Raw genomic sequence first — 57,671 nt, forward strand, 5'->3', positions numbered from 1 at the left:
AATGCTGTTCCTGACCTGTTTGTTCATAGGTTGGACAAGATTCTAAACACATTCCGCAATGCACACAATCTGCCCATTTCGTTTCATCAGGCGCATCATTCCACAAATAATTGCTCACCCCGTCTTTGCAAGCTGGTTGCTTTGATTTTTGTTGTGAGACTGTCACCTATATCCCCCCTACATAACGTTTACGGTTTAAGATTTTTTTTGGATCGACCTTCGTTTTAATTCCTTCTAGTAAATAATGAGCACCTTTCGTTTCTCCCCATGTATCAAACACTAACCTTTGAGCTAGCGGTAAATGTTTTATGATACAATAACCACCATTTTCATTTGTTACTTCTCTCATTTTTGTAAGCGCTTCAATCATTTCACTTTCTTTCCCCTTGATATATAGTTGCATCAAGCCATGACCGACTCCTCCATGCGTATAAATATCAATGTTGGTATTTCTTCTAATCTCCATTACTTTTAGGAGAATGTCTATAACGTTTAGATTGATTGTACCTATTTTAGCAACAGCAAAGATTTTTTCACCGTTGTTATACTCATCCTCTTTATCAATAGGTAGATGATAAAGTCGGTCCCATAACTGTTTTTCCTCACTATTTCTAAGAATAGTCAGTTTCATTTCTTCTTCTATCAAACTTTGAATATACTTTATTTGATATTCCACCGATTTTTCTACATCTTCGAAGCTTACGAGTAAGGAAAGTTTATTTATGCCGCTAATATTATATGAAACAATAGGATCAAGTAACTCACAACTAATTGGTTCAATACTATTATTTAATAAATTTCTAGTAAAAGAATAAATCGTATTTCTATCTTCACCTTGAAAAGATATGATGCAAGTGGCTGTACTCTTTGCCAGTGGACGTAATTTAACCGTGACTTCTGTTATCACTCCAAGTGTCCCCATTGAAGAAATAAACAACTTATTCATGTCATAGCCGGCAACATTCTTTACTACTTTACCACCTGTACGAATCACCTTACCATCTGGGTATACTACTCTTAAACCGATGACTGCGTCTCTGGCGGATCCATAATTTAGTCTCTTCGGTCCACTATCATTACTTGCTATCACTCCACCAATTGTACTTACGTGAGGCATAAAGGGATCTAGTGCTAACTTTTGATTAAAATCCTCTAAATAACGTTGAACATCCTCAAGTTTCGTTCCTGCTTTAACGGTTAAAGTCATATCTCCACTATGATGTTCAACGATTCCCGTAAATTTTTCCATTGAAATAAGTAAATCAGCTTGATCAATTAATCCACCGTAACCCCTTTTAGATCCAGCACCTTGGATATTGACCGTGAATTGATGTTTATGAACAAAAGCGAATATTGCACTTAACTCTTCTTCTGAGGTTGGATATACGGTGTATTGTCCACTATTACCATACAAATCAGCTTGAGACATTTCATAGTCTAGTTTATAAGTTGTTAAATACTCCGCTATAGAAAGCACCTCATTCATCAATTTCCTTACCTCCTTATTGTTCGCTATTACAAAACACCGTTTTTTAAATAGCGAAAAATTTTTACTCCATAGTAGATGTCTCTTGTAACATATCTTCGACTGTGGTCAAATGCACCAGCATTTCTTCTGAAGCTTTTTTGCTATTTCGTTCCTTAATTGCTTGGAAAATGTTCCTATGTTGGGCTTCAATGATTGAACCTTTTTCTGTACTGTTCTGTATATATTGATGGAACTTTACTAGCGTTTGCTTCAATGGTGCTGATATGAAGTCTATAAATTGCATTAAAACTGTGTTACCTCCAATACAAGCAAGCTTTTGGTGAAATAAAAAATCCGATTCCCACCCCTTTTTTGCTGTAAGTATATAATGTAAATCCTCTACATCCTTTTCTGATCTGTGATTGGCAGCTAATTCCGCTAAACCTACCTCGACGATCTTACGTGCTTGAAAGAGTTCTTGTATATCCTTTTCATACAAATTCCAATACTTACTCCCCAGCAATGTATGAACATCAAACGCCTTCACATAAGTACCTTCTCCTTGTTTTACCTCAACTAATCCCTTCCCTTTCAATGCAGTGATTGCATCTCGAATCGCTGATCTCCCGACACCAAAAGACTCACAAAGCATGCGGACTGATGGAAGTTTTTCACCGATTTGATATTGACCATCGAGAATCATTTCCTCTAACTTCTCTTCAATAATATGTGAGACTTTCTTCGTCTCAATCTTTTCAATTGCCAAAATCATCACATCCTGTTATATATCACATATCAGATAAGTTAATTTTATTAAAACACCTAATAAGAATAATTGCAACTATTTTTAGAATTAACTGATAATTTTATAACTACTTATAGAAGATAAGTCAGATTTACAATTTTACTTGGAACCTATTTACATAGAGAATACGATAGCTGAGGAGAATAAAACAGGAAGTTTGAAAAACACCACAATCATTTAAGTGCTGATCTATTATTTGATGGGATAATACAACTTAGTACTAGCTTGTTCTCCTTTACCGATTATGATTAGGTTTCAAGATCCATGTTTAAGACGAGAACAGAATTGGGTATAAAATAAATAAGCGCCCTATTACATTCGTAACAAGACGCTCTTTCAAAAATTCAAATGATAGATTAGTTGATGCGGTTAACGCGGCCGTTAAATGCTTTTGCCCAATAACCACTTGACATATCAGCAATGGCTACACCTGTGCTGCTTTGTGAACCGATGAATTTACCGCCACCGATATAAATACCAACATGACCATCTGTTTTATACGTATTAAAGAATACCATATCCCCAGGTTGCATTTGGCTTGCTGGAACTGGTGTACCTTGATTTTTCAATGCATCCGTACTAGCACCTACACTATAGCCACCTTGAGCAAATGCCCAATGTACGAACCCAGAACAATCAAAACGACCTGCAGCGATATCAGATGCTGAGCGACCACCGCCAAATACATAAACTGAATTTCCGATGTATTTATTACCTGCTGAAATAACTGCTTGCATACCGCTACCAACAGTTGTAGATGCTGGTGCAGAAGATGCTTTTGCTGAAGACTTAGATTTAGAACTACTATTAGAGTTTGTAGTATTTGTTGAAGTTGAAGTTGATTCATTATTTGTAACACTTGCTTCTACAGGAGCTTGTCTCGCCATGCTACTCTCAATTTCAGCTTGCATTGCTGCTAGATCAACATCTTTAGCTTGTAACTTAGATTTTTTTTCAGCTGCAACTTCTTCTTTTTCTTTTAATTCAGCTTTTAGCTTATCATTTTGTGCTTCCTGTTCTTTTAGTTGCTCGCGCATACCTTCAAGATCAGTCATTTTTTCATTTAGTGTAGTTAACTCTTTATCTACTGTTGCTTTCTTTTCTTCTACTTCTTTTTTGTCTTTATCATGTTGAATTAATAATTCTTCGTCTGCATCGACAATTTTAGAAATCGCACCAACACGATCAACAAAATCACTGAAGCTAGTAGAACCTAGAAGGACTTCAATATAGTTAACGTTAGAACCACCACTATTTTGGATAGCCACTGCACGCTCTTTTAAGATTTCACTTCTTTTGTCAATTCTTTCTTGAATGACTTTAATTTCTTCTTCAAGTTTTTTTATTTTTGCTTTAGCTTCTTCAATTTCTTTTTCTGTTTCTTTAACAATTTTCTCGTTATCGGCTACTGCTTGGTCTACTTTTGCGATTTTCTCTTCTAAACCATTTAATTCTGTTAATACTGCTGCAAGTTCTTTTTCTGCTTTAGAAAGATCAGATTTGACATCAGAGCGTTCTTTTTTAATGTCATCCAGAGATTCTGCGTTCACTGCTGGAAGTGCGAAGGCTCCAAGGCCTAACATAATTGTTGTGTTTAATGCGATAATCTTTTTCTTCACTCATTTTCCCCTGCCTTTTTAACATTTTTCCTTTTTATGTATGTTTAATCTATATTGTCTATTTTTCTATGTTTTTTTTACTATAGTTCACTTTTATATGTCGGTATATTATCTAGTACAAAATGCATTATATCATCCCTTTTTGACATTCAGGTAATAGCAATGTTACAAATATATTACTAATCCGACATATTTCATCATTTTTTTATTACAAACTGAAACTTTTTCCTAAAAACTTGTATTTTTTTGCACCTTTCTCCTAATCTCTTTGGCCTAATAAAGACGGATGCTTCATCTGTAAAAATCTAGTTATTTCAATTATTTAATTCAGTCTCCATGAAAACATATTCACTTCAACATTTCAATGATTAACTCCTTTAGAATAGACACAGGTTAAATAAATACGTAAAGGTATTGAGTTATATTATTGAGTGAGCTAGCTAGCGAAAACTATAGAATTCCAATTTAAAATTGGTAGACTTTCTTCTTTATATACAAAAGTGAAATATTTGTATGATGAACAACATTAAGTGGATGAACTAGGAATATTACTTGCCTTTATAACACCTAAGCAAGAGACCAGAAACAAAAAAAAGAGACCCATTAGTCTCTTATATCTAAAAGATGTAATAGATCCTCTTCCGTAAGAAAGTCTTCTGTTTCCCGGTCAAGAATTGTATGAATTAAATCTTTTTTGCGATACTGCATTTCTTCCATTCTTTCCTCAATCGTACCTTTAGCAATTAATTTCACGACAACGACATCTTTTTTTTGACCGATGCGGTAGGCACGGTCCGCTGCCTGGCTTTCAACTGCTGGATTCCACCATGTGTCATATAAAATAACAGTGTCTGCACCTGTTAAATTCAAACCAGTACCACCAGCTTTTAATGATAACAGAAAAAGATTCTTTTCCCCGCTATTGAACCGTTCACACATTTCTACTCTTTCCTTTGCGGTTGTATGACCATCTAAATAAAAGAATTCTTTCCCTTGAAAGGAGAGTTCACTACTGATAATTTCAAGCATGCTCGTAAATTGAGAGAAAATGAGCACACGGCGATTCGCCTGTTTTGCTTCTTGTAATAAAGTCAATAAATGATCTAGTTTAGCTGAGCGTCCCTGATAGCCTTCTACAAATAATGCCGGGTGACAACATAACTGTCTTAACCTCGTTAGTCCTGCTAAAATTCTAATACGATTTTTCCTTAACGTCCGTTTATCTAAATGCTTTAATGTATCTTCTTTCAATTTGGCTAGATACGCTAAGTAAATTTTTTGTTGTTCTTTATATAAATCTATTCTTTCGATTTTTTCTTCCTTAACTGGAAGCTCTTCCAATACCTCTGTTTTCATTCTTCGTAAAACAAAAGGTTGAATTATTCGGGCAATCGCAGCGTTATTTAGTTCACTAAATTGTTGTAAGCCGAGAAATAAATCTGGGAAGATAATATGAAAGACAGACCATAAGTCCTCGATTGCATTTTCTATCGGTGTACCTGTTAGTGCAAACTTATATTGTGATGATAATTGTTTTACAGATTTATGTGTTTCTGTTAATGGGTTTTTAAAACTTTGTGCTTCATCAAAGATAATCGTGTGGAAACGTTCATTTTTCAACCAATGAATGTCTTTCCTTATTAACGTATATGATGTAATAACTACGTCTGCTACATGAATATCTTTACGTATTAATTGTCTTTCGCTCTGTTTGCCATCTAAAATCACAACTTTCATATCCGGTACAAACTTCATCCATTCTTGTAACCAATTGTAAAGTACGGATGAGGGGCATACAATAAGAGCAGGTGACTGTTTATGTCTTATTTCATCTATATAAGAATAGATGAAAGTAATCGCTTGTACCGTTTTCCCAAGCCCCATATCGTCTGCTAAAATTCCACCAAATTGGTTTTCTGCCAGCTTTCTCATCCACTGATAACCTTCTATTTGATAAGGCCTTAATATGGACGAAAAATTCCCTGGTAGAGGGTAGTCATCTTCGTTAAGATTTTTAAAATCTTGAAGAAAATTTCTTATAGATGCTTCAAAGGCAATCGTTTCTTCCTTCGTTTTTGCAATAAGCTGTAAGCCACGTACAAGTGTCGTTTCACTCCAATTTTCAGCTTGCAGAGGTACTTCGTTCAAAAAAGCCTTAATTTGTTGATAATCTTCTGTTTCTAATGATAATAATGCCCCGTTCTTGAGGCGATAGTATTTTCTTTTATGTTCAATTGCAGTTAGGATTTCTTTAATTTCTTGCTCAGGAATTCCTTCAATATCAAATTTAAATTGCAGCCAATTCATTCGATCTTTTTTCATTTTCACTCTAATAACTGGACGCGTTTTACCTTTATCAATCCTCATCTTTATGGCTGTAGTCGTGTATATACGTACATGCTCTTGTAAATCAGGTAAAATATGCATTAAAAAATGATATTCCAATTCTTCATTTTGAATATAATAACCTTCATCCGTTTTTGTAAAAGAGGCCTGTTCCATTAAAGAGAGGATTTGCTCCTCGTCTTCTTTATTTCTAAATAGAACCTTTTTAGCTTTTTCGTCATCTAATGGATTAAAACTTAATTTGCCGTAATGAAACTCCAGACTAGCTAATAATTTATGATTTAAGCGATCTAAATAAAGCTTTGCCACTAAGGGGGCTTGCATATATTGCTTTTTAATCGTATCAGCTATGGTTATGGTCGCAAGCCTCTTTAACCCAGGCACTACTTTATTTAAGAAAAATGAGATTTGTTCATCAGCAATCATCAATTTTTTATCTTCCTGCATCATCTTTAACAATTCAGTTAAACGTCTAAAGTCATGTTTAGGCCAATGATAAAAGCATCCCTCTTTATATACAGCTTGATAATATGGTAAAAGCTGAAAAGAATCATTATGATTGTAAGATAAAATAGCCATATTTTCTTCTTCGTTATAAGAGAGTTCAAAAATGATGGGTAAAGGTTGATCTGTTAATCTCATCGTTTGTAACTGTTTGTTCTCTTCTTTAAAGTGACTATTTTCTAACTGAATGATGTTCTCCATTACTTTTTCCCAAGTTAATGAAGGAATGAATAACCATTCGTGCTTTCTTTCTGCATTCTCTAATAGTTGCATAATATTGACGATTGGCTCGGCTAAATAATGTTTAGTAGCATCCAATAGAAATCCATTACTTTCTTTGTAAACCCTTCCTTCCATAAAGGAACGGAACCAATCGAGAGGGGACGAAATAGGTAGACCTTGATAGATAAATGATATCGCTAGCCTTGCTTCATTTTTCCATGTCACCGTACAGCATTGTATATGTATATCTAATTTTTTTCTATACTCAAAATGGGCTTGTTCATTTACTTCCGGAATCTCTTTTGCAAATAAGGAGAATAGTTGATTCGCATCTGAGTCCGCTCTCACTCTGTTCTTTTTTTGACAGGCAATATAAACAGCTGCTAGATGCTGACATTCTTTACGATAAGAAGAGAGTTGAGGGCAACTACACTTTGATTGTATCTCACCATCTATCCGTTCTACTTCTACATTGAAGTGTTCTCCGCTTTTAACAACTGCATAGATTTTGTTTTCTTCTTCTATTATAAAGTTGACTTTCCCTGCAGAGAAAAAAGCTTTACCGCGCTTATAAGAAACAGCTCCACATCTTTCAATAATCATCTTGTCAGTGAGGTTCAATTCCACAAATCATGCTCCTTTTTTCAAATGTTCTTCTATTATAACAAACCTATACATAAAGATTGTATAGCAAAAACTTTCTATTAATTGTTGAATTGATGTTTTGAAAGTGTATAAAAGGAAATATGAATAGTAGCAACAGAAAATATAAACGGAGGAGATTAAATGTTTAAGTTTATACTTTCCTTATCCGTCCTAACATTCGTCCTATTTCTGAACTTAACTGCGGTACCAAATGGGGAACCGGTGGCAGCAAAGGATACTACAGTTGAAAATGTGACTACTCAAGAACAAGCAAATATCGTTTCGACATTAAAAGATAAACTACATAGCGACCTGACAGAACAAGACGTAATCGATCAGTTTGGTCAGCCTGATCAAAAAATGAATGATGATATGTACGGCTTACCCTCTTTTCGCTATGATTTTAAACATGATGAACATTATTCATTAGATGCTGATTATCAGCTCGTCGATATGGATGCGTTAAAAAATAAACAATTAGAGGCCATTATATACTTTGATTTTGATGATAACAAAAATATTAGAAGTGCAGCACTCTATTATGTAAACGATGAGCAGAAAATTGAAGAATACCGTATATTTGCTGATGGTACAGAAAAAAAGATGGAGATTGAATAGTAGAGATAAACTTATAAAGACGATAGATAAAAAGAAAAAGTCAGTCCCGTTAACACTCATATACGGGACTGACTTTTTCTATCCTTTGGCACTCATATATATTCATTAAGTGTTTGCCCTTAATTGATTTCTCAGCACCACACTCGTAAGGTAGTTCGAACATAGAGCGAACCCTTCTAATCATTCTTCTTTATTCAATTCGGCTGCTTTCCTTTGAATTGTAATAATTAGCTTTATTAATACAACCGTACCTACGATATTAGCGATTAAACTTGAAAGCAATAATAGAATCGCTACGATTGGCGAAACATCTAGTTTAAAGGAAAAATAGAGTAAAACAATACCTATAAATATAAGAAGAAAGCCAGGATATTTTTTCACCACAACACCGCCTATCGAAACCATAATTTAATCCAATCCTATTTTTATCTGTTACTGAGTTTTAACTCGTTTGTTTATCTCAAGGTTCTCCCTAAATATGGACACATACTCACAGTTCTTAGTGGAAAACCAATGACATGTTCAATAATCCTATCTTGCCTTTTCCCAATCATAATATAAATCCGTTCTCCGGTCACGCCAAGTTGTAACAGATCCTTTTTTTCTTACTTCATCCAATAAATGAAGATCGATGTCTGCTGTAATAATCATATCATTATTTAATTCCCCCTCTGCTAAAACACCTTGCGGAGGAAAGGGTATATCGTTTGGTGTCATGATAGCTGCTTGTCCAAAATTTGCACGCATAAAATCAACTGTGGGAAGTGATCCCACCGTCCCTGCACCTACTACATAGATTTGATTTTCGATTGCTCTTGCGTGAGAAGTATATCTGACGCGATGAAAACCATGGCGGTCATCTGTACACGATGGGCAAAAAATAACATCTGCCCCTTTCGCTACTGCCATACGGACAATCTCAGGAAATTCTATGTCATAACATGTAAGAATCGCAATCCTACCTTTTTCTGTATCGAAAACTCTTAAGTCCTCACCCTTTGTTATGCCCCATTCATATATTTCAGTGGGTGTCAAATGAAGCTTTGCTTGTTCTTCTATCCTTCCATCCGGGTAAAAAAGATGGGCCATATTATAAAGACGATTATTTCGCCTGATTACGTGAGTCCCTGCAATAATATGCATATTTGTTTCAGCAGCTAATTGAGTAAACAGCGATTGATATTGTTTCGTAAAACCTGGTAATTCTGCAATGGATAAACTCTCACCCGTTTCACTACCAATTGATAGTAATTGAGTAGTAAAAAATTCTGGAAACAATACAAACTCAGAATCAAACTCTTTTGCAGTAAGAATATAGTGTTTGCATTGTCGAGCAAAATCCTCAAACGAACGAATCGTATGCAAATGATACTGCACACTAGAAACTCTCATCTTCATTGTCATCCTCCTTATCTTTTGGGCATAATAAAACCCAGAGAAAGAAAAGCCGCATTCTTTCTACCGGGTAAACAAGTCAAGTCTTTCTTTAATTTTCTCATAACTTTTATTATGATAAATATTTTTCACTTTGACAACCTTTATTTATTGGTACTGCACATGATGTAGGTTCGCAAATATCCCTTCAAGAGCGAGTAACTCTTCTTCAGTTCCTTCTTCGGTTATACCATCTTCAGTTACAACCATGATTTTATCGGCATTTTTAATCGTGGCAAATCTATGGGCTATAACAAGTGTCGTTCTGTCTTTAGATAACTCAGTTAAGGCCGACTGGATGAGTTTTTCAGTTTCGGTATCAAGTGCTGAAGTGGCTTCATCTAAGATTAAAATCGGTGGATTTTTCAAAAACATTCTCGCAATGGCTAAACGTTGCTTTTGTCCCCCAGAAAGTTTCAACCCTCTCTCGCCAACTTGTGTCTCGAAACCATCAGGTAACGTATCAATCCATTGCGTTAGGTGGGCTTTACTTGCTGCTAATATGATTTCCTCTTCCGTTGCATCCAACTTGCCATAAGCAATATTCTCTTTAATAGTGCCTGTAAACAAAAAGACATCTTGTTGAACGATACCAATTTGATTTCTTAAAGAGTTTTTCGTCATATCTTGAATGTTGATACCATCAATCGTGATGGCTCCTTTATCAACATCATAAAATCTAGGTATTAATGAACAAATCGTAGACTTCCCAGCGCCTGAAGGACCAACAAAGGCAACCGTTTGTCCAGATTGAACATAAAAATTCAACTCTTGTAAAACTTTTTGAGTATCATTGTACCCGAATGTGACATCGTTAAAGGTAATATTCCCTTGTAATGAATCAACTTCTATTGCATCAGGCTTATCATTTATATCTGGTTCTTGATCAATCATTTCGGTGAAACGCTTGAACCCTGCCATTCCTTTTGGATAGAGCTCCATTAACGCACTAATTTTATCAATCGGCTTTAATAAAAGATTAGCATACAATACAAAAGCGACCAACTCTCCTGGTGCTAACTGATTATTGAAAGCTAACCAAGCACCAAAAACTAAAACAGACAGAATTAACACTCTCGTGAGGAAATAGACGCCAGATAATGTGATCCCCATGACTTTATAGCCACGAAGTTTAGCCGAACGAAACCTTCTATTATCCTTTGTAAATCTTTCAATTTCAAAATCTTCATTCGTAAAAGACTGAACAACACGGGCACCAGAAACACTATCTTCAACCCTACCATTCACTTCGGCAATTTCTGTATACATTCTTCTCCAAGCTTTATTCATAGAAATATTACAATATGCAATGAGCCATACAAGGAACGGTACAATAAATATTGCTACTAGCGCAAGCTTCACATTAATTGTTAACATGATCCAAAAAGCGCCGACAAAAGTCATCGCTGCAATAAAAAGGTCTTCTGGTCCATGGTGGGCTAACTCACCAATATCCATTAAGTCGTTGGTTGTCCGGCTCATAATATGACCGGTTTTCGTATTATCAAAGAAACGAAAAGATTGCTTCTGCACATGTGTAAATAGTTGCTGTCTCATATCTGTTTCAATATTAATACCAAGTTTATGTCCCCAGTAGTTAACAACAAACTGTAGCCCAGTACTCGTAAAATAAAGAGCAAACAAACCCGCACTAACCGCAACAATCATCGACCAATTGTTGGTTGGTAGTAATTCATCTACAAACCAACTAACAGCTAATGGAAAAGCTAATTCTAGTAGAGCAACGATAATTGCACAACTAAAATCAATAATAAATAGTCTTTTATGAGGTAAATAATAAGTGAAAAATCTTCTAAACATGCTATTCTCCTAACTTTCAAAATATATCTTGGATTATATGCTTCGAAGATAAAAGTTACAATACCTTTTTCCTTTATTTACATTCCTGTTCGCTCATTACAATCACTTTTCCTGTTGAATCGTATATTGAAACTGGTAAACATCCTGTTGCTAACAATTCCCCTATAAGATAATCACTTACTGCCTGTATACTAGCTCTCGATTGACTAAATGTAGAAATAAATCCTTGTACAAATTCCCATTGTTCATAGTGATAAGGAGTTGTAGTCGAAATCACTATTATTGGCTTCTTTTCTTTTTGTAGGTTGTTATTCAATAACGCGTCTTTTTTATGATGTAAAATATAAATGAGTCGTTCTGCCTCTTCTTCTGTTGTAACGGTGATTCCCGCATTAACTAACATTTCTGTTAACAGTTTGTTCGATTGATGATTACTGCCATCATCTATGAATGCTACCCTCTCATTTTTTTGAATCGGGAGCGTTTCATCGCGTTTTATAATTGTAATCCCTTTTTCAGCCGCTTCTTTTTCTACCTTAAGATGTTCTTTAGATCGTATGACATCAATCGTGTTATGCTCTTTAAATAACTGTGCTTTCAATTTTAGAATCCTTAGCACAGATAAATCAATTCTTTCCTCACTAATAACCTCTGTTTTGACGGCATTTATTAGTGCCCGCTTAACAGTTAATGCTTCCGTTGGCATTAATAATATATCTGCACCAGCATTAACAGCTGAAATAGCGGCATCAGCTGCTGTAAAAGTGCTCGCTACCGCTTGCATATTTAGGGCATCTGTTATAACTACTCCATTAAACCCAAAACTTTGCCGCAGAAGATTCGTTGTTATAGCGTGAGATAGCGATGCTGGATATATTGACTTCTCAATAGCTGGAAAAGCAATATGAGCAGTCATAATGGATTGAATACCATTATCTATTAAAAATCGATAAGGTATGAGCTCATTTTTCTTTAATTGCTCGATAGATTTAGACACAGTGGGTAACCCTTTATGAGAATCAACCGTTACATCACCATGACCCGGGAAATGCTTTGCTACAGCAAATATTCCTGCTTCATGGAGCCCCTCCATAAAAGCTGCACTCATTTTTGCAACTAAGTATGGATTTTCCCCAAAAGAGCGGACACCTACGATCGGATTTAAAGGATTACTATTCATATCAACCACAGGTGCGAAGTTCATATTAAACCCTAGTGAATCCAACTCCTGTCCTAATACTGAGGCGACACGCTTGGTAAGTCCAAGATCACTACTAGCTCCTAATGCCATATTTCCTGGCATTTCTGTTAAGAAAGGGAGTCTATTCACAATTTCCCCACCTTCTTGATCTACACCTATTAAGAAAGGAATTCCACGATTGCGATGCTGTAATTCCATTGTAAATCGCTTTGTTTGTTCCATCGATTGAATATTTTCCTTAAAAAAAATGATCCCACCAGGTTGGATTTGGTCTATTACCCGAATAATTGAATCATTTACACCTATTTGTCCGCTCCCGACTGTTTGATTAAAATCTATCATCAACATTTGCCCTATTTTTTCCTCTAAACTCATTTCATGGAGTTGCTGTGGTACGTTCGCTTTTTCTATAGTTAGAGCTTGAACCCCCAATGCATTTTGCAATAGAAACATAAAACAAATACAAAATATGACACGCCTCATCCTGCATTCACATCTTTTCATTAATTAATAGAAAAGAGGTGCTATGCGCACCTCCTCTCTATTATGTGTTTCTGGACGTTATTTTATGTTTTGCTTTCATAAACAATTGAAAAAACACTTCTGCAATGACAAGTCCCACCGCAATCGCACCTGATATCATAAATGCCTTTGCTGCCAATTGGATGGCCATATTATAATCATTTAACACAAAATGTCTCATTGCATCATAGGAAATACCACCTGGAACCAATGGAATTATACCAGCAACACTAAAGATAATTATTGGCGTGCGATAGATTTTTGCGAAAATATGACTAATTGCTGAAATGAACACTGCAGAAATTAACGAAGCGGGGATCGCATCATAATGATTGTTCACAAGAATTATATAGATGATCCAGCCAATCATACCAACAAACCCACAACGCAATAATGATTTTCTTGGCGCATTAAAAATGACACCGAACGATGCTGCCGCAATAAAACTTGTAAACAAATGTGTAATAACCATTGTCATGTATTTCGCACCTCACTTTCATTTAACTCATTGTTGCAAAGACAACGGCCACCCCAGCACCTATAGCAAATGCCGTTAAAAACGCTTCTGCGCCCTTGGATAACCCTGAAACAAGATGCCCCGCCATCAAATCTCTCACAGCATTAGTAATCAGTAATCCAGGTACGAGTGGCATGACCGAGCCAATAATGATTTTATCCAGTTGTTCGCCTATTCCGATTTTGACAAAAAGCATCGAGATCACACCAATAATTAGAGAAGCAAGAAATTCAGAAAAGAAGCGAATTTGCACTACTCTCTGCAAAAAAATAAAAGAAAGGAAACCAACACCACCAGTAATAAAGGCAGGAAAAAAATCATGCCACTGGCCTAAAAACATAATCATAAAACAAGCACTAGCAATAGCCGCTGCAAGTACCTGTTGATAAATTGGAAATGTATAATTTGCCTTTTCAATTTCCATTAACTTTTCAAATGCTTCTTGTCTTGTCAGTTCGCCATTACTTACTTTTCTCGATACACCATTTACTAATGTCACCTTATATAGATCTGTAGATCGTTCTGAGATTCTGATTAATTTCGCTGGGTTGGTGTCATCAGTCGAAAAAACAATTCCTGTAGGAGTAACATAACTATGTGAATTAGGAATACCTAATGCTTCCGCTATTCTCGTCATTGTGTCTTCCACTCGATATGTCTCTGCTCCGGATTGCAGCATAATTTTACCCGCTAATAAACAAAGCTCAATTACTTCAAACACATGTTCATTATTTTTACTCAAAGAAATATCCCTCCATGTCGTCAAAACCTTATTCTGAAGGTCCACAATTACGCTTATCCATCGTATACGAATTCGTTAAAATAAGGAAGTATTGAGCAGAAATACAGAATTATTTTAATAATCCCTTCTAAAAGCAATATAGAGGGACAGCCTTCATTTCTCATAGAATATGTATTTATGTCATCATATATAACAGAATACCATTAACATCCTATTCTGTAACTTACGATATAAAAAAAGGGCTTTAAAAACGGAGACTACTTTCGTCATCCTGTTTAAAAGAACCCTGTCACCATCTATTCTTTTCAAATATCAATTAAATCTCTTTCCATTATTTTGCCCCATAAATCTCGCATTGAGCTGTCCTTGTATCATTTTCTTTCTTGTTTCGCGATCTTCTTTCACCTTTTCTTTTTTATATTCCATGCGAATTTCATCTGTTCTCACACCTTCTTCTCGTTTATTTGCAATATCTATTAACCTTTCTACATCCGAAAAAGAATATTTGCGATTACCACGATCAGACCTTGAAGGAAATATCAATTTCCGTTCTTCATAGTATCTAATTTGTCTTTCGCTTAATCCAGTAAGTTCACTAACAGCGCCAATTGAAATGACTTTTCTTTCCTTATATGACCATTCATTTTCCATCTGCAGACCACCCTATTTTTAAGGTTTTATTTCTATTATACAGAATTGTTAAAAAATTTCACTAGTTATGTTAAAAAAAATAACATAAAATAAACCATGTTAGATTATCTAACAATTCAGATGATTTTTTATAACAAACGTTTTAGAATGACATCATCATCAATTTAAAGGAGCAGATAAAAATGCAATATTTACGTAAAGCGGTAGAAAAGAAACGAAATTATTTGATTAAGTTATTACAAGAATACGGTTTGCACGATCAGAAACTTCAAAGCTTAACACTCTCTGAACTTGAGGGATTATCAAAAAAACATTTATCAATTAAATAATCAAAATTAATTGGGGGATTTAACAAATGGAAAATGAAGAAGCAGTTCAATTAGCGAAAAAAATTATTGAACTCGACTTATTAAGAGACGAGATATGGGAGTATTATGCGGCTCTTACAGGAGATGATGCTCATAAACTTCTTCGCCTTGTACAAAACAGTTAAAATCGGGCTATTTTGTTAAATTCTCTAACTAATTATGTAGAGATTATGGAACATGTTAATTATTTTATTCCTATTTACGTAACCATTTATATATAAAGAAACGAACTCAATTTCTAGTAATAGTCTTCGATTGAGCTCGTTTCTTTTTTTATTTATCCAGCCATTCTGTTTATATACAACCATGTTGTACGAAAAATATGATAAAATGAATATTAAAGTCATCTCAGATTTTCCTCATACTGATTAATATATTCCCACTATTAGGAGGGTTATAATTGCCAATTTGGTTAACTATTGCCTTAAGTATTTTAGTAGGATTAATTATCATTGAAGAAGTTATACATTATGTAGTTCATCGTTCACTTTTTTATCAAACCCGTGAAAATGATGAAAACACAACTCGAATCAAGAGATGGTCTCATTTCAAAGAGAAATTAATAAAATTCAGAGCGCAAAAAAACAGGAGTTGAGTAACTTGTTTGCAATTACAAAAGAGGCCACACAGGCACTCTTAGAATGGAGCGGTCAAGACAACGTAATGATTCGCTTTCGAATTACGACCCCTTGTTGTAACCAACGAAAATATGATCTTACACTAACCGATACAATCACAACACAAGACGCTATCTATACACATGATTCAGTGCAAGTCATATACCACCCTACAGATTTACCTTATCTACGGGATACAATGATTGATTATAACGATGGTGGATTCTTTATACGCCATCCACATCCTCTCGTACAACCATTCTAAAATTGTTCAAGAAGGAGCTCTTGAACAATTTTTTTAGATTATAAACTATTCAGTAGCTCAGGATAATCATTATGCACAGAATTCACCAATTCTGAGACTTTAACCATTTGCATTTCTTCACTTTGAAAAGGTTTGCATAATGATTTCAGCTGTTGTTTATCTTTGCTATACATCCACTTATCACCTTCATTACCTGTTAACATGACTGGCATACGATGATGAACAGACGACATGATCTCATTTGCTGCTGTGGTTAAAATACAACATGATGTAAAAAGTTCGTCCCCTTGTCTATATTCGCTCCAGATTCCCGCCATCGCAAACGGCTTATTTTCAAGCAATGTAAAATGAAAAGGCTGGCTTTTACCACCTTCTATTTTCTTCCATTCATAAAAGCCATCAGCTAAGACTAAACAGCGCCTTGTATGGAAAGAGTGCTTAAAGCTAGGTTTCTCATCCGCTGTTTCTGCACGTGCATTAATTAAAGTGCTATTACGTTTTGCTTTTGCCCACGGTGGTATGAAACCCCATGTCATTTTCCTCCCAATTTTCTCTCCTTGCTCCTCTACTATAGTTAAAATTTTTTGCCCCGGTGCAATATTATACCTGGGTAAATCCGCTTCATCATGATAATAAAACTCAAATGTTTTTTGTAGAATGAACACTTCTTCAGATAAGGTAAATCGACCACACATGATGACAACCCCTTTCTTATTAAAAGCATATACCACTCATATTCAAAACCGTATAAATATAGCTGCCTGAGCAATCCAAAGAAATCTATTTTCTACCCTAACAACCTTTTTTCATGACCTTAATTACGTGAGTAGTAACGCTCATAGTTACTTTTTAATTCCAATAAAATAAAAAGAAGGGCAACAAGCCCTCCTTTCATTAATAACGATCTGCATCATGCCCCATCTGTTCAGCATGTCCGGGTGCGTCATCGCCATCTTTATCACCAAGTGGACGACCTTTATGCATCCCTTCCTCTTTCCGAGCATTCGCTAAACCTTCTCTTAGCCTCTTGCCATATTCATCATCCGCTGATTCAGCTAATGTAATCATTTTATCTTGTAACACCTTAGCACATGTGGAAAGATCATTCACTAAGTTTGATATCAATTCATCTTTTTCCCAGTCCTCAAATTCACGGAAGGTATGTCCAGCCTGTTTTGTATTATCATTACGATCAATCGATTCTCGAACGAGCTCACCACTGATTTTTGGTGTATGCTCTTTACCGGATTGCTCTGATTCTTTTAAACCACCTAAACTAGAAGGTTCATAGTTAACATGCGGATTTTGACCAGGTGCTTTATCGACATAGTAAGACATCTGTCCTCCACGCTGATTTGTCGCTTGATTTGTTTTCGGCTTATTAATAGGTAATTGCAAGTAGTTAGGTCCAACACGATACCTTTGCGTATCTGAATAAGAAAATGTCCGACCTTGCAACATTTTATCATCAGAAAAATCAAGACCATCAACGAGTACCCCTGTTCCGAAGGCAACTTGTTCGACCTCATTAAAATAATCTTCCGGATTCTTATTTAACACCATCTTACCAATATGAAGCCATGGAAATTGATCCTCCGGCCATAATTTTGTATCATCCAAGGGGTCAAAATCTAATTCTGGATGCGCATCATCACTCATGATTTGAACGAAAAAATCCCATTCAGGATAATTCTCTTTTTCAATTTCGTCATATAAGTCTTGTGTAGCATGATTAAAATTCTTTGCTTGAATCTGTTCTGCTTCCTCTTGTGTTAAATTTTTAATCCCTTGCTTCGGTTCCCAATGATACTTTACAAGTACCGCTTCCCCTTCTTCGTTAACCCATTTATATGTATTCACACCCGAGCCTTGCATTTGGCGATAGTTTGCCGGTATCCCCCAAGGTGAATAAAGAAATGTGACCATATGGAAACTTTCAGGTGAATTAGCACAAAAATCAAAAAACCTCTCTGCATCCTGAATATTGGTTAATGGGTCTGGTTTAAATGCATGCACCATGTCAGGAAACTTCATCGCATCCCGAATAAAAAATACTTTTAAATTATTACCTACTAAGTCCCAATTCCCATCTTCTGTATAAAATTTTGTTGCAAACCCTCTCGGATCTCGAAGTGTTTCCGGTGAGTGACCACCATGGATAACAGATGAAAAACGAACAAACACGGGTGTCTTCTTTCCTTTTTCTTGGAAAAGTTTTGCCCTTGTATATTTAGATACTGGTTCGTCACCTGCCATTCCTGTCGCTTCAAAATAACCATGAGCGCCAGCACCTCTTGCATGCACGACCCTTTCTGGAATACGCTCACGGTCGAAGTGACTAATTTTTTCAATAAAATCATAATTTTCTAGTGTCGCTGGTCCTCTGTTACTTACTGTTCGTATGTTTTGATTATTAGTAACCGGATGTCCTTGGCGGTTAGTCAAGGTTTCTTCTTGTTCGAATTTTTCATTTTCACCATTATGATCATTATTCATAGAAAAAAGCCTCCTTTTACATACCTTTCCTTGAGTAATATGTACAAGTTAGACATTTTCTATGTATAAATTTATGGACGAACAACAAACAACTCTCCTTTATAAGCAAAAGAAATACGGCCAGACTCTTCTGATACAACTAAGATAACCGCATCTGTAAGTTCCGATAAACCAAGGGCCGCCCGATGTCGTGTACCTAGAACGCGCCCATCTACTTCCATATTGGTTAAAGGAAGAATATTTCCAGCTGAAATGATTATATCACCACGAATTAATGTTCCTCCATCATGTACAGGACCACCTGGATAAAAAATCGTTTCTATTAAAGCTTGACTCACCCTTGCATCGATTTGAATGCCATTATGGATAAAAGGCGTAACATCCACTTCGCGCTCGATAATGATTAAGCCACCGTGACCTTTGTTCGATAGTGTTTGCCCCGCTAATGATATGCTAGAAAAATGGTTTGTAAACGGTGATAAATAATGCTGCAAGTAATAAGTCGCAGTTAGATTATGGGCATCAGACACGATTTGTTGGAGCTGTTCAAACTCGGTTAAAATGCAACAATCAACGCCAATATTAATATTTGATAAGTGAGAAAGCTGAGCCTCGATATCCTTTATATATTGTTCAAGTGTGCTCTGGTAGTCTTCTAAACCATATTGCATTTTTTTCTCCTTTCGCGGGGATATTTTTTCTCTATATCATATTTTGATTTATCATTCGTTAATTATGTTCTTTTTCTGTTGTTAGTTTTAGGTAAAAAAAAGAGCCAATCGGCTCTTTTTCGTACTCCATTTTTCAAGCAATAGGTAGCTTGGTTGCGTTAATCAAAGCGCGGATCTGTTCATAATTATCAGCTTCCATTAGCTCTATAATTTTTGATCCGACAATGACACCATCACAATACTGAAGAATTTCTTCTACATGTTCTGGTGTGGAGATTCCAAATCCAGCTAAGACGGGTAGTGGACTTATACTTTTTATTTTCTCTAAATGACTTGAGAGCTGAGAAGCAAATTGTGCTCTCGTACCAGTAATGCCATTTACGGTAACAGCGTAGACGAAACCTTTACCTCGCTTGGTTATTTCCTCAATTCTTTCGATTGGACTTTGTAATGTCACTAAACGAATCAATTCGATCTTAACTTCTTCTAAGTAAGAAGTGATAATCTCTTCTTCTTCAATAGGTAAATCAGGAATGATTAATCCATCGATACCGGATGTTTGAATATCTCTCGAGAACCGCTCCAGCCCATAAGATAATAATGGGTTCATATACGTCATAAAGATCAATGGAATATGGATAATTGGTCGTATTTCTCTAATACAATCAACAATTTCTTTTAATGTTACACCCGTATTTAAAGCTCTAATACCAGCCTCTTGAATAACGGGACCATCAGCTACTGGATCAGAAAATGGGATACCTATCTCAATGGCAGTTGCTCCTGCTTCTTGTAAAAACACTAACTTTTCTTTCAAAGATGGTAAGCCACCGTCCCCAGCCATTACATAAGGTACAAATGCTTTTTTTCCTTCTTTTTTCATTGTTTGGAACACTTTTTCGATGCGGTTCATGCTTTTACTCCCCCTATTTTCGATCTAACAGCCTCCATATCCTTATCTCCTCTACCCGAAAGACAAACAACGATATGTTCTGTTGGCTCCATTTCTTTTGCAAGTTTTATCGCATAACTAATTGCATGGGCACTTTCTAATGCCGGAATAATTCCTTCAGTTTTCGAGAGCACCTGTAACGCTTCCAGTGCTTCATCATCGGTAATGGCATCATATTGCACTCGTTCAATATCATGTAAATAGCAATGTTCAGGCCCGATCCCTGGATAATCTAGACCTGCTGATATTGAATGGGCTTCTTGAATTTGACCATCTTGATTTTGGAGGAGATACATATAGGCTCCGTGAAGAATACCAGGTTTGCCTTTCGCTAATGATGCTGCATGCTTTTCACTATGAAGTCCTAAGCCAGCAGCCTCTACGCCATAAAGTTTTACTTCACGATCTTCTAAAAACGGATAAAACATCCCAATTGCATTACTCCCTCCGCCGATACATGCCACTATCGCTTCTGGAAGTTTAACTTCTTTTTCGATAAATTGTTTTTTCGTTTCCTGGCCAATCACACTTTGAAAATCTCTAACAATTTTAGGGAAGGGATGTGGTCCCATAGCAGAGCCCAGTATATAATGCGTATCTTCTACATTTGACACCCAATATCTTAATGCTTCATTAACTGCATCTTTTAAAGTTGCACTTCCAGACTTTACACTGATGACCTTTGCACCGAGTATTTCCATCCGAAATACATTCAATTGCTGACGCAATATATCTTCTTCTCCCATAAAAATCACACATTCTAAATTAAGAAGCGCACAAGCCGTCGCAGTTGCTACACCATGCTGACCAGCCCCTGTTTCTGCAACAACCTTTGATTTTCCCATTCTTTTAGTCAATAATGCTTGCCCAAGAGAGTTATTTATTTTATGGGCACCAGTATGATTTAAATCTTCGCGCTTGAGATAGATTTTTCCACCCCCAGCGTATTTTGTCAAATTTTTCGCGTAATAGAGTGGTGTTTCTCTTCCAACATAATCTCTTAATAAATCATTTAGCTCATTTTGAAATGCAGGATCGACTTTTGCTTTTTCATATTCTTTTTCTAATTCTAGGATGGCCTGCATAAGAGTTTCTGGTACATATCTTCCTCCATACGTGCCAAAATGTCCTTTTTCATCTGGTAGGGTAGTTGTTGTCATTTTTATTCCTCCTCTTAATTTGTTGCTTCTATAAATCTTCTAATTTTACTCGGACTTTTTTTTCCATCTATTTCAACACCTGAACTTACATCAACCATAAAGGGAGCAGATTGTGAAATGGCGACTTTAACATTTTCTGCTGTTAAACCGCCAGCGAGGATCAATTTCGGGTGTTTTCTTTGCATTTCTTGCAGCAATGTCCAATCAAAGCTCGTTCCATTACCGCCATGGTATTTACCTCTTGGACTATCAACAAGAATGTAATCATCATCGTATTCATAGATAAGGTCGATATCTTTTTCGCTTTTCATTTGTATCGCTTTAATTACCTCAAAACCTTGGGATTTGATTTCTGTGCAATAGGTTTTCGATTCATCACCGTGTAATTGCACATGTGTTAAGCCTACTTCTTTTGCTATAAGAAGAAGCGATTCTATTGGCTCATCAACAAAGACTCCGACCTTCCATACATTTATAGGCAAACCTTTAATAATCTTTTTCGCCTTCTCGGTAGAAATTCTACGTTTACTTACAGCAAAAACAAATCCGAGGGCATCAGCCCCATAGACTATTGCTTGCTGTGCAATTTCCTCACTAACAATTCCACAAATTTTCACTTTCATTTCGATCCACCAGCCAAATGTTGCGTCTTTTTCATTTGTCTCATCAATAATTCTAAGTTTTCAGATTTCATCAATGCTTCCCCGACTAAAATACCGTCTGCTCCAGCATTAATTACTCTTGCTACATCTTCCCCTGTTTTTAAACCACTCTCACTAATTAAGAACGCTCCTGATTCTTTTATAAGTGGAGCGAGTGATTCCGTTACCTGCAAATCCACACCAAATGTATGAAGATCACGATTATTCACACCAATGATTTCAGCTCCTAATTCTATTGCCCTTTCTGCTTCAGCTTTATTGTGTACTTCGACCAAAACCTCAAGACCCTCATTGATTGCAAAATGAAAGAGTTGTTTTAACTGATCTTTCGTTAATGCTGCAACAATCAATAAAATAACTGTTGCCCCATGATTTTTGGCATAAACGATTTGCCTTTCATCGATAATAAAGTCTTTACATAATAAAGGTAGCGATACCGCATCAAAAACAGTTGTTAAATCTGTAAAATTTCCTTTAAAAAATGGGGTATCGGTCAGAACAGACATCGCATCAGCACCAAAGCGCTCATATAAACAGGCTTGCTCGTCAGGTTGTAATAGATTATTTATGATACCTTTAGAGGGAGATGCTCGTTTAAATTCAGCGATAATCACAGGTTTATTTTTTTCTAATTGTTTTAATAAAGAGCGTGTAGTTCCGTTCCTTCGACTATTTCCGGAATAGGCTAAATTTGATAAAGTTCGTCTTTTTTCTGAAATGATACGATCTAAGATTGTCATGAGTCTATATCACCTTTTCTGTAGATTGAACACTTAATGTTTTTAGTTGCTCTAACTTTTCCATTGCTGCGCCTGAATCAATGATTTCTAAAGCAAGTTGCACGCCTTCCTTAATTGATTCAGTTCTTCCACCAACAAAAATACCTATCCCAGCATTAAGCGCAACAGTTTCTCGATACGCCCCTTTTTCTCCTTCTAAGACCCGAAGTAAAATTGCTGCATTTTCTTTTGCATAACCACCACGAATTTTTTCATTCGCATACACATGTAAACCCACTTCTTCAGGATGAAGCATAGTGGTTTGAATGTTTCCGTCTTTTAAAATAGCTAAATAGTTTTCACCTTGTAAAGAAGCTTCGTCCATATACCCTGCTCCATTGATAACGACCGCTCTTTTTCGCCCTAGCTTTTGAAGGACTTCAGCAAACATTTCAACAGCATCTCTTTTATAAATACCTAATAATTGATTTTCTAAATTCATTGGATTAATTAGCGGACCTAATAGATTGAATGTTGTCGGAATTCTTAAATCTTGTCTTACTTTCATAATCCTCTTGATTTGCGGATGAACATTAGGTGCAAATAAAAATGCGATGCCAATCTTTTCTAATATTCCTTCAATTTGTCGTGGGGATAAATCAAGACGAATCCCTAAATGTTCCAAGACATCCGCACTGCCCGTTTTACTTGATACGCTCCTATTTCCATGCTTCGCTACAGGAATACCGCTTGCAGCTATAACAAAAGCAGAAGTAGTACTAATATTAAAGCTTTTTGAACCATCTCCTCCAGTACCACAATTATCCATTAAATGAGGAATAGATGTATCAAAGGTTAACGCATGAGCTCTTAATGCTTTTACAAATGTTGCGATTTCATTAACCGTCTCTCCTTTTGCTTTTAAGCTAACAAGAAAGGCAGCAATTTCACTATCCGTAATATCTGGCGAAAACAGATATTGTACAGCTTCTATCATTTCTTCTTCTGTTAATGAAATGCTATTGGTTAATTGCAGCAGAATTTCTTTCATCATTCTCTCTCCTTTTAGTGTTTTCAATAAAATGTCTCAACATCTTTTGGCCTTGTAATGTACCAATCGATTCAGGGTGAAATTGAAATCCATATAAATCAAATGCTTCATGCTTAATAGCCATTATTTCGCCGTCCTCTAGTGAACGTGCTGAAATGTTGAAGTACCCTGGAAGGCTACCTGATTTGATGACTAATGAGTGATACCTCATCACTACCAGCGGTTGACTCATATATTGAAATACCCCCGCACCTGTATGCATCATGTTTGAGGTTTTTCCATGCATAATTTTCTTCGCTTCAGTGATTTCACCTCCGAATGCATATCCAATTGCTTGATGACCTAAACAAACACCTAAAATGGGATATTCTTGATGTAATTGTTGAATTAATTCCACACATATACCTGCATTCTCTGGGCGCCCAGGGCCAGGTGACAAAATGATATGAGTCGGATCTAATAAACGAATTTCTTCGACAGTTATTTGGTTATTTCGTTTCACTACGACCGTTTGCCCTAGTTCTCCTAAATATTGATACAAGTTATAAGTAAATGAATCATAATTATCAATTAATAAAATCATTTGTTTGCCTCCAGAAATGCCTTTAATTTATGAATCGTTTCTTCATATTCTTTTTTAGGAATCGAATCATAAACAATTCCTGCACCAGCCTGAATATATGCGTTCCCATCCTTTGCTACCATCGTTCGAATAGCAAGAGCAAAATCCATATTACCGTTTGTGGATAAATAACCAATGGCTCCGGAATAGATACCTCTTTTTGTTTCCTCTAATTCATTGATAATTTCCATCGCTCTTATTTTTGGTGCACCTGATACTGTACCAGCTGGCAGGCAAGAAATAAGTGCATCAATATTTGTACATTCATTCTTTAACTGCCCCTCTACTTCAGAAACAAGATGCATCACATGTTTATATTTTTCAATATTCATATATTTCCGAATGCTAATCGTCCCAAATTCACATACTCTACCTAAATCATTTCTCCCAAGATCAAGAAGCATTCGATGCTCTGCCACCTCTTTTTCATCTTGCTTGAGCTCTTTTGCTAACAAATCATCTTCTAAATTGTTTCTCCCTCTAGGCCTTGTGCCGGCAATTGGATTGGTCATTACTTTGTGCTGATTCACCTTTACTAAACTCTCTGGCGAAGCCCCCGCTACTTTGTAATCACCAAAGTCCAAGTAATACATATATGGAGAAGGGTTATCAATTCTGAGTTTTCTATAAAAATCAAAAGGATCTCCACTTATTTCTGCTTGTAACCGCTGGGATAATACTACTTGAAAAATATCTCCCGCCTTTATATATTCTTTTGCTTTTTCTACTTTTGAGATAAATGCATCTTCGCTCATTAGTGGTCTATATTGACTGATTCGCGCTTTTTCACCCGTTTTTTGCTCCATAGAAAATAGCTCTGCCTTACGCTTACTTAATTTTTCTTCTAGTTGCCTTTTATTTGATACGATTGGTACTCCTACTAAAAATAATTTTTGCTTTAGATGGTCAAAAACAATCACTTCTTCAAAGAACATGAAATGTACTTCGGGAATTTGCAAATCATCCTGTATTTCAATTCCTATTTCTTCATATTGTCTAATAACATCATAACCAGCAAACCCCACGGCACCACCGATAAACGGGAATTGTTGAGAATTGCGAATGCCAATTTTTTCCATTTGCTCTTTGACTACTTCTAACGGTTTATTTTTTACTTCTTCTCTTTCATTTTCTGAGAGTATAATCGTAGATCTTGCACTTCCTTGCACTTCTAAAACGGGATTGCAGCCGATAAAAGAAAATCTACCAGCGTCTTCATGTTTTAAAGAGCTTTCAAACAAAAATTTCTTTTTACCTGAAAGCTTTTGATAAATGGCAATTGGTGTTAATAAATCACCATCATTGACTTCTAAAATAACCAGGGTTTCTAAAGTCTGATTCATGTTCTCACTTCTCCTTATCAATAATAAATCGAATTTAAACGCAAAAAATCCCCTATACCATAAACGCTCAATAGCTTTAGGTATAGAGGACGTATCTATATAGATGCGTGGTGCCACCTCAAGTTCAGAATGTCCATGGGGACATTCTCTTTTTCAAGTACAGATGTCAAAATCGATACTCTATCCTTTTAACGGCGGAATCCCGTGTCCCTTACTTACATTTTTCAGGGTACCTCTCACAAGTCCATTCCATTTATCGATCACACCGGATTCCCACCAACACCAGCTCTCTTATGTGATTAACGATAAATATACTACTCTTGATCAACGATTTGTTTTATGAAATTAAACGAAAAAGGGCCTCTCTCCTTATTAAAAAGGACGAGAGACCCGTGGTGCCACCTTTATTAGCTGTAAATTACAACTCACTTAACAAATACGAATAACAAATTCGTATTTATCTCTTTTAACGATGAGACATTCGCCAGAGCCTACTAGTTATAAAAGGTTCGGTCTGGAAGCTCGGAAGTCCATTCACTTATATCACCCACTGATTCCCACCAACCATCAGCTCTCTAAAATGAGCATATATAAGATACTACTCTTCGTCATTGCTTACGTCTTATTTGTTACATATGATATGCCTGATTCTTTTAATTGTCAATAGGTTTTCGTTTAATTTTTAATCTTTTTTCTAATATTTCTGTCCACTCTTGCGATAACCCAGATACATTCAACAATTTTTCCATTGCTACAATATCTTTTAGTTTATGTAGTATAATATCAGTCGCATCCCATACAGACAGTTCCGATTGCTTTCTTTCGACTAATTGAATTTCTGACTGAAGGTCAATCGTTCCCTCTTTTAACACACGGAAAAAATAACCTGTATGATTCGTCTGAAAAACCTTTTTTAATAATTGATCTTCACCATTAAATTTTGAGATGGTTGAACAAGGAACTCTCCCTTGTGTCACTTCAACAATCGTTTCACCAATTGCAAACACATCACCAATATATATTTCCTTCTCAGTCATATTTGTTGTACTAATATTTTCACCAAAAGAAGGAAGCATAAAAGTACGGTTAAATGCCTTTTGCCATTTTTCATAATGTTCGTACGGATAAAGACATAATGCTCTGTCAATCCCACCATGAAAATCTGTATTAGCTACTCCGTCGCCTTCAATCGCATCTTTTTTTAAAAAGAGTTCTTTTACAGGTGTTTTACCGATAGCAGATGTTTCATGCTTTTCTTTCCATTGATAATCTCTAGGTTTACCTTTACTTAAAGATACAATTCTCAATTTCCTGCCCCCTTTATCTACCTTTCATTTTAGCTTTTATTACTAATTTTTACTAGTTAGGAAAAAACAAAATTGTAGCCATACTTTCTGTTCATTTCGTTTATATTAATAAATAGTGTTTGTGAGGGTAAAAACAATTGAAAGTGAGTTAACCATGGACCATATTGAACAAGCCATACAAAAAAAGACGAGTAAAAATAAAAAACAAAATAAAAAGAATAACCAAAAATGGGCTATTTTATCTATTTCTTCCATTCCGCTTGTCATGACCCTTGGAAATTCTATGCTCATACCTGTCTTACCAGTTATGGAAAAAAAACTATCAATTAATTCTTTCCAAGTAAGTATGATTATCACAATATATTCCATTGTCGCCATCTTTCTCATCCCGATTGCCGGTTATCTTTCTGACCATATTGGAAGAAAAAAAGTCATTATCCCTAGTCTGTTGATTGCAGGAATTGGTGGAATTGTTTCTGGTTGGGCTGCATGGAAGTTGGAAAATCCCTATACGGTCATCTTGATTGGAAGAGCCCTTCAAGGGGTAGGAGCTGCCGGAGCTCAACCAATAGTCATGCCATTAGTTGGTGATATGTTTAAAAATGATGATGATGTAAGTAGTTCGTTAGGTTTAATCGAGACCTCCAATACTTTCGGAAAAGTATTAAGTCCCATTTTAGGAGCTTTGCTTGCCGGAGTAATTTGGTTTTTACCTTTCTTTTCAATTCCTGTTTTTTGTTTATGTTCGATTATCTTAATGCTTTTTCTCGTAAAAACACCCAATAAGCGAGAAGAACCTATTCCTTTTAAGGAGTTTTTTCAGCATATAAAAGACATATTTACACAAAAAGGAAAATGGTTATATGCCATTTTTCTTATTGGTGCAATCCTCATGCTTGTTCTATTCGGGATATTATTTTATTTATCCGATTTATTAGAGAAAAGCTATCATATAAAAAATATAAAAAAAGGTCTGCTCCTGGCATTACCTTTATGTTCACTCTGTGCATCTTCCTATATTACAGGAAAGTTAATTAAGCAAAACAAAATATTGATGAAGTGGATGATATTTGTCAGTTGTTTAGGAGCAATGATCTCTGTAGCATTACTAAGCTTAAATGACCAGCTCTGGTTTATGATTATGCTGTTTCTGTTATGCGGAATTGGTATCGGAGCGGCGTTGCCCTGTTTGGATGCAATGATTACTGAAGGCATTGAAAAAGAGCAAAGAGGGACGATATCTTCTATTTATAGCTCTATGCGTTTTATTGGTGTCGCAGCAGGACCACCTATTACGGCATTATTGTTAAAGCATGCAGAAAATTGGATGTTCTATATCTTTAGTCTTATTTTACTGATAGCTGCATTAGCAACCTTCTTAGCAATTAAGCCGAAATCATAAGGAACACAGAAGATAAACCCGTGACAACTGAACACTCATATGATATGATTTTATTATATATTTCGTATAAAAATGACCACAAGTGTTGCAGCACCTGTGGCCATCTGCAATAGGTTCGTCCTAAAAGGGGACGGCCAAATAAGTTTGACGTAGACCTCACCCTAAAAGTTTAAAGGCTCAAGGGGGGTCTATTTTTTATGATTAAAAGCTAAGACCGCCATAATCAGTGTTGTAAATGAAATCATCAACATTAGAGATTCAAATACTGTCAAAAGGCCTCACCCCCTTTCTACGGGGTTAGCCGACCACCCTTGTGAACACTATCGCTCTTCCATTATAACATATTTTCACAAAAATATAAGAACACATGTTCTGTTTTTGAAAATTGAGCCTATCCACCTATTCTACATTAGGTTTTCTTTTGATGGTTCCTAGCAACAGTGCAGCAAAAAGACTACCTACCGCAATGGCCAACAAAAAGGAAAGAGAAGAACCGAACACAAAAGGTGTAACTAATACTCCTCCATGAGGAATCGCAATCCCTGTATGTGTTGCCATCGACAACGCACCCGCAGTTGCAGAACCAAGGAGAATTGGTGGTATATATGCCTTCTTATTCCGCTCGACAAAAGGGATCGCTCCTTCAGTCATAAACAAAAACCCTTTTACATAATTTGTACGATAATATAAACGTTCATTTTTAGAGAACTTCCAATAAAAAATACTCGTCGCAAAAGCAATGGCAAGTGGAGGAACCATTCCACCAACCATAATAGCAGCTAATGGTTCGTATACACCATTTAACATAAATCCAATACCAACCAAATAAGTCATTTTATTAATAGGACCACCTAGGTCAATGGCCATTAATAGTCCGAACATCGCACCAATCAAGATAGACAAAGGTGTCGTCATCGTTTGGAATAATGTTGTAATGAATTGTGTTAACCAGGTTAATGGTTGTAATAATACAAACATCGCCAATAAAGTCATCAAAATGCCGATGACAGGATAAATGATAATGTTCGACATCGCTGTGATAGAGGATGGTAAATAATTCGTCCATTTCTTTAAACGATTAATAATGAACCCACCGATTAAACCTGCACATATCCCACCAATCAAGCCTGAACCATTCATTGCAGCGAATAAACCACCAATTGCTCCTGGCGCAAATCCTGGGCGATCACTAATGCTTTTACCAATATAGCCAGCAAATATAGGCATTAATAAAACAATAATTGTTTGATCACCGAAAAAAGAGAGAATCTCCCAAAATTGATGACGGAAATCTGAACTAAAAATCGTTAATGACAATAAAAATCCAGCTGCAATGGCAAGGGGGAGCATATTAGATAACCCATTCATCACATGTTGATAAAGCTCTCTTGACCAAGTTTTACTATTTTTATTTACATGATTATGGTCATATATGTCACAATCTTGTGAAACAGCTTTTTCTAATAACTGAAAAGGTTTACTCATACCATCTGCAACAGAGGCTTGCACCATATGTTTGCCACTAAATCGCTCCAACTCTACTTTTGTATCGGCTGCAATAATAATGGCAGTTGCTTTTTCTATTTCAGCTTTTGTAATATGTTGCTTAACCCCAGCAGCGCCATTTGTTTCGACTTTTAGAGGAATATGCAAAGTGGCGGCAGCTGACTCTAAGGAATGAGCCGCCATATAAGTATGAGCAATCCCTGTTGGACAACCTGTAACTGCTAAAATAAATGGAGTCTCTTCATTCGTTTCATAAGTTTCATTTCTAGTATCATCTTTATCCAATTCACTAATAATCGAGAGTAAATCACTCTTTGACTCTGCCGTCATTAGTTTGAAATGAGTTTCTTTGTTCATTAAAATGGTTGATAACTTAGCTAATATATCCAAATGAAGTTCATCGGCGTTTTCCGGAACAGCAATAAGGAAGATAAGATGGGCTTTTTCACCATCTAAAGAGTTAAACTCTATCCCTCCATGACTCCTTGCTAAAGCAATACCAACTTGTGTGACTGCCCTAGATTTTGCATGTGGAATCGCAACGCCGTTGCCTATACCTGTAGTACTTTGCGCTTCTCGTTTAAGCACATCAGCAAGGAAAAGCCCTTTTTCCTTTATACCACCATCATTGTACAGCGTATCGACTAACGCAGTAATCGCTTCTACTTTTGTCACTTCCTCAAGTGAGAGAAGAATTGATTCTTCACTTAATAAATCAGTAATATTCAATACCTCTCTCCTTTCCACTAACAAAAAGTCTTTTTATCTTTCAATCATACAAAAAATAATAAGAAAATCAATCATTTTTTCTAGCAAATGATAATTGCTGAAATTGTTCATGTATGCTAGAATCGAAATAACAATATATAGTTAAATTCAACTTCACTAATCACTATATATTGTATTTTGCAAGATTATCCTCATCCATAGTCTCATTTTCCGTTTCTTGATAAGAAACGGCTTTTTTCTGTTTATCTTTTTCCTATTGACTATATCATCACCCAACGATTGGAAATAAAATGATACTTCCAGTATATCTAAAGTTCCTGTATAACTATAGATGTTTACGTATGCATTTCTTACTATTTTTATGACTATTCTGTGACCATTGTATCATTAATTAAAGAAATCATTATTTTTAAAATAGGTAAATAAAATAACTCCATATAGTCCGGTTACATGTTACAATATGAAAAATGCAATATATTACTATTGTTTTGATTCAATTATAACGAAGTGATTAAAATTTAGAGGAGTATGGATCATGGCAAAGCCATCTAGTGAAACAGTCATCTTTTATATTGCAGGAAGTATTTTCACTGTATTATCAATTGGTGGAATTACTTTTTTATTAACAGAATGTTATCAATCACAAACCCTCAATGGTGCAGAGCTATGGATTATTATGCTCGTTAGTTTTGCAGTAACCGCTTTATGTGATTTTGAGTTAGAACTTGAAAAACAAAGTGACACATAAATAATTCACTAACAGGCAGAGGTAATCGTTTTGATTACTGGAATTGCTTTTCTTGTTTGCAAATGGAACATAACAAAAACTTTTTCACTTGTTGCTATGATTTTTTGATCTCTAGTTGCCATTTGTTGAGAAATGACAAAACTCGTATGACCAACTCTCTTTAATGTTGTCGTAATCTCTAACAGTTCTCCCACTAATGCCTCTTTTATATACTCACTTTCCACTTTCTTTACAACGCAACCGATATGTCTTGATTGTAAATATTGATTCGTTAGACCAAGCGCTAAAAACCAGTCATCAATACCACATTCGAAGTAGTTGAAATATTTCAAATAGTTCATATGACCAAGTTCATCTATATCACTCTCACGAACAACAATACTTGTTTTAATTTTTTTCAATTTAAGCCAGTCCTCCTTTTTGTATGCTATTTCCTCTGAACAATATTGATAAAAATGGTGAAAGAAAAGTACTACCCATTCCTTTCACCAATTGAAAACCTAATGATTGATTGCCCTTCTTTTATGAGCAAACTCAATATACGTTTTAAGTATTTCTGGATTAGCCATTGAACCAACATTAATCACTTTTTCTGGCTGATGACCTAATAATATCCTTTTAATCGGTACTTCCATCTTCTTACCGGTCAACGTTCTCGGCACCTGCTCCACAGCAATAATTTCATTTGGAACAAACCGTGGTGAAACTTGTTGTCGTATGACATCTTTAATATGTGAAATGAGTCCATCTTCGAGTAGTTGATCTTGCTTTAACACTACAAATAAAGCCATATATGAATCTTCTTCTAGTGCTTCTAAATCAACTACTAAGCTATCGCTTACAATCTCTATACTTTCGACTGCTCGATAAATTTCACTAGTACCTATGCGAACGCCTTGTTTATTAATGGTTGAGTCTGACCTGCCAAAGATAATGGATCTCCCTTTATCATCAAACTGAATCCAATCTCCATGACGCCAAATTCCCGGAAAAGTACTAAAATAACTTTCTTTGTAACGCTTGTCACCTTCATCATTCCAAAAATAAATTGGCATCGATGGCATTGGATTAAGAATCACTAATTCCCCTACCTCATTAAGTACGAGCTTTCCATCGTCATTAAAAGCTTGAGCGTTTACTCCTAAAGCCTTTGTTTGAATTTCTCCAGCACGAACGGGCAAAACGGGAGACCCTCCAATAAAAGCTGTGCATACATCTGTACCTCCACTTACGGAGGCTAACCATACATCCTGTTTAACCTCGTTATATACCCATTTAAAACCGTCTATGCTTAGGGGAGATCCTGTGGAACAAATGGCTTTTAAATGGGGGAATGTATACTTTTCTTTCGGTTTAATTCCTAATTTTAAACTTGCCTGTATAAAAGCAGCACTCGTTCCAAAGAAACTTACTTTTGTTTTTTCGGCTAATTCCCATAAAACATCGGGTTTTGGGTACATTGGGCTACCATCATATAAAACAATCTTTCCACCTGTTAAAAGGGCACCAACAAGTAAATTCCACATCATCCAACCCGTTGTCGTAAACCAAAAAAATACATCTTCGTTTGTAACCCCTTCTTCAATGACTAATACTTTTAAATGTTCAAGTACAATGCCTCCTTGACTGTGTACAATTGGTTTAGGCAGTCCTGTCGTTCCAGATGAAAATAAAATCCATAAAGGATGATTAAAAGGCACTGGTTCGAAAACAAGTTCACTCTTTCTTTTCATTACTTCTTGCCAGTCGATCGTTTTCTGTGGATTTAACCGTTTATAATCACTATTTATGCTCTTAAACAACACGGTTCGCTTCAAAGTTGGTAGTGCATTCTGTAAGTGAGCCACTTGATCAACTCGGTCTGATGTTTTGCCATTATATACATAACCGTCCACTGCAATGAGTACATTCGGCTCAATCTGTTTGAACCGTTCCACCACACTTTCCATACCGAAATCAGGTGAACAACAAGACCATACTGCTCCAATACTCGCACATGCTAAAAAAGCAATAATCGTCTCAGGAATATTAGGCATATAACCAACGATACGATCTCCTTTTTTTACACCTATCTCTTTTAAATAACCTGCTAGTGAAGCCGTTTTTCCCCTTAATTCTTTCCAGGAAATTTCCTTTATATCTTCCATTTCTGATCGGAAAATAAGTGCTGTTTCATCACCTCTATCATTTCTGAACACATGCTCAGCATAATTCAATGAGGAGCCTTCAAACCATCTAGTTCCTGGCATTTTTCGAGATTGTAAAACATGTGAGTATGGCGTATATGAAATGATTTGACAATATTCCCATACATATCCCCAGAATAATTCTAATTCATCAACTGACCATTTCCACAAATGATGGACATCATTTAATTCGAGCTTCTTTTCGTTTCTGATCCAATGAAGAAATTTTGTTACCCCTGCTTTCTCTATCTCCCTTTCGCTCGGTTGCCATAAAAGTTGACCTTTTGAAACCGCTTCCATTTCCTTCGCCACCTTCATTCTCTTTTGTAAAATGGACGGGAATCTGAGATGAAATGATTTTCCATTTTATATATATTATCAAAAAAATCGTTATTATCATACTATTTAATATATATTCTCCTAGTATAAGTGGCTACTACGATTATTATTATTAAAAATAATTCTATTTGTTTATCTTCCTGTCTCTTCCCTTGACTTCTAAAATTTTAATAAATTCTAACATTTAGCTTTTTTCTAGAGATAACCTTTGACAAGTTGGATAAAATGATGTAAATTACGTAATGGGCGAACAATTAATATGTTAACCCAATATAATATTCGTATTTTGAGGTGCTAGCTATGGAAAACGTATTTGATTATGAAGACATTCAATTAATTCCTGCTAAATGTATTGTGACTAGTCGTTCTGAGTGTGATACAGCTGTAACGCTCGGAAAACATAAATTCAAACTCCCAGTTGTCCCTGCAAATATGCAAACAATTATCGATGAAAAAATTGCTACTTATCTTGCTGAAAACGGTTATTTTTATGTCATGCACCGCTTCCAACCTGAGACGCGTAAAAACTTTATTAAGGATATGCATGCACGTGAACTCATTGCTTCTATTAGTGTTGGTGTAAAAGAAGAAGAATATGGTTTTATTGAAGAATTAGCTTATGAAAAAATTGTACCTGATTATATTACAATCGATATTGCTCACGGGCATTCCAATGCAGTCATTCAAATGATTCAACATATTAAATTACATTTGCCTGATGCTTTTGTTATTGCTGGTAATGTAGGTACACCTGAAGCTGTCCGCGAATTAGAGAATGCCGGTGCAGACGCAACAAAAGTAGGCATTGGGCCAGGAAAAGTTTGTATCACAAAGATAAAAACTGGTTTTGGTACAGGTGGCTGGCAATTAGCTGCACTTCGTTGGTGCGCAAAAGCAGCAAGCAAACCTATTATTGCTGATGGTGGGATTAGAACACATGGCGATATTGCAAAGTCTATCCGTTTTGGCGCATCAATGGTCATGATCGGTTCATTGTTTGCTGGTCATGAAGAATCACCTGGTGAAACAATTGAAAAAGATGGTAAGCTCTACAAAGAATATTTCGGTTCAGCCTCTGAATTCCAAAAAGGCGAACGTAAAAATGTTGAAGGCAAAAAAATGTACGTCGAGCATAAAGGTTCTCTTGTGGATACATTAAAAGAAATGGAACAAGATTTACAATCTTCTATTTCTTATGCTGGTGGAAATAGGCTTGAGAGTATCCGCAATGTAGATTATGTAGTAGTAAAAAACTCAATCTTTAATGGTGATAAAGTTTATTAAACAACCCGATTAAGCCAAGAAAATCATTTATTTCATCCTGCCAGGGATTTGACCCCCGGCAGGATGAGTGCGTTTATTTTGAAGTGAAAACAGGTTTTCTTTTCTCCATAAAGGCCTTTGTTCCTTCCTTTTTATCCGCTGTTGCAAATAAAACTGCTTGTGCTAATTTCTCAATTATTTGTCCTGTTTTTTGATCGGTTTCTGCACCATATTGTACAGCCATTTTAGCGAGCTTAACCGCTAATGGACCTTTAGCTAAAATTTGCTCTGCTATCTCATCTACTTTATCCTTCAAAAATTGCAATGGGACAACTTCTGTTACTAAGCCATGTGTCATTGCTTCCTCAGCAGAAAGAAATTTTCCTAATAGAATCATTTCTAACGCCTTTCCTTTTCCAACAATTCGCGATAGCCTTTGCGTACCACCTGCACCTGGGATAATTGACAAATTTAATTCTGGCAAACCAATCTTGGCATGATCCGCCATCACTCGTATATCACATGCTAATGCCAGTTCACATCCTCCACCAAGAGCAAGACCATTAATCATGGCAATTGTCGGCATGTCATAAGCTTCAATTTCATCATAAATTTCTTGCATACTACCTGTTGCAAAAACATCTAACATTTCCTTCTCATTTAGTTGGGTAATGTCTGCACCTGCTGCAAATGCCTTGTCTCCTTCTCCTGTAAATACAACAAGCTGGGACACTCCATCATGTTTAATTTCTACAAGAGCATCCCTTATCTCACTAAGCGTTTCTTTACTTAATCTATTTCTTACTTCTGGTAGATTAATATATATATAGGCAAGTTGACCTTCTTTTTTTACAATAATGTTTTCATACATCAGATTTCCTCCTTCTTATTTTTGAAGGTTTTCAATCAACATAGCCATTCCTTGGCCGCCACCGACACAGAGAGAGGCAATGCCAAATCTTCCCTTCTTTTTTGCTAGTGCATGCATTAAAGTAACGACAATTCTAGATCCGGTTGATCCAAGTGGATGTCCGAGAGCAATTGCTCCGCCATTAATATTTATTCGTTCAGGTGGTAGCATCAACTCTCTTTGTACTGCAATGGCTTGAGAAGCGAACGCTTCATTTATTTCAAATAAATCTATGTCTGCGATACTAAGCTTTGTTCTTGCCAATAACTTCCGTATTGCCGGTACAGGTCCAATCCCCATGACTTCAGGTGAAACACCGACAGATGTCCAATCATGAATCATTGCTCTTGCTGATAATCCCCTTTTATCAGCTTCTTGTGCTGTCATAAGCAAGAGTGCTGAGGCGCCATCATTTCTTCCACACGCATTTCCTGCAGTTACGCTACCACCTTCTTTAAATACCGGCTTTAAGCTGGCAAGCTTTTCTCGTTTTGTCTCCGGTCTTGGATGTTCGTCCTGAGCGAAAGTGATTTGTTCTCTTTTGTTTTGTATTGTTACTGGGATGATTTCTTGTTGAAATGCGTTCATTTCTTGCGCCCTTTTATACTTTTGCTGACTTTCATATGCAAACTGGTCTTGATCTTCCCTAGCAATATTGTATCGCTCGGCAACATTTTCTGCTGTCATCCCCATCCCTAAATGAGCGCCATAAATTTCTTGCGGTTGTTGACCATTCTCTTTATTGGCATCCACTAGTATTGTTTGGTCACCTCCAAAGCGTGAGCCTCTAATAAAAATGGGGGAATTACTCATACTTTCCGTACCACCTGCGATAACAACATTTGCCTGTTTGGAATAGATTTGTTGCATACCTGAAGCGATGGCTTGCATCCCTGATGCACATAATCGATTCACAGTAAAAGCGGGGGAAGTTTCAGGAATGCCCGCTCTTAAAGCAGCTACTCTTGCCACGTTGGATGATTGCGAAGATTGTCTCACTTCTCCTAATACGACTTCTTCAATAGTCGATGGGCTCACATTGACACGTTTAAGTAAGCCAGATATAACATCGGATGCTAAGTAGCTAGAAGATATATTACGTAATGTTCCTCCATACCTTCCAATCGCTGTTCTTACGCCATCTACAATGACGATTTTGTTTAGGTCCATTTTCTTCCCCCCTTAGTTATATTCTTTATTTAATTGAGCAGCGATGATATTTTTTTGGATTTCTGATGTTCCTTCATAAATCCTCGTAATTCTCGCATCACGATAAAACCGTTCAATAGGAAAATCTGAAATGTATCCAATCCCGCCATGGACTTGTACGGCTTTATCAGCCACACGGTTATATACCTCTGAGCCGAATAATTTAATCATCGCTGCTTCCTTAATTACTTTCTTCCCTTCATCAACCATCGTAGCTACTCGGTACGTAAAAGATCGTAATGCTTCTATATCGACAGCCATTTCCGCTAACATATGAGCAACGGCCTGATGCTCAATAATTGGCACATTGAACTGCACCCGTTCTTTTGCATACGTCATTGAAAGATCTAATAATTTTTGGGCGGAACCTAAGTTTCTGGCGGCCAAACCTGCACGTCCGTTGGCAAGAATCGTTAATGCATTCACATAGCCTCTCCCTTCTTCACCCAGGACATTTTCTACTGGGACTTCACAGTCTTCCATAATTATTTCTGCTGAATGTGAACCACGAAGGCCCATTTTATGTTCAATCGCTCCTACTTGAAAACCAGGAAAACTTTTTTCTACAATAAAAGAAGTAATCCCTTTTGCACCTTTAGATGGATCTGTGACAGCCATAACCGTAAAAACATCTGCTTGAGGTGCATTTGTAATATAGTGTTTTAACCCATTTAAAATATATTTATCGCCTTTACGTACTGCCGTCGTTTTTAAATTAGTGGCATTCGAACCAGCCTGAGGCTCTGTTAATGCGAAGGCGCCTATTTTCTTTCCTGTAGCCATATCAGGTAAGTACTTCTGTTTTTGATATTCATTTCCCATTTCCACAATGCCCACTGATCCGATACCCGTATGACCACCAATCAAAGTTGTGAATCCATTATGCGTGGCACCAATTTCTTCATACAATGCACATTTGCCTACCATCCCAATGCCTAACCCACCATATTCTTCTGGAATACTTAAACCAAATAAGCCGAGCTCTTTTGCCATTTCTACAATTTTATCTGGGATGTGATCCTCTTTTTCGATCTGCATCGCAACCGCTTCCACTTCATTTTGCACAAACTCTCTAACACCTTTTTTCAACACTTCGATATCTTCACTAACTGTATAACTCATATCATCGGCCTCCCTTTATTTTTGAATATTCTCTATTTTCTTACCATGTTGATCGTATGCGTACCATCCTTTACCTGTTTTTCTACCTAATTCACCTTTTTCCACTTTTTCTACTACCGACTGTTTCGGGCGATCCACCTCTAGCCCTGTTTCTGCATATCTTTGCTTCCTTACAGCATAATTCACATCAAGACCAGTTAAATCCATTAATGCAAATGGGCCAATAGGATGACCTAAAGCCTTTTCGACTACGAAATCGATTTCTTCATAACTGGCATATCCATGTTCATATAAATAAATCGCCTCATCCATGAGTCTCGCTAAGATACGATTGGCGATGAAACCTGAAATTTCTTTTTGTAGAAGTACTGGTTTTTTTCCGATACTTTGAATGAATGTCATCGCTTGCTGTGCAACTTCCTTTGAAGTATGCGGACCTTGAACAACTTCGACAAGCTCCATCACAAGTACGGGGTTAAAGAAATGGATATTACATACACGATTTTGATAGGTTAACTTATCTATCAATTTAGAACTCACTATAGTGGAGCTATTCGTCGCAATGATACAATTTTCCGAGACAATCTTTTCTAAGGATTGAAATAATGTTTGTTTTGCCTCTAAATCTTCAATAATAGCTTCTATGATAATATCTACATCATGTAACTGATTAATTTCAGTAGTAAATGTTAAATGTTCGAAAGCTTTATCCACCTCATCACGCGAAAATCTTCCTTTTCTCACCCTCTTTTCTAACTGTGTTTCTAACACTTCTTTCGCTTTTATTAAACGATCGTTAGATATATCTTGTAACACGACATCATATTGATGAAGCGCTGCTACAACAGCAATTTGTGCACCCATTGCTCCCGCTCCAATCACACCAACTTTTTTTATATTTGTCATTCTCGTTTATTTCTCCTTTCTAATTCTTCTTTCACAAGTAATCTTTTCAATAATTTACCAACACCGTTTCTTGGTAGATGACTTCTTTCTTCGAAAACTCTCGGTACTTTATAAGGTGTTAGTTTCGTATAACAAAATGCTTTAATTTCTTCAAGATGAAGCGTATAACCTTCTTTAGCGACAAGAAATGCTTTCGGAATCTCTCCATTTTCAGAATCAGGGATACCGACTACGGCAACTTCAGCAATACCTTGATGTTCATAAAGGACATTTTCCACTTCTTGAGGATAAATATTAAACCCCGAGAAAAGAATCATTTCTTTTTTACGACCGACAATATAGAAATACCCATCTTCGTCTACTGTGGCTAAATCACCTGTAAACAACCAGCCATCTTGTAACGTAGAGGCTGTATCTTTCTCATTGTTCCAATAACCCTTCATCACTTGTGGACCTTTAATGACCAATTCACCGACCTGATTGATCCCCAAATCCTCCTGTTTTTGATCAACGATACGACAATCTACATCAGGAACAGGAATACCGATGCTCCCATGTTTATGTGTGCCATTTATTGGCGTACGGTGAGTCGTTGGAGATGTTTCTGACATACCAAACCCTTCTAAGATGGTACAACCAGTTAATTGCTTGAATTGTTTAATAACCTCTACTGGCAATGGCGCTGAACCGGATGAACATATTTTAAGAGAGTTTAGTCCTGCGAATCGTACATTTGGATGATGGATAAAAGAGAGATACATTTTAGGGACACCTGGAAACATGGTTGGTGCATATTTCTTCACTTGATTTAAAACCTCATCAACGTCAAATCGTTCAAAGAGCAAGATTCGCGCTCCTAAAAAGATGCCTACATTCATAGCACTTGTCATCGCATACACATGATAAAGCGGGGTTGCCGCTAATATCGTTTCATTTCCAAAAGCCACTTTTTGTCGATACATCACATAACTTTGGTAAACATTCGCAATTAAATTATGATGTGTAAGCATGGCTCCTTTTATCGTTCCCGTTGTTCCGCCTGTGTATTGTATAACGGCTAAATCGTTTTTAGGATCTATAGACGCTTCAGTAAATTTGATACTTCCATTTTTAAAAATATCTATCATATGATGAACGATTGAAGATACTTCCCTATTAATACTGACATTTGTGGCATACATAATATGTTCTAAATCATACACTTCTCTAATTTTCTGCAGTGCAGTGACTGATTTTTCACCAACCACTAGTGCGCGTAATGCTGTATCATGAAACACTTGCAATACCTCTCTTGATGTATAGGCTGGGTTAATTGGCACGATGATAAGACCCAGTGCAAGACTAGCATAATAGGCAGTGATATAATCTGGATGGTTTCCGAGCCATAACCCGATTCTATCCCCTTTTTTTAACCCACAACTCTGCCAATACGAAGCAAGTGCGTCCGTTCGTTTCTTCAGTTCCTCATAGGTAAGTGTTTCGTAATTAAAAATGATAGCCACATGATCTCGATAAGACTGCGCAGTTTCCTTTAGCATTTCATATAGGCCAATATGAGGTATGTGGAAATTTGGTAACCGATCTTCATAATATTTTTCCCATACTCTTTTTAATGAGAGATTACTCAAGACACATTCCTCCTTTATGTGTCACATATAGTCTTTTAATATATCTCTTGCGATAATTAGCCGTTGGATTTCATTTGTGCCTTCATAGATTTTCGTTATTCTTGCATCACGATAATACCTTTCAACAGGATAATCAGCGACGTAGCCCATGCCACCATGAATTTGCACTGCTTTGTCAGCCACTCGATTAAACACTTCAGACGCGTAAAGTTTAGCCATTGAGGATTCTTTCACAACTTTCTTGCCTTGATCGACTAAATGGGCGGCTTTTAATGTTAATGTTCTTGCTGCTTCTGTTTCTGTTGCCATATCAGCTAACATCCATTGTATTGCTTGATTCTTTGCAATTGGTTTACCGAACTGAATACGTTCATTCGCATATTTCGCTGATAATTCAATGAGTTTATCACAAGATCCAACTGCCCTTGCCGCTAACCCAATCCGTCCTTCACTTAAAATAGTTAGTGCAGCTACATATCCGAGACCCACTTCTCCTATAACATTTTCTTCTGGCACTTCACATTGATCAAATAATAATTGTGCAGTATATGAACCTTTTAAACCCATTTTTTTATCCTTTTTTCCTACTGTAAATCCAGGAAAATCTTTTTCTATTAAGAAGGCAGTAATCCCCTTTGCGCCTTTGTCTTTATCTGTAACAGCAAAGACCGTAAATACATCTGCTACAGGCGCATTCGTGATGAAATGTTTTGACCCATTAAGAATCCACTTATCTCCCTTTTTTTCTGCTTTTGTCGCAAGATTAGTAGCATCAGAACCTGCCCCAGGCTCTGAAAGGGCAAAACAAGCAATTTTTTCTCCTGATGCTAAAGCAGGTAAGTATTTTTCTTTCAAGTAAGGAGAGCCAAGCCTTACTAAACCTGTACTACCAATACCTGTGTGTGCACTAATTAAACTAACAAAACCATTATGCGTGCGACCTAATTGTTCTAATACAGCGGTTTTCCCAACCATGCCAAGACCAATACCCCCATACTCTTCTGGTATACTCATCCCAAATAATCCAAGTTCCTTCACTTGCTGAACCAAAGAATCTGGTATACGGTCCTCATCTTCAATTTGTTGTGCTAAAGGCTCTACTTCCTTCTCGACAAATTGGTGAACCATCTGCACGATTTGATCGATTTCTTGGTTTTGAACTGTGAACATAAGATCACTCCTTTGTTTGCTTTATTAATATAGATGCAAAAACCATGCCATCATTTTTAACTCATGATAAATCGTTAATGAATAGCTTTAACACAAGTTATATAGTTATTTTTTCCGCATTATTTAAATCAGCAAAAAAGTAAACGCTTACTTTTTTGATTCAAAAAAGAATAGAGTTGATTCACAAATGAATCAACTCTATTCCATACTTTTTAAGCTTTCTTGAAATTGTCGGCTGGCTTGTATGCAAAGCGGATGCGAGCTCATAGGTTGTTGTACATTTTTTTAAAGCTTTCATAATAGCTTTTTTTTCTGCTGCTTCTACTACATCCTTTAATGTCTCTATTTTTTCATTTTCATATGGAAAATCTATTTCTCGCTGATATTCTGGTGGAAGATCATTCATTGTAATGATAGACTCTTGTGAGACAATAACCAATCTCTCAATTAGGTTGGCTAATTCACGAATATTGCCTGGCCATTGATAATGATATAAAAATTTTTTTACATCATTATGTAGATCCTTGTTGAAATGATACTTTTCGTTCGTCTGTTTTAAGAAATATTCGATTAGAGGATAAATATCCTCCCGCCGATCCTTTAAAGAAGGGATTTCAATGGTAATCACATTTAATCGATAATATAGATCTTCGCGAAAAAGACCTTTATTCACCATCTCTTTTAAATCTCTATTGGTCGCAGCAATGAGCCTTACATTTACATTCTTCGTCTTCGTTCCGCCTACCCGTTGGATTTCCTTTTCCTGAATAACTCTTAACAATTTGACTTGTGAAGCCAACGGTAATTCCCCAATCTCATCTAAAAATAAAACCCCTTCATCGGCTAGTTCAAACATCCCTGGTTTCCCTTGTTTATCTGCACCTGTAAAAGCACCTTTTTCATAACCGAATAACTCAGATTCAATTAATTCTTCTGGAATCGCACCACAGTTTAATTTAATATATTTGCCCTTCATTCTTCTATTGCTTGTTTCGTAAATATATTTAGCAAGAACATCTTTTCCTACGCCTGTATCACCAAGAAGAAGAACTGTGGCATCCACATTAACAATCCTTTCAGCGGTTTCGTATACATGCTTCATTTTTTCACTTTCTATGACAATCGATTGCTGATGTATGTTAATGTTTTGTTTTAACCTTTCAATTTCTTGACGGTAAGAGAGGTTTAATTTATTCGCTTCTTTTAGAGCATTTTGTAGTTCTATCAACTGTGATAAATCTCTAATATTTGTGACAACACTTTCTACTTCACCCGTATCGTCAAAAACTGGACTTCCTGTAAGAAGCAACGACTCATTGCCAGCTCGATTAAATTGGACATGTGAAATCGTTTCTTTCTTTTCTATCACCCTTTTCGTTAACGAACTCTCGAGAATTCCTCTTTCAATTAAAGCATCGACCTTTTTGTTCATATAATAGTCTTTTGGTATCCCTGTAATTCTCTCCATTGCGGAATTGGTTAAAATGGTATTACCGTTTCGATCGGTTAAATAAATACCATCGTAAGAGTTTTCTATTATTGCTTCTAGTAGCGTATTTGCCTTCATCAAGTCACTTACTTTATTCATTAATTGAGACAATTCGGAAGATAGAATCCCTATATATAAGTAGTGATGTTGTCCTGATTGACTTCTGATAAACAGAAGAAAATCTTCATCCGTTAAAAAGGCAACCTTTATCTTTTCATTACCATACGCATTCCATCTAGGAAATAGGTCGTCAATATATGTAGAAGGCTTCCCTTTTATCAAGATACGTAATGATTCGCTCATCGAAATAATCTCACCAGTGAGCGTTGTCTCTACTGTCAATAAAAGATTACGATTCTTTACAATCATCTACTATCTTCACCTCTTCACATGGTAAGAAAATAGAGGAAATAATTTCACTATATTTCCTCCTAGCTTGGAACGTGGATTAACTATTCGTATCGGCGGTTTTCTTTGTGTGCTGATCAAAAAAAGAGAGAACTTCTTCAAACACAAGCTGCTCATTTTCTTTTTTAGAAAATCCATGTCCCTCATCTTGTAATAAAATATACTTAACTTCACGTCCTTTTTCCCTCAATGCTTGCACAATTTGATCAGATTCCTCTTTCACTACACGGGGATCATTTGCTCCTTGAATAACGAGCATCGGTTTAGTCATAGCTTCCAAATAAGTAATAGGGGAATATTCAGTGAGTTTTTCCTTATCTTTTATGGGATTTCCAACCCATTGATCCATAATCGGTTTCCAATCTTCTGGAACTGATTCTATAAACGAAAATAAATTAGAAGGTCCGAAGATATCGACCACCACTTTAAAATAATCTGGATGTCTACCATGTAAAAGTAGTGCCATATATCCGCCGTAGCTTCCGCCCATTAATAGAATGTCACCTTTCTTTGTATAACCTTTTTCAATGAGCCACTCTATACCAGCTATATTATCTAACCTAGGACCATCTCCCCAATCACCCTCTACCATTTTCATAAAGGACAGCCCATAACCCGTTGACCCTCTAAAATTAGGGGCAAAGATGCTATATCCATGATTGATAAGGAACTGAAAATAGGAACGAAAAGATTTTCTCTCTGCTGCTTGGGGTCCACCATGTGGCCAAAATATAACTTCGCCATTATTTACCTCTTTATTTGCTTCAAACCATAATGCTTCAATTTCTAAACCATCAAATGAAGGATAGTAAATCGTTGTCGGCTCGACAAGCTCTGATTCTTCCACACCTGGTACGTGATATTCAGTTAACTGCTTCCACTTTTCACCCTTTTTCAATTGATAAATATTGTGCGGTTTAATAGCGCTTCTTCCTAAAAGATATAAATTTCCTGAGTCATGAACAACTAATTTTTCAATGATATCACAAGGGATTTCTATCTTTTGTAAGGTATTATAATCTAATGAATAAGCATAAAGAAAATCCTCCACTCCTTTTTCAGAAGTTAAATAGATGATGTGATTACGCTTATCATAATGAATGGAAGAGAAACTTTCATGGTCAAGCCCGATGACTTTACGAAATTGCTTTGTCATGATATTAAATTCGGCCAAATAAGTGAAATTTTCTTTAAAGTTGGTGATCAAATAAATCGTGTCTTCCGTAGTAAACAAAGATCCAGTTACAGTATGCGCCTCTTCCTCTTTTTCAGTTAAACAAAGCTTTTCACTTTCCGTATGTACATAAGAGAGAGAATGCGTATTGGCATATACAGTAGATGAAATATAACTCTCTTCATTTGGACTCCAACTATCTAGAAAGGTCATACCTTCTTTACCCTCTAGGAAAAGTTCTTCTTTCTCCGTTTCTATATGATATCTATAAACATTTAAATAAGTTGGATTATCTTTACCCGAACTATAATATAAATATTGGCTATCTTTTGATAATAAGGGATTAAAATTCCTCGTTTTTTCATTATTGATTAGTTGTTTCAATTTCCCACCACTTGGATGGACTGCATAATATTGCGCACACTCATCCCCATCATGATCAAAACCCGCAAGTATAAACTTGCTATTTTTATCATAGAGGAGACCCATGCACACTTGATTTTTGAATGTTAACTGAACTGGAAATTGTTGCGGCAAATTCATTGCCCATAAATTATAGTAGCCATTTAAATTTGTACTAAACACAACTTGGGACTCATCGGAATTGACGACAAAATCATTAATGCTTAACGTTTTTAAAAACTGATCCATCTCAGGTTTTGGAAATTGAATCATAGAGTTGCCCTCCCTATTAATAGAGTATTCTTATTATTCAGTATACCATACTCTGTTTTACCAATTAAAACCAAACAAAAGCGAACATAGTATGACATTTTTATTTCAAATCTACTTGTTTGCAATAATTTCTCTATAACTGCCCAAAATACCGATAGGAGGAATTACAAATGAGCCTTCTCTTTTTTATATTTTTTTCTTTCTTGTGATTGAAAAAGGTTCAATTGGTCATTCTGTTAATGCAGCGTGTTTACTTAAACTTCCTTCATTATAAATGTAAGGCAAATAGAAAGAGGATACTAACTATGATCAGACTATTTGGAGGACGAATTTTCAAAACAGGCATTTCTGTCTTTATTACTGCATTTCTATGTCAGCTATTTACATGGCCACCAACCTTTGCAGTCATTACCGCTCTCGTTACGATTGAGCCTACGGCGAAAGAATCCATTCGCAAAGCACCAGCTAGATTTCAAGCTTCTTCTATTGCAGCTTCTTTCGCCGTTTTATTTACCTTTATCTTTTCAGATAGTTCGTTGGCTTACGCTCTAACAGCCGTTTTCACTTTGATGATATGTACGAAGTTAAAACTAGAAGATGGCCTACTTGTTGCCGCTTTAACCGGTATGGCCATGATATCAATTGTCCAAGAAGCTTATATGGCAACATTGTTAATGAGACTTGGAGGTACAACACTTGGTTTATTAATTTCAACTTGTGTAAATATATTTATTTTACCCCCGAATTATTTACTAAAAATAAGCAAAACGTCTACTCAGTTAATGAATCGTATGGAAAATATTCTTGTATATGTGACGAACAACATCAAACAAGGAAATAGCAGCAGAAACGAGATCAAACAAGTCATTGCAAAGATTGAGGAAGAAATAGCACATTACCAACAGCTGATACAATATCAAAAAGATGAATGGCGCTTTCATAAATTTTCTAGGAAGGATGTATTTTACCTAAGGCAGAAAGAAAGGCATTTAAATATCCTAAAACAAGCGTTCATCCACTTATTCCAGCTTGTAAACCTTTCTTTGAAAGAGCTTACACCATCACCTTACTTAATGAGATTATTGCAAGATACTATACTGCATCTGAAACAGCCATCAAAGCAACCTAATGAAGAGGACTATTTTCATTTAAGAACACAATATACATTGAATGACAACCACCTTAAAATTGAAGAAAATATGCTCGCCATACAACAACTCATCATGCAGTATCAAATGAATGAAGAAAAGTTAAGAAAACTAAATGAGAGAATAATTAATGTAGAAAATACGAGTATTTAAGTATTTTTTTGAGCGTAGTGTGTAGAAGAGGATTTTATTTTGCAGCGTTATTCAAAATTTGAGCTGTGGTTATTAACTGTTATTTTCTGTTTTGCAAAGGAACTATTACTTATACGGCGCTCTCATTCTTGGGGTTTCGTCTGAGAGCAGCGATTCTCTCATTTAGGATATTTTTATTCTGGGGGCTTTTTCTAAAAGCAAGAATTCGCCCTTATATCACTCTTCTTACAGTTTTAGAAACAAATGAAATTACATTTCAACAAAAAACCACAGATTACTTAATCTGTGGCACTACTTTTCTATATTTATATTGTTCAACATTCATTGCATAGTGTGTATCCTGACACCTTATATCCTTTTCTTCTAAGAAATCGAATGCTCATGTTTTTTTCTATTTTTGATGAAGCAATAACGTGTACGCTCTTTCCATCGATTTCATGATAAAAGCGATGGAGATAAGCAATTGGAATATGGAGACGATGATGAGCCTGATCTACTTTTTCATTATAGTCTCTCACATCAACAATCCGAACATCACTATCATGATTGTCTTGTAACACTTGTGCCTTCACACCTAATACCGGCAAATATCTACTATATATAAAAGTCAAAAGTAAAATGATTAAGAGTATACTAATAAACGTAAGCATTTTTCCCCCTAGGATGTTATATTCACCCTCATATTCTATACCCCTATTGGTATGAAGTCAACAAGAAGAACTCACCATCCACATATCAATTTCTAAGCGTCATTTATTTTTTCTAAAACCTATAGCTGAAAGCTATTTTTTAATATCACTTTCATGTTTTGTAAAAGTAAGTAATAAGAAAAGAACAAAGCTAATCAATAGGATACTTCCTCCAACAATATAAAAAACCGTATTAATCATCTCTGGCATAAAACCTGGCTTAAAGATAAACATAGCCATTCCAGTTGTTAAACCAATGGTGCCGATAATGGCACTAGTGACATGTAATTTTGCAAGGAATCTTAGCTTCGGAGTAAATAATTGATAATATACCGCCCATGCGAAAAGTGATAGCCAGCCAACAACTAAACTATGAGCATGGATGGGTTTGAAAGCATAACTACCTGCTCCGGCCATATGTGATCCTAGAAAAGCACCTATCACTGCAAAGATAGCAGAAAACCTGAGTAATATTTTGCTAAATTTATTCAATTGACACTCACCCTTTTCATCTTCATTCATTTGATTTTATTTTGTCATCATATGTCCTATCTCACCTTTTATGACTGACAAAATAAGGTTATAGAATGAATATGAACGGAGTATGAACAATGGTTTACAATAGAAATGTTTTACTAATTCGATTGTTTTGGTAGCATAATTGTAAAAATCGTTCCTTCTCCTTCTTCACTTTCAACTCGCACTTCTCCTTGGTGAAGATCTACGATTGAATAAACAATGGAAAGTCCTAAGCCAGAACCAGCAATGGAACGATTTCTAGAAAGGTCGGAACGATAAAAACGATTGAAAACCTTTTTCATTTCCTCCTGATTCATCCCAATACCATTATCCTGAAATTGTACTTTTATCCAGCCCCCTTCTTCTATAAGAATAATGGAAATATCCCCATTTTCCTTTCCATATTTAATGCTATTTGTGAGTAAATTTTCCCAAACAGAATAAAGCAAGGAGGGGTCCCCTTCGATCATACATTCAGGCAATGAATAACTTAGCATCATGCCTTTGTCTTCTAAATGCCACTGATATTGTTTAATCACTAACTTTAGTTGTTCACTCATATTAAATAAAACGATATTCACCATATCTTTCCTATAGTCGATAGAAGATAATAATAACAATTGATTTGTTAAAACAGACAAACGGGTTACTTCTTCTTCCATCATAGTCATTTGATTCATTTCTTCATCTGTTCTTTTCTTTTCCTTAAAAAGATGTAAGTAACCTTTTATATTTGATAAAGGCGATTGAATATCATGTGAGATATTTGTAATAAATTCTTTGCGCATTTCATTTGCTGCTTCTAATTTTTTCGTCATTTTCATAAAACTTTGAGTAAGAGAACCAATTTCATCTTTTCTATTAGTAGGTAACTCAATACTGTACTCTCCATTAGCAATTACTGTTGTTGCTTCATTTAACTTTCTAATCGGCTTTACAATATACTTTGTACTGATGAACACGAATAAAATACTTAATAAGAGGATACCAATCAATAACCAAGCAAACATAATGTGCATTTCGCTAAATAAAAGGGAAATGTCAGGTCTGAGAAAAAGAGCATACTCCCTTCCTTGATAAGTAAATGGTACACCGACAGTATTTTTAAGTTCGTTAGCAAAAAAACCGGTCACAAATGTAGCATGTGGAAAGAGATTAATACCGTGATAAATCCGACCATTCAAGACTTGTTGAACAGCAGCACTACTTAAATTATGTTCGCGATACTCCGCTCCATAAAAAGATTCCTCTCCAAGACCATCAGTTACAAATATTTGATAACCAAAAGAGCTGATATGCGTAAGATATAGTTCCTTATTGATTTGTGGATTCTCCTCCATGAAGGTAATAGTAGCTTTCGCCATTTCTGTCACTTTGGCATCGTTTTTGGGCTTTAATGTTTGTTGATAATATGCATTGCTCAAAATAAATGAAATGACACTGCTTAGAAGCATAATACAAATGGTTGTGAGAGCAATTTTTGAGTAAAGTGTTTTCATTTGGCTATCTCCAATGAATAACCGATACCACGAATCGTTTTTATTATTACATCCACCTCTAACTTAGATAAGCGGCTACGTAAACGTTTAATATGTACATCAACGGTCCTTTCATCCCCAGAAAAATCAATGCCCCAGATTTGTTCAATTAATTGCTGTCTACTGTACACTCTATTTTGGTTAGCGGCCAGAAAATATAATAACTCAAATTCCTTCAGTGGTAATAGATAGGTTTTATTGCTCACTTCAATTTCATAGCTTTTTTTATTGATATATAATCGGTCGAGCTTGATACTCGTTGTTCCTACCTTACCATATCTTCGTAATAAAGCATTGACACGGAATAATAACTCTTTCGGCTCAAATGGCTTTACCACATAATCATCTGTACCGACTGAAAATCCCTTTGCTTTATCATCTAATTGTCCCTTTGCCGTAAGCAGGATAATCGGGAGGTCAAAATCCCTACGAATCGTTTTTGTTAGTTGATAGCCATCCATGTTCGGCATCATTATATCCGCAATAACAAGATCGACTACTTCCGTTTCTAATATTGCCATCGCATCCTGTCCATCTTTTGCCTCAGTGGTTTGATAGCCTTCTTTTTGTAAACTATCCTTCATTAAATAGCGAACATGTTGATCATCATCAACAATTAAAATTTTTCTCACAAGAAACACCTCTTCTTCTTAAAGCTTATCATTTCTTCAATTATTAAGAAGAAATAATAAACCTTGCATATGATATGCAAGGTTTATTATAAAACTTATAATTCATCAAATCCATTATCGACTTGATTCACTTTTGTATATTGTCTTGATTTTTGTTCGAAGAAATCAGATTTGCCTTGATCTACCTCTTCATAAGCAACAATCCAACGGAGTGGATTTTTACGAAATCCTTCAAACGGTCGTTCAAATCCTAATTGATTACTGCGGACATTGGCATAAAATTTGATGTATGCTTCAAGGTCAGTAATAAGAATACCATCCATTTTATCACCGATTACCTCACGTGCCCATTCAATTTCGAGATCTGCAGCTTTTCTAAAGGTATCTTTTACAAATTGTTGCAATTCTGGTGTGTTTAATTCAGGATGCTCGTTTAAGATTTCTTTAAAGATTTTCACAAACAAATCAACGTGAATTTGTTCATCACGATTAATATAGTTAATCATCGTTGATGTAGATACCATTTTTTGATTTCTCGCTAAATAATAGAAGAAAGCGAAACCGGAATAGAAGAATAAGCCTTCTAATACTACATCATAAACGATTGATTTTAACATATTTTCCGCCGTCGGTTCTTTTACAAAATCTTTATAACCATTTGTAATAAAATCATTTCGTTCTCTTAATGTTGGTTCTGTACGCCAATAATCGAAGACCTCATCTTGCTTACTTTTTGAAACGATCGAAGAAAGAATATAAGAATACGAGTGATTATGAATAACTTCTTGTTGTGCAAGAATAATCATTAACGCTGAAAGACTAGAATCTGTTAAATAATCTGCTGTCTTCCCAGCATAGTCAGTTTGAATGCTATCTAGTAACGCTAGTAAACCGATAATCTTTAAAAAGGCTTCTTGTGCGTCCTCAGATAACTCAGGGAATTGCTTAATATCTTGAGACATATTAATTTCAAATGGTGTCCAGAAATTAGATAACATCTTTTTATATTTAGGGTAAGCCCAGGAAAATCTTACATCATCCCAGTTTAAAACGTTCGAACATTCTCCATTAATAATACCTGTTGAACGGTTTGGTGCTTCATGATTCATAATGGGACGTTTATTTAAAGTGTTCATTTATTTCATTCTCCTCTCGGTGAAATCAGCTAGAGCATGATTCACAATCTTCAATATCTGTGGAAGTAGAACGTAAATAATACGTTGTTTTCAGCCTGTTTTTCCATGCCGATACGTGAAGATCTAATAATTCTTTTGCTTTAATCGTATTTTTAATATAAAGATTAAATGACACTGCTTGGTCAATATGCTTTTGACGTTTCGCATTTTGAGCAATGCTCCATTTTTGATCGATATGGTAAGCAGATTTATAGTACCACGTAGTTTGAGCGTTTAGGTCTGGTGCAGTTACAGGAATACGATAGTCTTTTTTCTCCTCTGAGTATTGCTTGTTGAAGATTGGATCAATACTCGGTGTACTACCTGCAATTAATGCAGTTGACGCATTTGGTGCTACCGCTTGTAAATAGCCGTTTCTAATTCCTTTTGCTCTCACTTTTTCCATTAGTCCTTGCCAATCAAGTTCGCTATCAGCATTCAGGTAATCTCTTTTTTCGAAATAGGCACCTGTTTGCCAATCTGAACCATTGAATGCGGGGTAGGCTCCCTTTTCCTCAGCTAGATTCATAGAACTTTCAATTGTTAAGTAAGCAATTTTCTCGTAAAGTCGGTCTGCAAATTCTAATGATTCAGGGCTTTCCCAAACGACCTTATTAGTAGCTAATAAATGATGCCAGCCGAAAGTACCTAAGCCGATCGCGCGATATTTTTTATTCGTTAACTGCCCTTGGATAACAGGGATTTTATTAATATCAATTACATTGTCCAGCATTCTTACTTGAATAGGAATCAATCGTTCTATGACTGCTTCATTCACTGCTTTGGCAAGGTTAATAGAAGACAGGTTACATACGACGAAATCTCCAGGTGTTTTCTCGATGACAATTTTACCATCTTTTGTATACTCTTCTTCTCTTGTTGTTACACTTTGATTTTGAACGATTTCAGTACAAAGATTTGTACAATAGATCATACCTGCATGTGCGTTTGCATTCATACGGTTCACTTCATCCCGATAGAACATAAATGGTGTTCCAGTTTCTAATTGACTACGCATGATAGACTTCATAATATCGATAGCAGGAATTTCCTTCTTCGATAGCTCTTCATTATTGACGCATTCTAGATATTTCATTCTAAAAGTACCTGCACCAACTTCTTCATCATAATAATCTTCTAGTGAGAAGCCCATTTTTTGTCGAACCTCATGTGGGTCAAATAAATACCAGTTACTACGCTCTTCTACTTTTTCCATGAATAAATCAGGTAGACATACACCGGTAAATAAATCATGTGTACGTAATCTTTCATCACCATTATTTAACTTTGCATCAAGGAAAGAGAAGATATCCTTGTGCCAAACGTCTAAATAAACGCTAATTGCCCCTTGTCTTTGTCCAAGTTGATCGACACTTACAGCTGTATTATTTAGTTGTTTCATCCATGGAAGCACCCCAGATGAAGCGCCTTTGAACCCTTTAATCATACTACCTCTACTACGAATCTTACCTAAATAAACGCCGATTCCACCACCATTTTTAGATAGTGCAGCAATGTCTGTATTACTGTCATAAATTGAATCTAGACTATCATCAACTGTTTCGATAAAGCAGCTAGATAGTTGTCCCCAATTCTTACCTGCATTAGATAAAGTTGGTGTAGCTACGGTCATAAATAAGTTACTCATTGCCCAGTAAGCTTCTTTTACTAATTGCAGCCGATTTTTTTCTTCTTGATGCATAAGAATCATTGCAATAACCATCCAGCGTTCTTGAGGCAATTCAAAAATCCTCTTTTGGCGATCTTTTGCTACATAACGATCCGTAAGCATTTTGATCCCGAGATAAGTAAAGAGCTGATCTCTTTCAGGGACAATTTCTTTGCCTAATTCATCAATTTCTTCTTTTGTATAACTAGATAATAAAATAGGACTATAAATATCAATATCACTTAATTGTTGAATTAAAGAATGAAAATCACCATAAGCCTGACCACTGTACCCTCGGTTCTCAGCTGCTTGTTGATAAATCTTCTTTAAATATAAATGGGCAGCCACATATGTCCAATCAGGTTCATTAACATTTATGTAAGAAAGACATTCTAGTATTAACTGATCGTAGAAACTATCTAACTCTAAGTGATTTAATTGATCTGCACGCTTTTCTAACGCACTAATTGGTAAGTTGTTGAATTGTTGATATAATTGTTCAAAATTGACTGTCGTATCAATCATTGTTTTCAAATTCCTTCCTCCTTCAAACTATTTCTATCAAATTTAGGCATAAAAAAAACCGCCCCAGTTACACCTTGAGCGGATCAAACGACAGTATAAATACAAGTGTACAATACACTCTTTTCATCAACTGTCGTTTCATCTTCTCAAGCCCCGAAGAATTGAAACTTTTGATTAAGAAGGCAGGTATCCTGGCTTGTGTATCAATCTACTAAGAGCCTTCCCATTCTTTCAAAAGAACAGTGGTTTCCTCTTTTCGTCACACTTACAGTTGCGGGTACAGCTCCGGCTTATCCGGATTCCCATTTTAAGTCCATTTGGACTCCTTCAACCAATTACTATATGTAGTTGTTAAGAAGTAAAAAAATAACTATATATTGTATCTGAGATTGTATGAGTAATCATATCACATCATTTCATAGAATACAATTTATTTCTTTTATCTAAATCTAAAATATACATTTCGTTCTTTTAGCGGTAAATTTAAGACCATAATAAATAATAGCATTTCTTATTTGTGTAAAAAAGTCTTGAAATCCATTAAAAATTGTTCAAGCTGACCAACTCTACTTTTTTACCTTCAAACGAGTATGCTTAAACCAGAAAAGTAATAGTTTTTTGGTAAATAAATTAAAAAATCATAGAATTGTTGAAATAAATCAATGGTGTTAAAGTTGTGGGGCAAAAATTAATTAAAGGTATATTCCATATTAAAAGAAAATAATTTATCTTAAAGGACAAAATTTTTTTACCAATCTTCTTCATGTCTTCTATAAAAATAGAAAAACAAACTAACTATTTAAATTAGCTTGTTTTTCTCATTCAGTTTATTGTATAGAATGTTTTTTAGAAATTCATACGGAACTTGTTATTTTTATCTTACACGTTGCAAACGAAGTGCATTTAATACAACGGACACAGAGCTAAACGCCATCGCAGCACCTGCTAACCATGGTGCTAAGAAACCTGCAGCTGCAATAGGAATACCGATTGTATTATAGCCAAACGCCCAAAAAAGATTCTGTTTAATATTACGAATGGTTTTTTTACTCATCATGATTGCATCAGCAATACTATTTAGATCACCACGCATAAGTGTAATGTCTCCTGCTTCCATGGCAATATCTGTACCTGTACCGATAGCCATGCCGATATCGGCAGTTGCTAATGCTGGGGCATCGTTAATACCATCTCCTACCATCGCTACCTTTTTCCCTTGACTTTGTAGCTTTCTTACTTCTTCTGCTTTCGTTTCTGGTAAGACTTCTGCAATGACTTTTGATATACCTACTTCTTTAGCAATGGCTTGTGCGGTTAACTGGTTATCTCCAGTCATCATAATAACTTCTAACCCCATATCATGTAGCCTTTGAATCGCTTCGTTTGATGAATCTTTTATCGTATCAGCTACAGCAAGGAGGCCTTTTGCTCTACCGTTAATAGCCACAAGCATAGCTGTTTTTCCTTCACCTTCTAATTCTTTCATTTGTTTCGAGAACCAAGAGGAGTCTATCCCATTCTCTACCATTAATCTAACTGTACCAATCAGTACATCTTTTCCTGTAACTTTCGCAGAGATACCATAACCCGGTAGCGCTTCGAAATATTCACTTTTTACTTTTTCTATATTTCTCTCCTCTAACCCTTTCACAATGGCTTCAGCAAGAGGGTGTTCAGATGACTTCTCACTCGCAGCAACAATGGAAAGGAAATGGGCCTCATTTGTTCCAGGCTCGACTATGATATCGGTTAATACAGGCTGACCATTTGTAACAGTACCTGTTTTATCAACCACAACAGTTGTAATTTCATGTGTCATCTCGAGATGCTCTCCACCTTTAAATAAAACACCCATCTCGGCTGAACGGCCAGACCCTGCCATAATTGAAGTAGGCGTCGCTAATCCTAGTGCACAAGGACAAGCAATGACGAGTACAGCAATCATTTTTTCTAACGCACTAGCTACATCACCCGGTTGCAAGAAAAGAAACCATATACAGAAGGTAACAAGGGCAATAGCTACCACAATGGGAACAAAGATGCCCGAAATCTTATCGGCTAACCGCTGAATAGGTGCTTTTGACCCTTGTGCTTGCTCGACTACTTTAATAATTTGCGCAAGCGCTGAATCTTTTCCAACCTTTGTTGCTTCAACTGTTAAATGGCCATTTTTGTTTACAGTTGCTCCTATTACTTCATCACCAGCTTTCTTATCAACTGGCACGCTTTCTCCTGTTAACATTGATTCGTCAACTGCTGAATGCCCTTCAATGATTACTGCATCTACAGGAATTCTGTCACCAGGCTTAATGATAACCATATCGCCTTGCATTACTTGCTCAACAGGGACAATGGTTTCCTTCCCTTCTTTTAATACAACGGCTTTTTTAGCCTTTAAATTCATTAATTTTTTTATTGCTTCTGATGATCTTCCTTTTGCACGTGCTTCAAATAATTTCCCTAACAAAATAAGGGTAATAATAATCGCACTCGTTTCATAATAGAGCTCAACATGACGACCATGTGTTGCATTCATCGATTGTAATGTTAGAAACAAACTATAAAAGTAAGCTGCAGAAGTACCTAATACAACAAGTACATCCATATTCGCGCTACCAGATTTCAATGATTTATATGCACCAGTATAAAATTGCCAACCGATAATAAATTGTACAGGTGTCGCCAAAATTAACTGTATCCAAGGGTTCATTAAAAAATCTGGTAGAAAAATGAATGAAGTGAATTCAAAATGCCCAACCATCGTCCAAAGTAATGGTAGAGAAAGGATAGCAGCAGCGATAAATTTCTTTTGCTGCTTTTTAATATGCTGTTCCCTCACATCATTTGCACTGGCTGTTGTTTTTAGCGAAGCGCTATACCCAATCTTATCTACCTTTGCAATAATTTCTTCAACTGAAACCTGTTCAGGATTGTATTCTACAGTACCTGTTTCTAAAGCTAAGTTCACGTTTGCCTGCGCAATACCGGACTGTTTATTTAAAACTTTTTCGATTCGCGCAGAACAAGCAGCACAAGTCATTCCTGAAATATCAAACTCAGCTTTCTCTAAAACAACTTCGTAGCCTAGATCTTTAATCTTCTGCTGAAATGCATGTTCTCCTACTATTTGAGGGTTATAGGAAATGGTTGCTATTTCAGAAGTGAGATTCACATTCGCTTCGTTTACACCATCCATTTTACTTAACCCTTTTTCGATTCGCGCAGAACAGGCAGCACAAGTCATTCCCGTAATTGGCAAATGAATTTTTTGGTGAGAATCGTCTTGATTAGACATATGCTCCTACCACACCTTTCTTTAAATACTATACCCTACTACCCTATATAAACATTTAAAATAAATCGTGCAAAGCTGCACGATTAAGATTTAACTTCATAACCTTGATCATCAAT

The 57,671-nt window shown here is 36.0% G+C and carries 52 protein-coding genes, 1 riboswitch and 2 other annotated features (2 of these 55 cut by a window edge); of the genes, 9 read left to right on the forward strand and 43 right to left on the reverse strand.

All coding sequences use genetic code 11. The features are described 5' to 3' along the window. From MKY26_RS07690 to MKY26_RS07710, 5 genes are all read right to left on the reverse strand, one after another. Nucleotides 1-166: the 5' portion of a (Fe-S)-binding protein gene (locus MKY26_RS07690; RefSeq protein WP_307313441.1), read on the reverse strand. The gene continues 1,175 nt to the left of window position 1, outside the view; only the first 166 of its 1,341 coding nucleotides appear in the window; its start codon is at nucleotides 164-166; its stop codon lies beyond the left edge, outside the window. Continuing rightward, nucleotides 167-1,486, reverse strand: coding sequence for an FAD-binding oxidoreductase (locus MKY26_RS07695; RefSeq protein ID WP_233435389.1), 1,320 nt, complete (start codon nucleotides 1,484-1,486; stop codon nucleotides 167-169). 64 nt (nucleotides 1,487-1,550) lie between these two features. Next, nucleotides 1,551-2,234, reverse strand: a complete 684-nt coding sequence (locus MKY26_RS07700; RefSeq protein ID WP_307313439.1) for a FadR/GntR family transcriptional regulator — start codon at nucleotides 2,232-2,234, stop codon at nucleotides 1,551-1,553. 395 nt (nucleotides 2,235-2,629) lie between these two features. After that, a complete protein-coding gene (locus MKY26_RS07705; protein WP_095373004.1) occupies nucleotides 2,630-3,892 on the reverse strand; it encodes a C40 family peptidase in 1,263 nt (420 codons plus the stop codon). 603 nt (nucleotides 3,893-4,495) lie between these two features. Next, a complete protein-coding gene (locus tag MKY26_RS07710; RefSeq protein WP_095373003.1) occupies nucleotides 4,496-7,591 on the reverse strand; it encodes a DEAD/DEAH box helicase in 3,096 nt (1,031 codons plus the stop codon). A gap of 159 nt (nucleotides 7,592-7,750) precedes the next feature. Between MKY26_RS07710 and MKY26_RS07715 the strand changes: the two genes are divergently transcribed. After that, nucleotides 7,751-8,227 carry a hypothetical protein gene (locus MKY26_RS07715; protein ID WP_095373002.1) on the forward strand — a complete coding sequence of 159 codons (477 nt, stop codon included), beginning with the start codon at nucleotides 7,751-7,753 and terminating at the stop codon, nucleotides 8,225-8,227. A gap of 180 nt (nucleotides 8,228-8,407) precedes the next feature. Here MKY26_RS07715 and MKY26_RS07720 read toward each other — a convergent pair whose 3' ends face one another. The 7 genes from MKY26_RS07720 to MKY26_RS07750 form a co-directional block, all read right to left on the reverse strand. Beyond that, on the reverse strand, nucleotides 8,408-8,608 hold the full coding sequence (locus MKY26_RS07720) for a hypothetical protein (RefSeq protein WP_307313430.1): 201 nt from the start codon (nucleotides 8,606-8,608) through the stop codon (nucleotides 8,408-8,410). Nucleotides 8,609-8,758: 150 nt separating this feature from the next. Further along, on the reverse strand, nucleotides 8,759-9,625 hold the full coding sequence (locus MKY26_RS07725; protein ID WP_307313428.1) for a carbon-nitrogen hydrolase family protein: 867 nt from the start codon (nucleotides 9,623-9,625) through the stop codon (nucleotides 8,759-8,761). A gap of 144 nt (nucleotides 9,626-9,769) precedes the next feature. Beyond that, entirely contained in the window at nucleotides 9,770-11,482 is a 1,713-nt protein-coding gene (locus MKY26_RS07730) for an ABC transporter ATP-binding protein (RefSeq protein ID WP_341094825.1), read from the reverse strand. Between the two features lie 73 nt (nucleotides 11,483-11,555). After that, on the reverse strand, nucleotides 11,556-13,166 hold the full coding sequence (locus tag MKY26_RS07735) for a glycoside hydrolase family 3 protein (RefSeq protein ID WP_341094833.1): 1,611 nt from the start codon (nucleotides 13,164-13,166) through the stop codon (nucleotides 11,556-11,558). Between the two features lie 61 nt (nucleotides 13,167-13,227). Further along, nucleotides 13,228-13,677 (reverse strand): threonine/serine exporter family protein, encoded by a 450-nt coding sequence (locus tag MKY26_RS07740; protein WP_095373663.1) that lies wholly within the window; start codon nucleotides 13,675-13,677, stop codon nucleotides 13,228-13,230. 28 nt (nucleotides 13,678-13,705) lie between these two features. Beyond that, the gene (locus MKY26_RS07745) at nucleotides 13,706-14,464 is read right to left on the reverse strand and encodes a threonine/serine exporter family protein (RefSeq protein WP_322909485.1); all 759 of its coding nucleotides are present in this window, start codon (nucleotides 14,462-14,464) and stop codon (nucleotides 13,706-13,708) included. Between the two features lie 312 nt (nucleotides 14,465-14,776). Next, entirely contained in the window at nucleotides 14,777-15,115 is a 339-nt protein-coding gene (locus tag MKY26_RS07750) for a MerR family transcriptional regulator (protein ID WP_095372996.1), read from the reverse strand. A 182-nt stretch (nucleotides 15,116-15,297) separates the two neighbouring features. On the opposite strand from MKY26_RS07750, the gene MKY26_RS07755 reads away from it, so the two are divergent. From MKY26_RS07755 to MKY26_RS07770, 4 genes are all read left to right on the forward strand, one after another. Further along, nucleotides 15,298-15,444 carry a Fur-regulated basic protein FbpA gene (locus MKY26_RS07755; protein ID WP_224938446.1) on the forward strand — a complete coding sequence of 49 codons (147 nt, stop codon included), beginning with the start codon at nucleotides 15,298-15,300 and terminating at the stop codon, nucleotides 15,442-15,444. Nucleotides 15,445-15,470: 26 nt separating this feature from the next. Further along, entirely contained in the window at nucleotides 15,471-15,608 is a 138-nt protein-coding gene (locus MKY26_RS07760; RefSeq protein WP_180316959.1) for a hypothetical protein, read from the forward strand. Nucleotides 15,609-15,883: 275 nt separating this feature from the next. Continuing rightward, a complete protein-coding gene (locus MKY26_RS07765; RefSeq protein WP_157733958.1) occupies nucleotides 15,884-16,078 on the forward strand; it encodes a hypothetical protein in 195 nt (64 codons plus the stop codon). A gap of 5 nt (nucleotides 16,079-16,083) precedes the next feature. Further along, the gene (locus MKY26_RS07770; protein ID WP_157733957.1) at nucleotides 16,084-16,365 is read left to right on the forward strand and encodes an iron-sulfur cluster biosynthesis family protein; all 282 of its coding nucleotides are present in this window, start codon (nucleotides 16,084-16,086) and stop codon (nucleotides 16,363-16,365) included. Between the two features lie 38 nt (nucleotides 16,366-16,403). On the opposite strand, the gene MKY26_RS07775 is transcribed toward MKY26_RS07770, so the two are convergent. The 11 genes from MKY26_RS07775 to MKY26_RS07825 form a co-directional block, all read right to left on the reverse strand. Further along, the gene (locus MKY26_RS07775) at nucleotides 16,404-17,060 is read right to left on the reverse strand and encodes an SOS response-associated peptidase (protein ID WP_341094861.1); all 657 of its coding nucleotides are present in this window, start codon (nucleotides 17,058-17,060) and stop codon (nucleotides 16,404-16,406) included. 199 nt (nucleotides 17,061-17,259) lie between these two features. Continuing rightward, nucleotides 17,260-18,861 (reverse strand): catalase, encoded by a 1,602-nt coding sequence (locus MKY26_RS07780; protein WP_307313416.1) that lies wholly within the window; start codon nucleotides 18,859-18,861, stop codon nucleotides 17,260-17,262. Nucleotides 18,862-18,932: 71 nt separating this feature from the next. After that, the gene (cdaS, locus tag MKY26_RS07785; RefSeq protein WP_095372991.1) at nucleotides 18,933-19,532 is read right to left on the reverse strand and encodes a sporulation-specific diadenylate cyclase CdaS; all 600 of its coding nucleotides are present in this window, start codon (nucleotides 19,530-19,532) and stop codon (nucleotides 18,933-18,935) included. A gap of 133 nt (nucleotides 19,533-19,665) precedes the next feature. Beyond that, on the reverse strand, nucleotides 19,666-20,445 hold the full coding sequence (trpA, locus tag MKY26_RS07790) for a tryptophan synthase subunit alpha (protein WP_322909488.1): 780 nt from the start codon (nucleotides 20,443-20,445) through the stop codon (nucleotides 19,666-19,668). Further along, nucleotides 20,442-21,644, reverse strand: a complete 1,203-nt coding sequence (gene trpB, locus MKY26_RS07795; protein WP_341094890.1) for a tryptophan synthase subunit beta — start codon at nucleotides 21,642-21,644, stop codon at nucleotides 20,442-20,444. Before trpB ends, trpA begins: the two co-directional genes overlap by 4 nt. 14 nt (nucleotides 21,645-21,658) lie before the next feature. Beyond that, nucleotides 21,659-22,267, reverse strand: coding sequence for a phosphoribosylanthranilate isomerase (locus MKY26_RS07800; RefSeq protein WP_095372988.1), 609 nt, complete (start codon nucleotides 22,265-22,267; stop codon nucleotides 21,659-21,661). Further along, nucleotides 22,264-23,046, reverse strand: coding sequence for an indole-3-glycerol phosphate synthase TrpC (trpC, locus tag MKY26_RS07805; RefSeq protein WP_341094900.1), 783 nt, complete (start codon nucleotides 23,044-23,046; stop codon nucleotides 22,264-22,266). The genes MKY26_RS07800 and trpC overlap by 4 nt, the downstream gene beginning before the upstream one ends. Nucleotides 23,047-23,050: 4 nt before the next feature. Beyond that, a complete protein-coding gene (gene trpD / locus MKY26_RS07810) occupies nucleotides 23,051-24,076 on the reverse strand; it encodes an anthranilate phosphoribosyltransferase (RefSeq protein ID WP_095372986.1) in 1,026 nt (341 codons plus the stop codon). Then, the gene (locus MKY26_RS07815) at nucleotides 24,045-24,659 is read right to left on the reverse strand and encodes an anthranilate synthase component II (RefSeq protein ID WP_328197847.1); all 615 of its coding nucleotides are present in this window, start codon (nucleotides 24,657-24,659) and stop codon (nucleotides 24,045-24,047) included. Before MKY26_RS07815 ends, trpD begins: the two co-directional genes overlap by 32 nt. Next, the gene (gene trpE, locus MKY26_RS07820) at nucleotides 24,656-26,041 is read right to left on the reverse strand and encodes an anthranilate synthase component I (protein WP_341094917.1); all 1,386 of its coding nucleotides are present in this window, start codon (nucleotides 26,039-26,041) and stop codon (nucleotides 24,656-24,658) included. The genes MKY26_RS07815 and trpE overlap by 4 nt, the downstream gene beginning before the upstream one ends. Before the next feature lie 82 nt (nucleotides 26,042-26,123). After that, nucleotides 26,124-26,378 (reverse strand) — a binding site (T-box leader). A 37-nt stretch (nucleotides 26,379-26,415) separates the two neighbouring features. Beyond that, nucleotides 26,416-26,662, reverse strand: a binding site (T-box leader). Between the two features lie 32 nt (nucleotides 26,663-26,694). Next, nucleotides 26,695-27,348 carry an MOSC domain-containing protein gene (locus tag MKY26_RS07825; RefSeq protein ID WP_341094925.1) on the reverse strand — a complete coding sequence of 218 codons (654 nt, stop codon included), beginning with the start codon at nucleotides 27,346-27,348 and terminating at the stop codon, nucleotides 26,695-26,697. Nucleotides 27,349-27,502: 154 nt separating this feature from the next. Here MKY26_RS07825 and MKY26_RS07830 point away from each other — a divergent pair, with 154 nt between their 5' ends. Beyond that, entirely contained in the window at nucleotides 27,503-28,750 is a 1,248-nt protein-coding gene (locus tag MKY26_RS07830) for an MFS transporter (protein WP_095372983.1), read from the forward strand. 188 nt (nucleotides 28,751-28,938) lie between these two features. On the opposite strand, the gene MKY26_RS23385 is transcribed toward MKY26_RS07830, so the two are convergent. Further along, entirely contained in the window at nucleotides 28,939-29,022 is an 84-nt protein-coding gene (locus tag MKY26_RS23385) for a putative holin-like toxin (RefSeq protein WP_224938507.1), read from the reverse strand. Nucleotides 29,023-29,149: 127 nt separating this feature from the next. Continuing rightward, nucleotides 29,150-30,985 carry a PTS fructose transporter subunit IIABC gene (locus MKY26_RS07835; protein WP_322909491.1) on the reverse strand — a complete coding sequence of 612 codons (1,836 nt, stop codon included), beginning with the start codon at nucleotides 30,983-30,985 and terminating at the stop codon, nucleotides 29,150-29,152. A gap of 535 nt (nucleotides 30,986-31,520) precedes the next feature. Here MKY26_RS07835 and MKY26_RS07840 point away from each other — a divergent pair. Then, entirely contained in the window at nucleotides 31,521-31,733 is a 213-nt protein-coding gene (locus MKY26_RS07840; protein WP_095372981.1) for a hypothetical protein, read from the forward strand. Nucleotides 31,734-31,741: 8 nt separating this feature from the next. Here MKY26_RS07840 and MKY26_RS07845 read toward each other — a convergent pair whose 3' ends face one another. Then, the gene (locus tag MKY26_RS07845; RefSeq protein WP_224938462.1) at nucleotides 31,742-32,134 is read right to left on the reverse strand and encodes an acyl-CoA thioesterase; all 393 of its coding nucleotides are present in this window, start codon (nucleotides 32,132-32,134) and stop codon (nucleotides 31,742-31,744) included. Nucleotides 32,135-32,233: 99 nt separating this feature from the next. Then, nucleotides 32,234-34,219: an acetoacetate--CoA ligase gene (locus MKY26_RS07850; protein WP_322909492.1), complete on the reverse strand. Its 1,986-nt coding sequence runs from the start codon at nucleotides 34,217-34,219 to the stop codon at nucleotides 32,234-32,236. A 339-nt stretch (nucleotides 34,220-34,558) separates the two neighbouring features. Here MKY26_RS07850 and guaC point away from each other — a divergent pair, with 339 nt between their 5' ends. Beyond that, nucleotides 34,559-35,542 carry a GMP reductase gene (gene guaC, locus MKY26_RS07855; protein WP_307313397.1) on the forward strand — a complete coding sequence of 328 codons (984 nt, stop codon included), beginning with the start codon at nucleotides 34,559-34,561 and terminating at the stop codon, nucleotides 35,540-35,542. 73 nt (nucleotides 35,543-35,615) lie between these two features. On the opposite strand, the gene MKY26_RS07860 is transcribed toward guaC, so the two are convergent. From MKY26_RS07860 to MKY26_RS07895, 8 genes are all read right to left on the reverse strand, one after another. Beyond that, nucleotides 35,616-36,392, reverse strand: coding sequence for an enoyl-CoA hydratase/isomerase family protein (locus MKY26_RS07860; protein ID WP_095372977.1), 777 nt, complete (start codon nucleotides 36,390-36,392; stop codon nucleotides 35,616-35,618). 15 nt (nucleotides 36,393-36,407) lie between these two features. Further along, nucleotides 36,408-37,601 carry a thiolase family protein gene (locus MKY26_RS07865; RefSeq protein ID WP_095372976.1) on the reverse strand — a complete coding sequence of 398 codons (1,194 nt, stop codon included), beginning with the start codon at nucleotides 37,599-37,601 and terminating at the stop codon, nucleotides 36,408-36,410. A 12-nt stretch (nucleotides 37,602-37,613) separates the two neighbouring features. Continuing rightward, nucleotides 37,614-38,762, reverse strand: a complete 1,149-nt coding sequence (locus tag MKY26_RS07870; RefSeq protein WP_307313393.1) for an acyl-CoA dehydrogenase family protein — start codon at nucleotides 38,760-38,762, stop codon at nucleotides 37,614-37,616. 15 nt (nucleotides 38,763-38,777) lie between these two features. Next, nucleotides 38,778-39,668, reverse strand: coding sequence for a 3-hydroxyacyl-CoA dehydrogenase family protein (locus tag MKY26_RS07875; protein WP_307313390.1), 891 nt, complete (start codon nucleotides 39,666-39,668; stop codon nucleotides 38,778-38,780). After that, nucleotides 39,665-41,296: a long-chain-fatty-acid--CoA ligase gene (locus MKY26_RS07880; protein ID WP_322909493.1), complete on the reverse strand. Its 1,632-nt coding sequence runs from the start codon at nucleotides 41,294-41,296 to the stop codon at nucleotides 39,665-39,667. The genes MKY26_RS07875 and MKY26_RS07880 overlap by 4 nt, the downstream gene beginning before the upstream one ends. A 21-nt stretch (nucleotides 41,297-41,317) precedes the next feature. Continuing rightward, complete coding sequence (locus MKY26_RS07885) at nucleotides 41,318-42,466, reverse strand: acyl-CoA dehydrogenase family protein (protein ID WP_095372972.1); 1,149 nt, start codon at nucleotides 42,464-42,466, stop codon at nucleotides 41,318-41,320. A gap of 181 nt (nucleotides 42,467-42,647) precedes the next feature. Next, entirely contained in the window at nucleotides 42,648-44,324 is a 1,677-nt protein-coding gene (locus MKY26_RS07890; RefSeq protein WP_340975274.1) for a sigma-54 interaction domain-containing protein, read from the reverse strand. A 79-nt stretch (nucleotides 44,325-44,403) separates the two neighbouring features. Continuing rightward, entirely contained in the window at nucleotides 44,404-46,212 is a 1,809-nt protein-coding gene (locus tag MKY26_RS07895) for a S9 family peptidase (protein WP_328197824.1), read from the reverse strand. 305 nt (nucleotides 46,213-46,517) lie between these two features. On the opposite strand from MKY26_RS07895, the gene MKY26_RS07900 reads away from it, so the two are divergent. Continuing rightward, entirely contained in the window at nucleotides 46,518-47,513 is a 996-nt protein-coding gene (locus MKY26_RS07900) for an aromatic acid exporter family protein (RefSeq protein WP_157733956.1), read from the forward strand. A 314-nt stretch (nucleotides 47,514-47,827) separates the two neighbouring features. Here MKY26_RS07900 and MKY26_RS07905 read toward each other — a convergent pair whose 3' ends face one another. The 8 genes from MKY26_RS07905 to copZ form a co-directional block, all read right to left on the reverse strand. Then, nucleotides 47,828-48,163, reverse strand: coding sequence for a hypothetical protein (locus MKY26_RS07905; protein WP_095372968.1), 336 nt, complete (start codon nucleotides 48,161-48,163; stop codon nucleotides 47,828-47,830). A 132-nt stretch (nucleotides 48,164-48,295) separates the two neighbouring features. After that, complete coding sequence (locus MKY26_RS07910; protein ID WP_095373662.1) at nucleotides 48,296-48,694, reverse strand: hypothetical protein; 399 nt, start codon at nucleotides 48,692-48,694, stop codon at nucleotides 48,296-48,298. 143 nt (nucleotides 48,695-48,837) lie between these two features. Next, nucleotides 48,838-50,220: a HAMP domain-containing sensor histidine kinase gene (locus MKY26_RS07915; protein ID WP_095372967.1), complete on the reverse strand. Its 1,383-nt coding sequence runs from the start codon at nucleotides 50,218-50,220 to the stop codon at nucleotides 48,838-48,840. Then, complete coding sequence (locus MKY26_RS07920; RefSeq protein ID WP_095372966.1) at nucleotides 50,217-50,891, reverse strand: response regulator transcription factor; 675 nt, start codon at nucleotides 50,889-50,891, stop codon at nucleotides 50,217-50,219. Before MKY26_RS07920 ends, MKY26_RS07915 begins: the two co-directional genes overlap by 4 nt. Nucleotides 50,892-50,986: 95 nt before the next feature. Continuing rightward, on the reverse strand, nucleotides 50,987-52,027 hold the full coding sequence (locus MKY26_RS07925; protein WP_095372965.1) for a ribonucleotide-diphosphate reductase subunit beta: 1,041 nt from the start codon (nucleotides 52,025-52,027) through the stop codon (nucleotides 50,987-50,989). 25 nt (nucleotides 52,028-52,052) lie between these two features. Then, complete coding sequence (locus MKY26_RS07930) at nucleotides 52,053-54,260, reverse strand: ribonucleoside-diphosphate reductase subunit alpha (protein WP_307313745.1); 2,208 nt, start codon at nucleotides 54,258-54,260, stop codon at nucleotides 52,053-52,055. Between the two features lie 164 nt (nucleotides 54,261-54,424). Continuing rightward, nucleotides 54,425-54,602: riboswitch (cobalamin riboswitch) on the reverse strand. A gap of 532 nt (nucleotides 54,603-55,134) precedes the next feature. Next, nucleotides 55,135-57,555 (reverse strand): heavy metal translocating P-type ATPase, encoded by a 2,421-nt coding sequence (locus MKY26_RS07935; RefSeq protein WP_341095007.1) that lies wholly within the window; start codon nucleotides 57,553-57,555, stop codon nucleotides 55,135-55,137. An 83-nt stretch (nucleotides 57,556-57,638) separates the two neighbouring features. Continuing rightward, nucleotides 57,639-57,671, reverse strand: partial view of a copper chaperone CopZ gene (gene copZ / locus MKY26_RS07940; protein ID WP_095372963.1) — the final stretch only. 177 nt of this gene lie beyond the right edge of the window; 33 of the gene's 210 nt are visible here — the last part of the coding sequence; the start codon falls outside the window, past its right edge; it ends in the stop codon at nucleotides 57,639-57,641.

The organism is Cytobacillus sp. FSL R7-0680 (assembly GCF_038009245.1).
Lineage (GTDB): Bacteria > Bacillota > Bacilli > Bacillales > Cytobacillaceae > Cytobacillus > Cytobacillus kochii.

Excerpts from the sequence above, each read along its gene's own strand:
- MKY26_RS07760 (WP_180316959.1), top strand. The coding sequence starts at position 15,471 with ATGGAAAATGAAGAAGCAGTTCAATTAGCGAAAAAAATTATTGAACTC.
- MKY26_RS07885 (WP_095372972.1), bottom strand. The coding sequence starts at position 42,466 with ATGTTCACAGTTCAAAACCAAGAAATCGATCAAATCGTGCAGATGGTT.
- MKY26_RS07780 (WP_307313416.1), bottom strand. The coding sequence starts at position 18,861 with ATGAATAATGATCATAATGGTGAAAATGAAAAATTCGAACAAGAAGAA.
- MKY26_RS07865 (WP_095372976.1), bottom strand. The coding sequence starts at position 37,601 with ATGGACCTAAACAAAATCGTCATTGTAGATGGCGTAAGAACAGCGATT.
- MKY26_RS07870 (WP_307313393.1), bottom strand. The coding sequence starts at position 38,762 with ATGAGTTATACAGTTAGTGAAGATATCGAAGTGTTGAAAAAAGGTGTT.
- MKY26_RS07905 (WP_095372968.1), bottom strand. The coding sequence starts at position 48,163 with ATGCTTACGTTTATTAGTATACTCTTAATCATTTTACTTTTGACTTTT.
- MKY26_RS07930 (WP_307313745.1), bottom strand. The coding sequence starts at position 54,260 with ATGATTGATACGACAGTCAATTTTGAACAATTATATCAACAATTCAAC.
- MKY26_RS07800 (WP_095372988.1), bottom strand. The coding sequence starts at position 22,267 with ATGAAAGTGAAAATTTGTGGAATTGTTAGTGAGGAAATTGCACAGCAA.
- trpC (WP_341094900.1), bottom strand. The coding sequence starts at position 23,046 with ATGACAATCTTAGATCGTATCATTTCAGAAAAAAGACGAACTTTATCA.
- MKY26_RS07840 (WP_095372981.1), top strand. The coding sequence starts at position 31,521 with ATGGCAAAGCCATCTAGTGAAACAGTCATCTTTTATATTGCAGGAAGT.
- MKY26_RS07725 (WP_307313428.1), bottom strand. The coding sequence starts at position 9,625 with ATGAAGATGAGAGTTTCTAGTGTGCAGTATCATTTGCATACGATTCGT.
- MKY26_RS07860 (WP_095372977.1), bottom strand. The coding sequence starts at position 36,392 with ATGTATGAAAACATTATTGTAAAAAAAGAAGGTCAACTTGCCTATATA.
- MKY26_RS07890 (WP_340975274.1), bottom strand. The coding sequence starts at position 44,324 with ATGATTGTAAAGAATCGTAATCTTTTATTGACAGTAGAGACAACGCTC.
- MKY26_RS07735 (WP_341094833.1), bottom strand. The coding sequence starts at position 13,166 with ATGAGGCGTGTCATATTTTGTATTTGTTTTATGTTTCTATTGCAAAAT.
- guaC (WP_307313397.1), top strand. The coding sequence starts at position 34,559 with ATGGAAAACGTATTTGATTATGAAGACATTCAATTAATTCCTGCTAAA.
- MKY26_RS07750 (WP_095372996.1), bottom strand. The coding sequence starts at position 15,115 with ATGGAAAATGAATGGTCATATAAGGAAAGAAAAGTCATTTCAATTGGC.
- MKY26_RS07730 (WP_341094825.1), bottom strand. The coding sequence starts at position 11,482 with ATGTTTAGAAGATTTTTCACTTATTATTTACCTCATAAAAGACTATTT.
- MKY26_RS07935 (WP_341095007.1), bottom strand. The coding sequence starts at position 57,555 with ATGTCTAATCAAGACGATTCTCACCAAAAAATTCATTTGCCAATTACG.
- MKY26_RS07895 (WP_328197824.1), bottom strand. The coding sequence starts at position 46,212 with ATGATTCAATTTCCAAAACCTGAGATGGATCAGTTTTTAAAAACGTTA.
- MKY26_RS07775 (WP_341094861.1), bottom strand. The coding sequence starts at position 17,060 with ATGTGTGGTCGATTTACCTTATCTGAAGAAGTGTTCATTCTACAAAAA.
- trpA (WP_322909488.1), bottom strand. The coding sequence starts at position 20,445 with ATGAACCGCATCGAAAAAGTGTTCCAAACAATGAAAAAAGAAGGAAAA.
- MKY26_RS07850 (WP_322909492.1), bottom strand. The coding sequence starts at position 34,219 with ATGGAAGCGGTTTCAAAAGGTCAACTTTTATGGCAACCGAGCGAAAGG.
- MKY26_RS07755 (WP_224938446.1), top strand. The coding sequence starts at position 15,298 with ATGCAATATTTACGTAAAGCGGTAGAAAAGAAACGAAATTATTTGATT.
- cdaS (WP_095372991.1), bottom strand. The coding sequence starts at position 19,532 with ATGCAATATGGTTTAGAAGACTACCAGAGCACACTTGAACAATATATA.
- MKY26_RS07695 (WP_233435389.1), bottom strand. The coding sequence starts at position 1,486 with ATGAATGAGGTGCTTTCTATAGCGGAGTATTTAACAACTTATAAACTA.
- trpD (WP_095372986.1), bottom strand. The coding sequence starts at position 24,076 with ATGAAAGAAATTCTGCTGCAATTAACCAATAGCATTTCATTAACAGAA.
- trpB (WP_341094890.1), bottom strand. The coding sequence starts at position 21,644 with ATGACAACAACTACCCTACCAGATGAAAAAGGACATTTTGGCACGTAT.
- MKY26_RS07740 (WP_095373663.1), bottom strand. The coding sequence starts at position 13,677 with ATGGTTATTACACATTTGTTTACAAGTTTTATTGCGGCAGCATCGTTC.
- MKY26_RS07715 (WP_095373002.1), top strand. The coding sequence starts at position 7,751 with ATGTTTAAGTTTATACTTTCCTTATCCGTCCTAACATTCGTCCTATTT.
- MKY26_RS07875 (WP_307313390.1), bottom strand. The coding sequence starts at position 39,668 with ATGACAAATATAAAAAAAGTTGGTGTGATTGGAGCGGGAGCAATGGGT.
- trpE (WP_341094917.1), bottom strand. The coding sequence starts at position 26,041 with ATGAATCAGACTTTAGAAACCCTGGTTATTTTAGAAGTCAATGATGGT.
- MKY26_RS07900 (WP_157733956.1), top strand. The coding sequence starts at position 46,518 with ATGATCAGACTATTTGGAGGACGAATTTTCAAAACAGGCATTTCTGTC.
- MKY26_RS07915 (WP_095372967.1), bottom strand. The coding sequence starts at position 50,220 with ATGAAAACACTTTACTCAAAAATTGCTCTCACAACCATTTGTATTATG.
- MKY26_RS07815 (WP_328197847.1), bottom strand. The coding sequence starts at position 24,659 with ATGATTTTATTAATTGATAATTATGATTCATTTACTTATAACTTGTAT.
- MKY26_RS07830 (WP_095372983.1), top strand. The coding sequence starts at position 27,503 with ATGGACCATATTGAACAAGCCATACAAAAAAAGACGAGTAAAAATAAA.
- MKY26_RS07925 (WP_095372965.1), bottom strand. The coding sequence starts at position 52,027 with ATGAACACTTTAAATAAACGTCCCATTATGAATCATGAAGCACCAAAC.